The organism is Alkanindiges hydrocarboniclasticus, assembly GCF_001982605.1.
Taxonomy (GTDB): Bacteria; Pseudomonadota; Gammaproteobacteria; order Pseudomonadales; family Moraxellaceae; genus Alkanindiges; species Alkanindiges hydrocarboniclasticus.
In genome coordinates this window covers 1-57671 of record NZ_MLCN01000001.1, presented here as the reverse complement: position 1 = coordinate 57671, position 57671 = coordinate 1, and the positions used below count along the sequence as shown (strand labels likewise).

Genomic DNA, 57671 nt, shown 5'->3' with positions numbered 1-57671 from the left:
CCATTTCCAGCATTTCTTCAAAAGTAATGCGGGACAGTTTTTTGGCTTTGGGCGCAACACGCGGGTCGGTGGTATACACACCATCCACATCGGTGTAAATCTGGCATTCATCAGCTTTTAGCGCCGCAGCCAGCGCCACGCCAGTGGTATCAGAACCACCACGGCCCAGCGTCGTAATGTTGCCTTGCTGATCAACACCCTGAAAACCAGCAACAATCAGTACTTTGCCCTGATTTAAGTCTTTGTGCATGACATCGGCATCAATTGACTGGATACGTGCTTTATTGAATGAGCTATCCGTAATAATGCCAACCTGACGCCCTGTGTAGGAGCAGGCATCCACTTCAATGGATTTTAACGCCATTGCCAACATGGCAATACTGACCTGTTCGCCTGTAGATATCATCTGGTCCATTTCACGCGGGTCAGGATTATCACAAATGGACTTAGCTAGTCCCAGCAGGCGGTTGGTTTCACCGCTCATGGCCGAAACCACCACCACCACACGATGACCATGGTCATGCCAGCGTTTTACCCGACGCGCTACATTTAAAATGCGCTCGGGCGTACCCATTGAGGTACCCCCATATTTTTGTACGATTAAAGCCATAATTGTTCCATCTGTTTTTAAATTCCCAGTCAGGCTCATTGCTTTGCCTGACATGAGTGCTCATCAATAATACATTTTACAAGCAGTGCTATCGTTAATCCGGCAATTAACGGGTGTATTGGGTAGCCAGCCAGTCTGGCAGGCTACCCATCACATCAGCATAATTAGGGGCAATTGGTGCGCCACCTTGCGCCAGATCAGGCTTGCCGCCGCCTTTACCGCCCAACTGCTCAGTCAGGTGCTTGATAATGTCGCCTGCCTTGACGCGAGAGGTATATTCCTTAGCTACGGAAGCCAGTAAGCTGACCTTGCCAGCGCCATCGTTGGCAGCCAGCACAATCACACCATCGGAAAAACGTGATCTCACGCTATCCAGCAGGTTGCGCAGGGTTTTGCCATCCATTTGATCCAGCTCGGCAATCAGGGTTTTGATGCCTGCAATTTCTTGTGCCTTTTCAACCAGCTCAGCACTCTGGCTATGTGCCAGCTTCTGGTTTAAGCGTTCAATCTGCTTTTCCAGTTGACGACTATTGTCGCTTAAGGCTTCAACCCGGCTAAACACCTGATCGCGCTGTGCTTTAATCAGGCTGCTGATTTGTGCCAATTGCTGGTCGGCCTGTTGTACGACGGCCAGTGCCGCAGTGCCAGTAACCGCTTCAATACGGCGAATACCGGCTGCAATGCCGCCTTCACTAACAATCTTGAACAGTCCAATATCACCAGTACGGTTGACGTGAATACCACCACACAGTTCGATAGAGAAATGGCGGTCTTCAATCTGGCTACCCATACTTAGTACGCGTACTTTATCGCCATATTTTTCGCCAAACAACATCATCGCGCCTTTGTTCTTGGCAGATTCAATATCCAGTTCTTCGGTAGATACTGGGGTATTGGCAATCACCTCAGCATTGACCAGACGTTCAATTTCCTGCAACTGGTCAAAGCTCACTGCCTGGTCATTGGCAAAGTCAAAGCGCAGTACATTGCTAGAAACCAATGAACCTTTTTGAGTGACATACTCACCCAATACCTGCCGCAAAGCAGCGTGAAGCAGGTGAGTCGCCGAGTGATTACGCGCGGTGGCTGCACGCATATCGGCTTTGACGGTGGCCTGTACCGCTTGTGATACGCTGACTGTGCCCATAGTCACCAGACCCTGATGCACAATGGCTGAGCCTGATTTTTTGGTATCCTGAACTTCAAAAATTCCGTTTTCAGCAGTTAGTAAGCCGGTATCGCCAACCTGACCACCGCTTTCGGCATAAAACGGGGTTTGATCCAGCACAATCAGGCCTTCATCGCCTTCATTTAGGCTATCAACCGCCTGACCATCTTTGTATAGCGCGACGATATGGCCCTGGCCTTGTATGTTGCTATAACCGTGGAAGACTGATTCCTGATCGACCTTAACAATACTGTTGTAGTCAATATTGAACTTGCCGGCATCACGGGCGCGCTGGCGCTGTTGTGCCATTTCAGCTTCAAAGCCTGCTTCATCAATGTGCAGGTTACGCTCGCGGGCAATATCCGCAGTCAGGTCAACCGGAAAGCCGTAGGTGTCATATAGTTTGAACACAGTGCTGCCTGCAATGGTATTGCCTTGTAGCTGTACCAGTTCGGTTTCCAGCAAACGCAAGCCTTGTTCCAGTGTACGGGCAAACTGTTCTTCTTCTTTCAATAAAGTGGCTTCAACTACATCACGGCGATTAACCAGCTCAGGATAAGCATCACCCATGACATCAATAAGTGGCTGCACCATCTTGTGGAAAAAGCTACCGCTTGCTCCTAGTTTGTTGCCGTGACGAACCGCGCGGCGAATAATGCGGCGCAGGACATAACCACGACCTTCATTGCTGGGAATTACACCATCTGCAATTAAAAATGAGCAGGAGCGGGCATGGTCAGCCAGTACACGTAACGAAGGCTGGTTCTGGTTTTCAATCCCAATAATTTGCGCGGCAGATTTAATCAAGTGCTGGAACAGGTCAATCTCATAGTTGGAATGCACATGCTGCATTACTGCGCTAATACGCTCCAGACCCATGCCGGTATCCACGCTTGGGGCAGGCAGCGGATGCAAAACGCCATCAGCCGTGCGGTTAAACTGCATGAATACGTTGTTCCAGATTTCAATAAAACGGTCGCCATCTTCTTCCGGCGTACCCGGCAAACCACCGGCAATATCAGCGCCATGGTCATAGAAAATTTCGGTACATGGCCCACATGGCCCGGTGTCACCCATCGCCCAGAAGTTATCGGAGGCATAGGGTGCGCCTTTGTTGTCGCCAATGCGGATAATGCGCTCGGCAGCCAGCCCGATATCCTTGTTCCAGATCTCAAAAGCTTCGTCGTCTGTAGCATAAACCGTGACATACAGGCGGTCAGCAGGAATAGCCAGCCACTCTTTGCTGGTCAAAAATTCCCAGGCAAATCTGATGGCATCTTGTTTAAAGTAATCCCCAAAGGAAAAATTGCCCAGCATTTCAAAGAAAGTATGGTGACGCGCGGTATAGCCGACGTTGTCCAGATCGTTATGCTTGCCGCCAGCGCGGACACATTTCTGGCTTGAGGTAGCGCGGACATAATCGCGTTTGTCCAGCCCCAAAAAACAGTCTTTGAACTGGTTCATGCCTGCATTGGTAAATAGCAGGGTAGGGTCGTTGGCAGGAATCAGGGAACTGGAGGCAACACGCGTGTGGCCTTGCGTTTCAAAATAACGCAAAAACGCTTCACGAATTTCGTTCGATGTCATCATACGGCTCACAAAACAGCTCCCAGACAAATAACCACACATAAAAAGCCAGATTGCTTAACAGCTTGGTTTAACCCGTAAAACCAGCCAGCAAAATAGACCGGTAAAACCCAAACTGAATCAAGCAGTATTATCAACACAACTTACAACACAGGATTTTCTACAGTCCGCCATGCTTAACCGGCAATTTTTTTTGCAAAAGTCTAGCATAAGCAGCAGCAAGTAGAAAAAAGCTGGCCTGTTTAAAAGCCGCAAAGTATAGCCGATTTTATGAGAGGCTCAAAATCATTCTGTAGCGCTTTTAACCAGCCTGTGAAAAAAATGCGGTAAAAGCAAAAAGGATAGGCTACTGATGCAAAAACAGTTAAAATAGCGCTCTTTTTTTGCGGTTGTTGAGGCGCGTGCGTGGATAATTTAACCATCGAACAAGAAACATTAAATGAGGCAATGCAGCATTTACAGACGATTCGTGATTTTATCCGGTTTGGCGTAACCGCCTTACGCAGTTATGAGGTGCATCTGGGGCAGGGCACTGAAGACTTTTTTGCTGAAAGCGCCGCAATGGTACTGCAAAGCCTGTCACTGGAATGGTCTGCCGACGAACAAATTCTGGATGCCAAGCTGCTGCCGTCTGAAAAACAGCGCATTATTGATGTACTGGAAAAGCGGATTAACCAGCGTATTCCACTGGGCTATTTACTGAATTTATCCTATTTTGCCGGTCAGCCGTATTATGTCGATGAACGTGTGCTCATTCCCCGTTCACCAGTTGCCGAGCTGATTGAAAACCAGTTTAACCCATTCTTTAGCAATGGACTGGCCAATGCCCAAGGCGGGGTTAACCAGTTACCGCACACCGATCATCCAATTGAACCCACCCGCATGCTGGATTTGTGTACTGGTTCTGGCTGCATTGCCATTGCACTGGCTTATGCCTTTCCGGATGCCACAGTGGATGCCGTGGATATTTCGCGTGATGCACTGGAAGTGGCGGCCATTAATGTGGACTATCACAATAAGGAAGATCAGGTGTCCCTGATTGAATCCAATTTGCTGGAAAAAATTCCGGCCCAGCGCCAGTATGATTTGATTATTAGCAATCCGCCTTATGTGGATGCCTCAGACATGGCAGACCTGCCGCAGGAATTCCTGCATGAACCTGAGTTGGCATTAGCCGCGGGCCGCGATGGGCTGGATCTGGTGCGTCATATTCTGGCACAGGCCGCTGATTACCTAACCGATAACGGTTTGCTGGTAATTGAAGTGGGTAACAGTGAGTGGGCGCTGCGTCAGGCATTTGCAAAAATCAAATTCCACTGGCTGCACTTTAATCGTGGCGGTGCAGGTGTATTTGCACTGACTGCACAGCAATGCCGTTTGCATCAGGCCGAATTCAAAGCTGCGTTAGACGCCTAATCAGGAGCAATAAACCATGGCAGGAAATAGTATTGGTCAATTGTTCCGCGTGACAACTTGTGGTGAGTCACATGGGCCGGGTTTAATGGCCATTGTGGATGGTGTGCCACCGGGGCTGGAACTTAGTGAAGCTGATCTGCAAATTGATCTGGATCGCCGTAAGCCGGGGACATCCAGCTTTGCAACCCAGCGCAAAGAAGAAGATATTGTTGAAATTATTTCCGGCGTATTTGAAGGTAAAACCACGGGCACGCCGATTGGTTTGCTAATTCGTAATACCGACCAGAAATCAAAGGATTACGGCAATATTGCACAGACTTTCCGTCCGGGCCATGCCGATTATACGTATACCCAGAAATATGGTTTCCGCGACTATCGGGGGGGTGGCCGCTCCAGCGCGCGCGAAACCGCCATGCGGGTTGCTGCCGGTGCAATTGCCAAGAAATACCTGAATGAAAAATTTGGGATGATTATTCGCGGTCATGTGACGCAGATTGGCAACGAGTTTGCTAGCACGCTAGACTGGAACGAAGTGCCCAATAATCCGTTTTTTTGTGGTGATGCTGAGGCTGTGCCACGCTTTGAGGCGTTGGTTACCCGCTTGCGCCGTGATGGCACTAGTTGTGGGGCCAAGCTGGAAATTTTGGCAGAACAGGTACCCGTTGGCTTGGGTGAGCCAGTATTTGACCGTCTAGATGCTGATATTGCCCACGCGATGATGAGCATTAATGCAGTTAAAGGCGTAGAAATTGGCGATGGCTTTGCTGTGGCAGGCCAGTTTGGTCATGAATCCCGTGATGAGCTAACGCCGGATGGTTTTACGGCCAATCATGCAGGTGGCATTTTGGGTGGGATTAGTTCAGGACAAACTATTCGGGTGGCAATTGCGCTTAAGCCCACCGCCAGTATTACTACACCCGGCAAAACCATTAACTTGCAGGGCGAGTCCACTGACGTGATTACCAAGGGCCGCCATGATCCCTGTGTGGGCGTACGTGCCACACCCATTGCCGAAGCCATGCTGGCCATTGTGTTGATGGATCACTACCTAAGGCACCGTGCGCAAAATGCCGATGTCATTGCGCCATTGGCTGCGATTGGTCATTAATAATCAGTTTAATAGAGCCATCCGGTTTATTTTAGGACATAAAAAAGCCCGAACTTTTTACAGTACGGGCTTTTAGTCGCTTGTTCTAAATCCATGCAAGCACAGATAACAAGCTAATTGAGGCTCATCTCAAACTGTTGGGGATTTAACCATAGCCAGTGTGCAAGGTCAATATCACTCTCCTTGTTCAATCTCCTTTTGTATGACATTTCTCCTAGAAAGCCATCATGACACCTTCTATTTCAGGCCTTTATAAAATCTCCGGCTTTTACTTTTTGTACTATGCGGTGGTTGGTGCATTTATGCCGTACTGGAGCCTGTATCTGGAAGATCAGGGCTTTAGCCGCGCTACCATTGGTCTACTGGCGTCCATTACTGTGCTTACCCGGATCTTTGCACCGATTGCCTGGGGCTGGCTGGCCGATCGTACTGGTAAACGCATGCGCTGGGTACGCCTTGCAACCCTGATGGAATGCATTATCTGGCTGAGTATTTTTTTGTTGCCCAACACCTTGGGACATCTGGCTATTTTGATGTTTGTATTTAGCTTTTTTCAAAATGCCATTCTGGCGCAATTTGAAGCGGTAACCTTATTTTGGTTGGGTGCGCAACGTGAAAGCCTGTATGGCAAGGTGCGGCGCTGGGGTTCTGTTGGTTTTATTGTGGCTGTTTTTATACTGGGCAAAGTATTTGATATTATCAGTATTCATTATTTGCCCATGCTATTAATGCTGATTGCTGGGTTGACTTGGGCATGGTCGTGGCAGATTCATGAGCCAAAGCAGGCACCTCCTGCGCAAAAACAGCTCAGTTCTATTTTTCCGGTACTCAAGCAGCCACTGGTTTGGCGCTTTTTTAGCATTGAATTTTTACTGCTGCTCTCACATGCACCGTTTTACAGTTTTTATTCCAATTATTTAAAAGACTATGGTTATAGCACTGGCACTACAGGTTTGTTGTGGTCGTTGGGCGTGGTGGCTGAAATTGTCATGTTTAGCCAGAGCCGTCATCTACTGGCACGTTTTAAACAACATCAGTTGATTGCTTTATGCCTGATAGTGACCTCATTACGCTGGATACTGGTAGCCAGTTTTCCACAGTTTTTGAGTGTCCAGATTATTGCGCAATGCCTGCATGCCTTTAGCTTTGGCCTGTTTCATGTGCTTGCCATGCGGGTTATCTTTAACAGTTTCCTGCCAGCACAACAGGGGCGGGCACAGGCGTTGTATAGCACCATGTGGGGCTTGGGCGTTGCACTGGGGTCATTGCTAGCGGGCCATTACTGGCAAGCGTATGGCGGCAATGCCATGTTTTATGCGGCTGCACTGGTGGTATTGCTGGGCTTATTCTTTTTGTCTCCCCGGTATGTTGTGAAAACGCAATCAGCACTTGACCTTTAGTCAAAACGGCTGCACGATCAAAAGCAGGGTTTTTAGTTGATTTTAGAAGATAATTGTTAATGAATAGCATCAAAATGAACAGCATGACGCCGTTGCAATCAGCGCGTATTCCCAGTTTTTTAAAGACGCCACGCATAAAAAACACATCGTCATTATTATCCTCTTTGCGTTTTTCACCTTTGGGTTTTGGGCTGCTGTTATGCTGTTCATTAAGCCATGCTGCTGATAATGTCATAGCACCAGAGCGGGTTACCGCAGCTACAACTACTACCAGTACACCATTGCATGAGCATTCCAGCGTAGAGCCACAAGCCCCAGCCATGCCCGCTGTACCTGATAAACCAGCGCCAACTGCCGTGCCGGAAGCAGCAGAAAGTGTTGAGGTGCCAGAACCGGACAATAAGATTGTGATTGTGAGCCGTCCACAAGTTACCGGATTATGGGCCATGACTATTCCGGGCGCCCAATGCATTGAATACTATAATTTTATGGAAAAGGGCGATGTGGTTATAAAAAGCGGTGCAGAGTGGACCTATGGGAATTATGTTTATCAGGTGCCTGCCGTGGCGGAGCCGGGTACGCCTGTGCTCGCCATGCGCATTCAGTATGACAACTTAAAAACTGATTGCTCAGGCAATGCCATTGACCAGCGCGGTGAAGACCAGCAGCAATATGTCAAATGGACTGGGCCAGCAAGCATGGAGTTTTGCACCACGCAGGATGGCAGCCAGTGTTTTGCATCATTACGCCGGGTTTTGCCTTAAAAATTAAAGCTCCTAAAGATTGTGCAATTAAAAACTCAATAATTAAGCTTTCAATCAGGCCGACGCAGATGCTTCGGCTTCTTCCTGCCGCTTAAGCAGGTTTTTTTCCAGATAATGGATATCCATGGCCTGCCGGTTAAAGTCGGCATCACACAAAATGACATTGCGGTGCAGACTAATATTGGTTTTTACGCCATCAATAATGGTTTCATCCAGTGCCTGACGCAAACGGGCCAGTGCTGTTGGGCGGTCTTTGGCGTGGGCAATCAGCTTGCCGATCATGGAATCATAATAGGGGGGAATGCTGTAGCCGCTATAAATGTGCGAATCAAAGCGAATACCAGCACCACCGGGCGCATGAAAATATTTGATAGTGCCGGGTGAAGGCATAAAGGTTTTTGGGTCTTCGGCATTAATGCGGCATTCAATGGCATGCCCACAAATCTTGATATCATCCTGGGTAATATCCAGCCCAAGTCCGGCAGCAATCCGGATTTGCTGTTCAATAATATCAATACCGGTAATGCATTCAGTCACCGGATGTTCCACCTGAACACGGGTATTCATTTCAATAAAAAAGAACTGCTCATCTTCAAACAAAAATTCAAAGGTACCTGCACCACGATACTGCATTAGTTCACAGGCACTCACGCAGGCTTGTAAAATTTCAGCACGGGCCTGTTCTGGCAGGTCAGGAGCCGGGGCTTCTTCAATAACTTTCTGGTGGCGGCGCTGTAGCGAGCAGTCACGGTCAAACAGGTGTATCGCGCGGCCCATGCCGTCACCCAGCACCTGCACTTCAACATGACGCGGCTTTTGTAAAAACCGTTCCATATATACAGTGTCATCGCCAAACCACATTTCAGCATCGCGCTGGGCTGCCTGCACCGATTCCAGTAGCATATCCACACGCTCAACAATACGCATGCCCCGGCCTCCACCGCCAGCGGCAGCTTTTACAATGAGCGGAAAACCAATATTTTTGGCCTCGCTCAAAGCATTATGGGTCGTGACAGCACGGGTTGAACCGGGAACAGTGGGCACACCCGCTTTTTTCATGGCTAAAATAGCAGAAACCTTGTTGCCCATCAGGCGAATATGCTCCGGGCGCGGCCCAATGAAGGTAAAACCCGAGTTTTCAACCAGTTCGGCAAACTCGGCATTTTCGGACAAAAAGCCATACCCCGGATGAATGGCATCGGCTCCTGTAACCTCGGCTGCACTAATCAGAGCCGGAATGTTCAGGTAGCTTTCGCTGCTGGCACCAGCGCCAATGCACACAGCTTCATCAACAAAGCGTAAATGCATTAAATCCTTATCGGCGTCGGAATACACTCCAACGGTTTTGATCCCGAGAGCCTTGCAGGCCCGGGTAATACGCAGTGCAATTTCACCACGGTTGGCGATAAGGATTTTTTGTAGCATAAACATTTATTCCAAAAGCAATGACACTGTCATATTTTAGGCGCGAAACCGGAAAAGTGGCTGACCATACTGAACCACATCCGCATTCTTCACCAGAATCTCATCAATAACGCCACTTTGGGTTGCTTCAATCGGATTCATGATTTTCATCGCTTCAATGATGCCAAGCGTATCGCCAGCCTGCACCGTTTGACCTACCTTAACAAAAGGAGCTTCACCGGGATTTGGCGCTGCATAAAACACCCCAACCATAGGCGAGGTTTCAATGGCGCCGCGCTGGGTACGAACCTGAGGGAGAGGTTCAGGCATCGAGGCCATGGCTGCCCCAGCAATAACAGGAGTACGACGCGTAAGAGAAATGGATTGATCACCTTCCTTTACTTCCAGCGCCTGCAAATCTGATTCAATCATAAGATCAATCAGCTTCTTGATTTTTCGGATGTCCATGCGGCGTGTTCCAGACTGTGTTGCAGTAAAAATTAACGGGTTGCCTGTACTTGGCAATGCAGTACAGGCCAGCCGGGTTACAGGTTAGCTTGCCAATCTTTAACCCTTGGCTGAAGTCGCCCCAAGCCTGTTAATCACATGGCTTAAGGCAAAATAATATCCATCAGCACCCAGGCCGCAAATAACAGCCTGTGCTTTATCTGATAAATAGGAGTGATGACGAAATGCTTCGCGGGCATGTACATTGGATAAATGCACTTCAATAAATGGAATTGCCACGCCCAGCAATGCATCCCGCAGGGCAACCGAGGTATGGGTTAGCGCCGCAGGATTAATAAGGATAAAACGGGTTTGCTCGGTATAAGCCTGCTGAATACGATCAACCAGCGCACCTTCCCAGTTACTCTGAAAACTGTCCAGTTGAAAACCGGCCTGATTTGCCTGGTTGACAAGTTTCTGGTTAATATCGGCTAGTGTTGTGCTGCCGTAGATTTCTGGTTCGCGCTGCCCCAGCAGGTTCAGGTTGGGTCCATGTAAAACCAGAATATCCGTAAAGGGCATTATAGGGCTGCTCCAAAGTCACTGTGCAGGTCTAAGCCATGATTTGGCTTATCTTATTGAAAAACAAGCGATATATTTTTTGAAATGTATTTTGAAACATTTGAACCAGTTGGGCAGAGATTCCTTTCAACTTTGCCAGTTCGCTACAAAAAATGAAATATTCGCGTTACTTCGCAGCAAGATACGCAAAAAAAATAATTTTGGCAATGCCAAATTTGACCATTTGTCCAAAAAATTATAACTATTGTGTGATGAAAAGTGGCAACTTTGCCTGTATTTTCGGCGAACTGGTAGAAAAAAGCCGGGTTTCTGCAAGTTTTGAAAACTGTCTGGGGTAACCGTAGAGGGAATTCACTGAACAATTCAACAGTTCTGACCAATGAGTCAAATATTGATCTAAGTAATGCTTTTACAGCATAGGGCATTTATGACTGGGCAAATTGCTGGCTCCAAGGCCAGTCCGGTCTATGCCAAAAATGGGCAACAATTTTATCATAGGTGTGCATGAGTTGCTCGCACTGTTGTAATTGTGTATGGCGAGCGAGCAAATCTGAAAAACAGGTGGTGTTGGACAAAAGGTGCTCAAGACTATGCTAGCTTGTAATGCGTAAAGTTTGTAACCTTGCGTCGGGCATTAACCCATGTGCCGCAACGACCATAAAATACAGATTTTTGATGATCTGATTAGTCAGTATTCTGGTTGATGCCCAACAGGCGCATCGTGATGCAGTTCAAGCAGCAGCCAATAGCGCAACTGACGCCTCATATGATGCAGCTGTTGCAGTTGCCAATGCTGCGAATAGGGCCATTGAGGAAGCATCGAAAGCTGCTGATTCGTCAAGTCAGCAAGCCAGGCGTGAGATTGCTTCCAAATTCTCTCATCGCTAAGCCTATTTATCTATGCTGGTATGTAGGTCAGTGTTTTAAGGTTCAGTTAGGCAACATCATTGCCTAATGATTGGCGCTGATTTTTTGCAAAACCTGCTATAAGGTAGCTTAGTTGTTAAAAGCCCTTAATTTTTAAATAAAAAGCTGTACTATGGCTGCTCTTTATTAAATCAAGAATATAAATGATGGAAAGAATATTAGTTAATATTATTGATGTGGTTAATGAGTTCGATGGCAGTAGCGATAAAATTTTTATTTATCAGGAAAAAGATATTCAAATTACATCCAAGGGATTTAAATCATTAGTGAATTCCAAATGGGTTTATTACAATCTGGCCAAGCAGGAAGTGTGTGCTACCGATACTGGTTTTGAACGTAATGCCGTAGCACCACGCGTTCAGTATCGATGCAAGAGTTTTTGATCATACGGTTTCTAGGCGTCATCCTTAACGCGCGTCAGTAACCTTGGGCTTATAGTGCTGTCTTACTTACTGGTTGTTTAGACAAAATTTATTGAAGATGGCATCAGGCTACATCCAAGGTTATGGAAAATGCTGATCAATCTTTCAGGTCAAACAGTTTTTATAATGGTTTGTGGTTGAGGGTGTCCATTAAGGTTAAAATGATACTTCATTTAATTATTTTAAAATATTCAACTCACTAGCTATAATGAGTTATTCGCATTCATCTTAACCAAACGCTGCAATAACAATGTCAAACTATACACGTTTTATTTATGCGGCTACATCCACAGCGCTACCTTCGACCATTCGCCAACATCTGGTAGAGATTACCCAGATTTGTGAAACACTCAATAATATTGAGGAGCTAAGTGGCGTGCTAATTTATGGCAACAATACTTTTTTGCATTGTCTCGAAGGCAGCGAACAACAAATCAATAAATTTCATCAGATGTCTCTGGAAAGTCCATATACCAAGGATTTTTTATTATTAAAGCGCGAACAGGTTGCTACTAAATCATTCCGGTTCTGGAACATTAAATATTTTATTAGGGAAGTTGCGCTTCAACAGTTTTTTCTGGCGCGGCAACAGGATACGTTTAACCCCTATATGATGCAGGGCAGTATTCTGGATGAATTTGTACAGTTGATTATTCAAAATCAAGAAGCAGTGAGCTATACTTTTTTGGAGCAATACGAAAATATTGCCACTGAAAAAACCACCAAGTCTTCCCACAGTTTTCGTGCCTTTAATTATCTGTTTATTGCCTTATTTTTTCTGCTGCTTACGGCATTGGCTTTTTATGTAATGACTTATCTGTAGCATCACACATTTGGCTTCTTGTAATATTAACTTGTGTTAAATACTTGGTTAGATTGTTTTTTAAGCAAATGTAAGAGATAACCAATCCACATAACAGATGACTGTTCAGTATATTTTCCTTAAGAAATAAAGTGATATGCTCCGTGCCTAGCAGTTGTACAGTATCCGGTACAAATGTGATCTGATCGTTGTTAAACCTGTTGTAATGATTCCTGCTGCAACACTTTTAATCCCGCCTCAGACCAACCGCCTATCTATTTAATAGAGGCGGTTTTTTATGATCATTTTTGTGGTCTTGATATAAGCGTTTTCATAAATTCCAAAAATCTATAAGTGTCTTTCTTAACATTAAATCTATTATCCTTTAGTAACAAAAGTCTATACAGACTAGTCTATTTTTTAATATAGTTCCTACAAATCATGGTTTAAAAGCTTGCTAACAGGATTTACAATTTTAGCTGTGATGCGTGTTGATGCTAACTTTTTAATAGTAAAAGGAATTGTAGTATGTGGAAATTTAGCTATAAATATGGCTGGTCAGAAATTGAAGATTTTCTTACACATACTCAAAAGGAAACTGGCAGTATTGACCTGTCTGAAGATATTAGAAATGCGGGCTATGAACCAGCAGATGCCATGAGTATTGGCAATATGATCTGTGGTGATGTCATTATGGAAGTATATGTAGGTAACCCTGAACGGGCACATTATGCCTATCTGGTAGAGCTGGACTTGCTGGCCGGCTGCGACCCGCAATTTGTGGCTTTAAAGACCTTCCCGGATTTGATTGAGTTAATTAACAAGGTATTGCCGATTGCAGTGGCTTCAGAAAAGATCCATCAGCTCAGGTCGTCCACGGGTGAGTCGATGGATATGAACAGCCTGTTTTAAAACCACTCTAAAGAATTAACCAACCCGTATTAAAAAAGCCGTTCAGCAGTTTACCTGAACGGCTTTTTTAATGGTGATTTTTCAATTGCTGTTGATGAACAGCGCATACCCTATATTAAAAACTTTTGAGGATTCTATCCAGAATAAAGGTTTTTGCCGGTGTGCCCGGTTTCATATCATAGGCCTGTTGCACCATATCATCACGTTTATCGGTATCAGCGTTTTGGGTTGCTTCCCACTCAGCGGCCATTAGCACTTGAAGCTGTTTTTTCATGGCTTTAGGCACAACATTACGATATAGCTTGCTTTTGCCAGTGACCACCTCAACCACTGTGTCATATACAGCTTCCGGATCAAATTGCATGTGTGGAAAGGCCAGTCGATTATAGTCAAATAGGCGTGTTGACGGGTTGTCATCCCAGTTTTTCCAGGTTTCATACATCCGGTCATTAAAGCCAGTAAGATAGGGACCCGGATTAACAGTAGCGACCTGAATACCAAATTCTTTTAGTTCCTTATGCAGGGCAGTGGCAAATGCTTCTAGTGCATGTTTGGAAGCAGAATAAGGGCCGGAAAAAGGATCAGTCATTAACCCGGCAACTGAAGAAATAAAAATGATTTTTCCTTCTTTTTTTTGGGCCATATTTTTGGCAAACCCTTGGGTGAGCAAAATGGTTCCAAACACATTAACTTCAAATTGATGACGCAGGTTTTTCTCGGGGATATCAGCCACAGCCCCACCTTCTGCAACACCAGCATTGTTTACCAATACATCAATATCCCATTGCCATGCTTTTTCACGGTCTTTTTCATTGGTAATGTCCAGTTTTTCAACTTGAAGGCTAACACCACGCTTTTTGGCTTCCTGCTGCAATTCAAAAATCTGTGGAAATATTTCCACTCCAGCAATTACAGCATGGCCTTTTTCAGCGAGGCGAAGGGCAGATTCACGACCAAATCCAGTCCCTGCCCCAGTAATTAATATGGTACTCATCAATATACCTCATCTTTCAATTATTCTGGAATATGCATTAATACAATGCTTTGAGTTATTTTAAAGTGTTGGGAACAATCAATATACAAAGATACTTGCTAAAAAAATAAAATGCAGAATTTGTGAACCAGAAATTACTTAGTCATAAAATCTTACTTTCATTAAATTTATAATTTTTATATATTTTAATGGATTAAAAAATAATGATTAATACAAGACAGGTGAAGCAGTTTAACGGAAAAGATTTCCTGTTTAGAGGCTTTAATTCTTTTGAAACATAGATAACTATAGGAGTTGGTAATGGCTACTTAAATTGATATTAATGACATTAAACCCCATGCTGAGGTGTTAGGCTCTAACCAGCAACATGTTGGTGAAGTAGATCATGCTATTGGGACTGTTTAGTTCAAACTGGCAAAGAATGACTCAGCAGCAGATAACACCCATCATACAGTTCCATTGGACTGGATTGAATGGGTTGAGAATGGGCAAGTCATACTCAATAAAACAGCCGCAGAAGCACAGCAGCAATGGCGCTCTCTATAAGTCACTTTTTCAAAGTTGTTGTGTGTAAAGAAATGCCGTTAACCGGAAATTCTTCATATTCTTCAACACAGTAGGAAGTCTTAATTTATTGTAAATAGTAACAGAATTATATTGCTTATACTCCTGATTAAAAATCTGTGATCAACTCCAAAAAATAGCCTACATATTCTCTGCTAGGTTTAATTTAAGATGTAAATTAGAAAAATATAGATTTAGGATAATTGTTATATTTAATGCTTAATTTAATTATAAATACAATCACTTAAACTATTGAAACAAGTATTTTAAGAAAGTAACTAATCGGGCTATATTTATATAAATTTACCTGTATTACATTTAATGACTTAATGCTGGCTTAAGGTTGTAAAACTCTACAGTTTTTCAGACAGTGTAATCTGTTTAATGCGCTTACCTTGTTTAAACCGAAACTTCGGTATGTTATTAACCCATGTTATTAAATTCGAAAGGTAGGTGTAATATGTCTAATCGTTCAAATAATTCTCAAGGAAAAAATCAGTCTAATCAAGACAGTAATCAAGGCAAACAACATCAACAGCAGGGCGGCCAGCAACAACAGCAAGGTGGTGGAACTTCTAATCGGGGCTTTGCCAGCATGGATCCAGACCGTCAGCGTGAAATTGCCAGTGAAGGTGGCCGTGCTGCACATGCCAGCGGTAATGCTCATGAATTTACATCTGAAGAAGCTCGTCAGGCGGGTTCAAAAAGCCATGGTGGACAAGGTCAGCAAACCCAAAGCAGCGATAGTAATAGCAAGCAACAGGGTAGCAATAACCAAAACCAGGGCAAGCAAAGCAACAACAGTCAGGGCAATAACCAATATACCCAAAATGACAGCTCAAGCGGTAAGCAGCAGGGCAGTCAACGTGGCCAGCAGTCCAATCAGAACGGTAATCAGTCCCGTGATGAAGATGGCCAGTTTACCAGCAAGCAAAATCGTTAATTTTAGTGTCATCTACGATAACTGAAGTTTACTCAGCTAGAACTGAGGCCCTCAAGCTTCTAAAGATCAATTAAGCGGTTTTGATAAAATCGCTTGAATGCAAAAAACGATGTATGATTTTCTATTCATACATCGTTTTTTTATAGCAATTGCCTAGAACACAATTAATCATGCTCAAAGGTCTGGTTTAGGGCATCTTGTACAGCCTTAATCCGTTGCTTGCATACTTTGTAGGCTTGCATGGATTCTTCCACAATGACCATTAGCTGATCCAGATCAGGTTCCTGCTGCGCTTCAAGCCGTTCGGCATTCTGTTTGAGAACGGCAAAAGCCTGCTTAAAATCCAGTGTGGAATGATCAACTGATGATTTAATGTCTGCTTTGGTCATATTGGATTCACTCAAGAAAATTTATAGTATCTAGCTGGACACTGGCTTGTCCATCCTGCATGTCAATCTGAACAATATTCTGGCCGTGACCTTGCGCAACTATAGAGGGGCTGGCTGCGAGCTGATGATCTATAGAATGTACAGAAGCCTTTTGCAGCTCCTGGATTGAACGGACTGGCTTGCCATTTAGTCTTACAATGGCATAGCCGCGCTCCAGTGTTTGCTTGGGACTTTGTAGCAGCATTTCGCGCATCAGTTGCTCGGTTTGCTGCTGTGCCTGTTTGATGTGTTGCTGGGCCAGATAATGATGTGCCTCAAGTAGCTGGTCTGCCTGCTGGTTAAGCTGAAGCAGCTTGTATTTGCTACTGCGCTGGCTAAGCGCCATCAGGGTTTCCAGCTCTGCCAGCCCTGCATTAAAGGCATAGTGGGCAATCGACTGAATGCTGTCGAAGTAGCTTGCGGCCTGTTCGGTGACGTTGGCAATATGGTTTCTAATACCAGCAATCACTTTGCTAGGCGTGTCAAACGAGCGATGGGAAATTTCATCCAGAATCGTGCGGTCACGTTCATGGCCAATACCCACCCATACAGGGACAGGGCTTTGGGCTAGCATGGCAGCAAGCGTATAGTCATTCAGGTAGGCCAGATCATTAACTGCACCGCCACCGCGAATGATTACCACCAGATCGGGCAAACCCTGCTTATTGTCCTGCCAGTGTTGCAGGCTATCGAACAATGCTTTCTGAATGGTTTTGGGCGCATCAATTCCCTGAAAAGTGGCGTGCGCATAAATAAACTCGCACACGCCATGCTGCGCCAGTAGGTCAGCATCTTTTTGAAAATCACCAAGCCCGGCTGCTTTTTCCGGTGCAATCACCAGCACCTGACGGATATCAAATGGATTCGGCAAATTGCGATTCAGGTCAATGAGTTCGTCCTCGACCAGCTGCCGTACAATATCCTGATATTTTTGTGCCAGATCACCTAGCGTATAGCTGGAATCAATGTCTTCGATATTAAGTGAAAACCCGTATTGCGGGTTAAAATTGGGGCGTACCTTGACCAGTACGCTTAGGTTTTTAGCCAGATCAATACCACTTTCTGCCTTAAATTGACTGATCAGGCGCTGGGCTTGACCACGCCACAAGGTAGCGCGGCAGGTCGCAACGGTTTTATCAGTAAACTGATCTTTTTCAGCCAGTTCAAAATAATAATGACCGGTTTTGCTGCTCATGCTGGTAATTTCAGCCTTAACCCAGGTTCCTTCATCAAAACTTAACTTGATGACTGTCTGGATGGCATGTAAGTACTCACTCAGGCGAACGCTGCCAAAACCACCTTTACCCCAATCATCTGGTGCAAAGTTGCCATTGCCAAAATTTCCAAAACCATCAAGAGTTGCCATATTAGGGTTGACCTGTTGGGCTAATGGCCTCTGTGCTTGCATCCGGTACAATTGACGGGCTGATGGGCTGGATAACGGTATTCGCCGGATGCACGGGCTGAGCAGGCTGTGTGGTTGGTGAGATGTCCGGAGTTACCGGTGGTTGAGCAGGTTCTGTGCCAATGGCTTGCTGTGGTAAAGCAAGCGATTCACCGGGCTGGCTGGCTGCGGTAGCCGGTGCAATGGGTGTATTTAAGGCATTGCTATCAAATGGTTGCCCAACCACGACTGTTAACATGTTGGATGGCTGAATATATTTGCGTAAGGCAGCCTGAATTTCCTGCGTGGTTACTGCTTCGATTTTTTTTGGGTAATCGGCCAGATAGCTGGTTGGCAACTGGTAAAAGCCAATCATGCCCAGATAACCCAGAATACTTTCATTGCTGGATAGCGATAGCGGATAGCTTTTGAGCAAGCCTTCTTTGGTTTCGCTCAGCAGTTGCTGATCCAGCGGCTGGGTTAAAAAGTTTTGCAGGGTTTGTTTGGCCACCTTGATGCTTTCAACAGCCTGATCACCCCGGGTCGAGTAGCTAATGATAAATGGCCCGGTGGTGCGCATGGAGGTAAACCCACTATAGGCTCCATAAGTCAGGCCACGTTTTTCGCGGAGTTCTTTCATTAACAGCGCGCTAAAGCCATCACCACCCAGCATTTCATTGCCAACTGTTAAGGCATAAATATCCGGGTTATCACGGGTAATTCCCAACTGGCCAATCATTACGTGTGACTGGCTGGAGTTAAATGGCACAGCTATGGTTTTTGCACTGGTCAAGGGTTGGGGTGTGGGTAGCGAACGTGCCTTCTGGCCGGCAGGTAAACTCTGGCTAATCCGGTTGGCCAACTGTTGGGCCTGATCACGGCTGAGTTGTCCGGTAATGGCAATATTCAGGTTTTTAGCCACCAGATAGGTGTCCTTAAAGCGACGGATATCTTCTGGCTTGATTTTCTTGAGGCTGGCCTCAGTACCTGTGGTTGGTTCGGCATAAGGGTGCTTGCCATATAGCTCGCGGTAAAACCGGATGCCAACCATGGCACCCGGTGATTCCTTGCGCTGTTGTTGGCCAATGGCAGCATTGTTCAGTATCCGGTCAATACTGGCCTGTGGGAACTGGGCATCTTTTAAAATGGCAAGTAACTGGTCTACCGCAGGATTGAAATAAGCCGGGTCGGATAGGGTACGCAAGCTAACGGTAAACATATCACGGTAAGACGTTGCACTAAATTCTGCACCAAGACGTTCAAAATTGGCAGCAATGTCATCAGTGCTCTGGCTTGAAGTGCCTTCATCCAGCAGTTGCGAGGTTAAAGACGCCAGACCATATAATCCTTCGCGCAATTCACTGTCACGTGCAGAACCGGCATCAAAGGTTAAGCGAATATCCACTATGGGCAATTCTGGTGCGGCCACAAACAAGGTGGGCGTGCCGGTTTTGGTGGGCAGGTTTTCAATGGCTGGGGTTTTGATTGCTGCTGAAGCTGTAATATTACGCAAGCTGCTTAGGGTTGCCAGTGAGGTAATGGGTGCATCACTGGGTTCGGCCTGATGGGATTCCTCAGCCCAGACCTGAGTGGTAGCCAGGCCGGAAATTGTAGTCGCAGCCATGGCAATGCTTAAAAAACTGGCAGTAAAACGCGACAGGAGCGCGCGGGAACAGGGCATAGTAGGACACATGGTTTTAATAAGGGTCGGGTTCATTAGGGATTGCTTCCTGCATTGGTACTGCTTACAGGATCTGTAGTTGTAGCGCTGGCCGTAGCACTTGGAGCTTGCTGTGGGATTGGCTGTACCGGATTTTGTGCTTTGGCAACTGTTTTGCTGTCAGGAGTGCGCAAATACATGGTACTTAAATTGTCACGTACCAGATATTGCTGGGCAATTTGCTGCATGTAAGGCACAGACAACTGGTTTAATTTTTGCGGCAGGGTATCAATAATCTTATAGCTTAAGTCAGCACTTTCCAGTATTCCAATCAACTGCGCCTGACCGGCGATGCTATCCTGACTATACACCAGCTCAGCCAGATAACTGGTTTTTACCCGTTCCAGTTCGGCAGGCGTAATGGGATCGGTTTTAAGTTTTTCCACCTCGGCCAGAATCGCTGTACGAGCCTGCTCCAGCGTCACACCCTGTTCCGGAATAGCCGTAATGGTAAATAGGCTACTACCGCGGCTAAACAGATCATAGTTACAACTCACTGATGCCAGAATGCGTTGTTCGCGAATCAGGCGGCTTTCAAAACGGGCAGATAAACCACCATCCAGCACCGATTGTAGCAAGGCTAATGCATAAGCCTTATCCGGATTATCGGCTGTTTGTAGTGAATCAACATTCCAGGCCAGATAGAGCGCTGGAATTTGCACGGGCACAGTGACATCCATTTGCCGCTCGCCAATATGCTGAAATTCGCTGACATCCGAACGGACGGGTGTTGGTCGGCGCGGCATATCACCAAAGTAACGGCGCACGTCATACATGGTTTTTTTAGGGTCAACATCGCCAACAATAATCAGGGTTGCATTGTTGGGTGTATACCATTTTTGATACCAGCGTTTGAGTGAATCGAGTTTCAGGCCTTCCAGATTTTTCATGTGGCCAATGGTGGGTTGGCGTAACGGGCTGGTGGGATAGGCCATCCAGCGGAATTTTTCATAAGCCAGTGCTTTGGGATTATCATCAGTACGCTGGCGGCGTTCTTCCATAATCACCCGCATTTCCGGCTCAAAATCTTGCTGGCGCAACTGCAGGTTTTGCATGCGGTCAGCTTCGAGTTCCAGCGCCAAGGGTACATATTGTGCTGGATAAAGCTGGTAATAACCTGTGTAATTGCTGGAGGTAAAAGCGTTGGTTGAACCACCAAACTTGCCGCTAATCCGTGATAACTCTTCGCCCGGCACCTTGCTGGTGCCCTTGAACATCATATGTTCCAGCGCATGTGACAAGCCAAGTTCGTCACCGGTTTCATCAGTAGAACCCACCTTGTACCAGATCTGGGTCATGGCTACCGGCGCACGGTGATCTTCACGGATAATGACTTTTAGGCCATTGGGCAGGGTTTCTTCATAAGTTTTGGTTTTGACCTGAATTGGTGCCGGCGTAATGACTGAGCTATTTGCCGGGTTTGGCTTGGCCATTGCAGACAGGGGCACGCCAAGGCTTAAACCAATCAGGCTGTATTGGCTTAACCGAAAAAGCTGCCTGATTGTCCAGAGCTGCTGAAATTGTTTTAAATGAAATGAAAATGGTAAAAGGGGCTGCTGCATTCGCGTAATCATATTTTCTAGTAAACCTGTATCGTCCAGCATCATGCTAAAAAGTCAAAAAACCGGATTGAAATAGCCATGATCTTTTAAATTTCTAAAAAATTCCCTGATGAAATCAACCTGCTGCCCAGTCGCTGGTTTTAATGAACTAGCGTGATAGCAGCAGAAACCAAGCATACTCAAGCCAGCCAAACTTGCCAGCTTTTTTGCGGCAAAAAGTACAATTTGTTTGTTATTTAACGTGAAGAAAATCCACAATGCTTCCATAAAAATCCATGCAATATGCTAGGATACACCGCATTTAAAAGTTGTGAATAAAGGCGCCGGAGCAAGTATGCAACCTCAGCAACCCGATCAGAAAACCTTCGTTATTGATGCAGAAATTGGTGATGACGACGTTACCTTGCCCAGCCTGCCAGCAGTCAATATTCCTGTGGTTGAAACCCCGCGTATTGCTGAGCGTGCTGCAACAGAACAACCGGTAGCACCAGCAGCCGCAGCTTCAACTGTGCCAGCAACAGCACCTGATAGCGACAATAGCGCTGACAGTGGCGGTTTTTTTGGTCGCATGAAAGCGGGCCTAAGCAAGTCCCGCAAGAACTTTACCGAAGGCATGGTTAATATTCTTATTGGCGGTAAGGAAATTGATGATGAGTTGCTGGAGGAAGTAGAAACCCAGTTGCTGGTAGCGGATATTGGCGTGGATGCCACCCGCACCATTATCCAGAACCTGACCGAGCGCACCGAGCGTAAAGAACTGATTTATTCCAATGCACTGTACAAGGCCTTGCAGGAAGAGCTGGTAACCTTGCTGGCTCCACGGGTTAAGCCGTTACACATTGATAGCAACAAAAGACCATTTGTGATTTTAATGGTTGGTGTAAATGGCGTGGGCAAAACCACCACCATTGGCAAGCTGGCCAAGCGGTTGCAGGGTGAAGGCAAAAAAGTCATGCTGGCTGCTGGCGATACCTTCCGTGCTGCGGCCACTGAGCAGTTGCAAATCTGGGGTGAGCGCAACAATATTTCGGTAGTAGCGCAAGGTCATGGTGCTGACAGTGCCTCGGTGATTTTTGATGCATTTGAGAGTGCGCGTGCGCGTGGCATTGATGTGCTAATTGCTGATACTGCAGGCCGTTTGCACACCAAAAGCAACCTGATGGAAGAACTAAAAAAAGTAAAACGCGTGATGCAAAAAATTGATGCCACTGCACCGCATGAAATTATGCTGGTGGTGGATGCAGGCACGGGCCAGAATGCCATTAATCAGGTACAGGAATTTGACAATGCCGTTGGGCTAACTGGCTTAACCATTACCAAACTGGATGGCACAGCCAAGGGAGGCGTACTGTTTAATATTGCCAGCCGTACCAATGTGCCCATTCGTTTTATTGGTGTGGGAGAAAAAATTGACGACCTGCGTCCGTTTTCTGCCAAGTCATTTGTGGCAGCTTTGTTCCAGACTGATGAGCGTTAATTCATAGCTTTTTTGCTGCGACTAACCATAAAAAAGGACAGTTCCTGATCATCAGGACTGTCCTTTTTTAGTCATTAAGATTGTTAGAAATACAGCATTAAATAGCAATTTCAGTAGAATCTGCTTCGGTTTCCACCACCACGCCTTCATTTAAACGCAATTGCAAGCTATTAGTATAGGTGGCTGAAATGGGTGAAGTTCCATCCAGATCCAGCCTGTTTAAAGTTTCTGCCATGGGATGACCACTCACCAGATCAAGGGACAATTTTAGGCTGCCAGCCGTAGCAAATGTGGCACCATCCAGCGTGCGGGTGTTGGCAGTAGCGCGAATCAGCTGATCATTTAAACTGGAATAAAGCACCAAGTCAGCCCACGGTGCAGGCAGGCCCATACCCAGTTTGCCCGTTAAGCTGAGCAAAGGCGCTTGCGGATTATCGGGATGCATCACCTGTCCGGTAAATTCCTTGTCATTCAGGTTAAAATTGATGGCAGTGACAAACTTTGGATAACCCCATAATTCACACCCTGCTGCACAGGCATCCTGTGTTGTAACGGGCAAGTGTAAAATATGCATGCCGGTCTGGCGACGATCCGGTGGCAGGGATAATTCCATCAGGGGATGTTTGGCGGGTTGCATACCAGTAGGCTGTACCACAATACAGGCACCGACTTCATTATAGGGCGCACCATCCGTCAGGCTGCGGTATTCATAAAAGGCAAGCGCAAACAGCGCCTTGTTTTCAGTCATCTGAACCACTTCAATGCCGGGCACATTAACTAGTGCACTGGCCTTGGTATAATCCACCATAAAAAAAGCAATCAGGCTGGATGCATCAAAGTAACGCACGGGGACATGCATTGGACCTGTACTAATTTGCTTGGGGTGGGTGGCAACCTGAAAAAATGCATCTTTAAGCCAAGAAGTCATACACAATCAACCTCGCTACCGGATAGAAATGAATGCCTATTTAGGCATGCTGGCTTGCAATTACACTGTTGTTTTCTTGCTTGGTTTTTGCGTGCTTTATTATTGAAAAAATGCTTTCGGCTCTGCATGATATATCTCATATTCCGCATCATTTTCTGCAATCCAGTGACCCCCACCATGTCAAGGTGGTGCTCTAACCAACTCGGTATTTTTATAATGCGGCCAATGCACTGGCATCAGAGTGATCATCGTAGCTTAAGCTTTGGTTTAAAGTAGAAAATTCAGGCAATACACTCATCAGTAGGCGAATTTGCTGCAATACAAGCTGCTCGCGGCTACCCGCTTGGGCACTCATATTTTGCAGACGCAAGGTGAGCAGTTCAGTGGTTTGCTGCAATGCTGGCTTGGGCATTTGCGCATGCAGTAACGCGCCCTGAATATTATCCAGCACCTGATCCAGCAGGGTAAGCACTTCGTGGTCTTCCAGCTTTGCACGATGCGCACCCAGCGCCGAAATATAGCTTAAAAAGGTATGGCTCAAGCATAAAAACCGGAAGCACTGGCTAACCTGAATCGCATCCTGATCCGGTTCAGTGGCCAGTGTGGAAATAAAAGAGGCTAGTTCTGCATCAGTATTGTGGGCAGCCCGGCGCTTGATGCGGTAATCCATGTCATTGCTTTTGCCATCATGGTAATGCCGAACCACAGCGGCCAGATAATCACATTGTGCCGTTAAGGCCCGGTTTACCAGTCGCGGCAGGCGGCGAAACTTCCAGTCCGGCCAGATAAAGCTCACGCCAAGCCATGCAAAAAAACAGCCCAGAATCGTATCAGTAATGCGCGGTAGGGCAGCATCAAAACCTGAACCATCAAGGTTAAAGTTAATGAGTGCGAGCAGGGTAATAAATGCTGTGGCCTGTGCATACTGACGACTGCGTAACTCAAAAAACAGCACTCCGGCAATGATTAGCACCACCAATTGGCCTTCCACACTGGGTACAAAATATAAAATTGGCAGGCCAATCAGCACCCCGGCCAGCGTTCCACTAATACGCAACTTTAAACGTCGCTGGGTTGCATTAAAGTTGGGCTGGCTGACAAACAGCGCAGTAAGCAAGATCCAGTAACCATACTCCAGATGAGTAAGTTGAATAAATACATAGGCCAGCAGTAACACCAGTGACAGGCGAATGGCATGCCGGAACAGCACCGATTCCGGACTCAGGTTTTGCCGGATGCGTTGCCAGATATCTGTAAACCCTTGCAGGCTGTCATCACGTAATTGCTGGTTAATATCATTGCGGTCAAAATTTTTCTGAAGAAAGGAGCGCTCGGTTTCCATATTGGCAAGCTGGGCATCTATTTCTTTCAGGTTGGTTAAAATAAGGCTTAAGGCATTAAGATAAATAGGGTTGCGACCCTGTTCATATTGCGACTGAATGGATTGTTTCAACCGCTCAAAGGCGCGGGCAAAGCGCGGATTATGTTTGTACGGACGGTGCAAGCGAATACATTTGGCCAGTTCCATACAGGCTCTGGATTGCGTACTAAGCAGGCGCTGAAAACGGAACAAAATATCGCTATAACGAAATTCCCGTGCCAGCGTCTGGTAATCAATATGCGCCGAATCGCCACGTTCATGAATATCCTGCGCCACAAAATAATATTGTAAATTGCGCCGGGTATCTTTTTGACCGCGGTCGCCCTTAAGCCGGGTCAGTAGTGAAATCCGGGTTGAATTCAGTGTGGCGACCAGCTTGCTATTGCACAGCGATAAATCAATCAATGCCTGATCAAATTCCTGTGCATCCAGATCAGCATCAAATAAATTGGATTTTGCATATAAAAAAGCGCCCAGCTTGTTATAGCAGGCGCTTAAGTGATCATCCAGTTTGCGTACCGGGAAAACCAGATCGCTAATAGATGTTAAGAAGCCATACCATGCTGCACCGGCCACCAGATACAACGGCTGCTCATACCAGCTATCAAACAGGTGCACGCCCAGCATGGCATAAACACCTACCACCAGAGAACCATAGGAAATGGTGGCATAGCGCGGGCCTAATGAACCCAGCAAAATAAACACAATACAGGAGACAATGAGACCTACAGCAAACAGGACAGGGTGTGGAAATAAAAGCTGCACCGAACTGGCGGCCACAAAAAAACCAATATAGGTATAAAATAAATTGCGTAAATGCACCGAAAAACGGTCATCAATATTACTGATTCCTGCAGCTACCACGCCCAGTGTCAAGGGAATGGTTAAAATCTGCCGGTCAATCAAATAAGGGAAAAAAGCCGTTCCTGCAAAGGCAATCATCATCCGCAAGGCATACATATAGGCAGAGTTATAACTGACCCTGATAATTTTTGCTGCCAGCTTTTGCACACTTAGCCTCTATACCTACGCAATAAATTTCATTATATCCCAAGCTGCTGAAGTTATTTTGTTTGAAATAAGCCGCTTATGGTAAAAATAATTCACAGAAATCAGTCTGCATTTTAGGGTTGTCATTACATTGTCATTTTATCGGGTTACCCTGTATCAGGCATGATGTTATAAAAGATTATGGCTATAGGCCTTAAATTTGCCAGCATGAATTCATCTCAACGCATTTCATGTCCATAGTTATGCTATGTTTTAGCCAATAAAAGCTGTGTGACAGTTTTTAGCAGCAGTTTTTAATTGACCTGCTGCTTAGTAGTGGTATAGATGGGTGTTTGTCATTTGAAATCAAAATTAAAAGGTCAGCTTGTGATTAATTTTTCCAAAGCAATATTTTCCCTTACTGTTATGGCACTGGCAGCTTCTACCCATGCAGCAGTTACGCTGGTGACGCCTGAAGAAATTCCGGTACTGGCACTGGATCAGCAGGAAGTCAGCGGTGGTTTTTTTCGCTCTACCAAAACCACCTATAAGCTTGACCCGGGTATGCATGATATTGCAGTGCGCTATGAGCAGTTATTTAATTTGAATAATGGTGACCATGATGTTTTAAAGTCGGCTGTAATCAGTCTGCGTGCCAATCTGGAAGACAATAAAACTTACCGCTTAAGTCTGGTCAACCCACCCAAAAATTATGATGTGGCCAGAGAATACGTCAAGCAACCGATTATTGCTGTGCTTGATGAGCAAGGCAAGATTATTGCCCAGCAGCAGGGATTGGATAATGCACCCAAGCCCATACTGGGTAGCAGTTTTTTTAACCGGGTTATGGATTTTAGAAATAAACCGGAGACCCAAAAAGACTTCACTACTGAACAGGGCAATAATTATAAAGCAGCAGCTACAGCGGCAATCACTTCATCAGCTACTGGCTCAACAACGGCAGGAACATCTGCTCATCTCGAGCAGTTAAAACAGCTATGGCAAAAATCAAGCGAGCAGGAACGTGAGCAGTTTATGCAGTTTATTATCCGTTAAACTCAAAAAAATCAGGGATAAACATCATCAATAGAGTTCTTTCATAAATTATCGTCTTGCCTTTAAAAGAGCTATAATATTAGAAAAGGCCACCTGAATAGTTTGGTGGCCTTTTTTTTGTAAATCGTTAACCTGACTTACCGTATGCTGTGCAGTAAGCTATTAGTCACGGTAATAATGTTTGCGATGTTTTTTGGCCTTGTAGTTTACACGCTGCCAGTTACGGTCGTTCCATTTGTTATAGCGTGCTTTACGGGCTTCAAGACGATCACGGCGTGCCTTTTCAGCTTTTTCTTCAGCTTTATCCTTGGCAATTTTATTGCCCAGAGCTGCACCACCAGCAGCGCCTACCGCAGCACCAATCAAGTCACCATTTTGCAGGCCAGTATTACGGCCAACGGTATAACCACCCACAGCACCCAAACCGCCACCCACAGCGCTTTCTGTACGGCTACGCTTGTCACTGGCTGCTGCCGAACCACCTGCGCCACCAATGGTTGCTCCAATCATGGCACCGGATTCACCACCCAGTTGACGGCCTACAGTAGCCCCAACCACACTGCCTAAAGCACCGGCTGCTGCAACCCGTGTGGTATTGTCAGCATAAGCAACATTACTCATTCCAATTAAACTTGTGGCAGACAGCACACCCGTTAATAAAAGTGACGTGAATTTCATAATTTTTCTCCTCATCCCAGCTACAACCGAGCTGCTAGTTAAATAAATGTTAATTGTTCTTAAATGTTTCACTGTAATATTTAGTAATAACTTTAGACGCTTCACGTTAAGGATAGCCAACTTAAAGTATTAATCATGGATTTTGCCGGTTAATTGTCTTTAAAACCCAGTTTGGCTTCTTAACTTCTTCAATATGCCTCGCCATACAGAATATTTTTGCAGTCTTTTGGATTTTAGCCAGTGAATGACTTACACTATGCCGCCTAAAAATCAGTTTGCATCTGGCTGTTGTCAAGCCAGCCCCTAAGTTATTTTTGTCCCGTTTTGCGAGATTATTCAAGGTTATGAAGTCATCACTCCGTTTGCGTCTGGATCAATTATCTGACCGGTATGAAGAATTAAATGCCCTGCTGTCTGATGCAGAAGTGATTTCTGATAACCAGCGTTTTCGCAAATTGTCACGCGAGCACAGTGAACTGGAAGAAATTACCCAGGTCTGGAGTGCTTATCGTCAGGCGGAAAAAGACAAGGAAACTGCTGAGGCTATGCGCAGTGATCCTGAATTTCGTGATATGGCAGAAGAAGAAATTCAGGAAGCCAAAGCCCGGATTGAAGCGCTGGAAAATGATTTAAATGTGCTGATGATTCCCAAAGACCCCAATGATGCCAACTCGGCATTTCTGGAGATCCGCGCAGGAACAGGCGGGGATGAAGCAGCAATTTTTTCGGGTGACCTGTTTCGCATGTATGAACGCTATGCACAAAATACAGGCTGGCGCGTTGAGATTTTGTCAGAAAACTTTGGCGAGCACGGTGGCTACAAGGAAATTATTTGTCGGGTTGAAGGCGAGGGTGTATATGGCCGCCTGAAGTTTGAAAGTGGGGCGCATCGGGTACAGCGCGTGCCAGCCACTGAATCGCAAGGCCGTGTGCATACCTCAGCCTGTACGGTTGCCATTTTGCCTGAAGTCGACACCGACCATACTGTAGAAATTAACCCGGCGGATTTACGTATTGATACCTATCGTGCATCGGGCGCAGGTGGCCAGCACATTAACAAAACCGATTCGGCGGTGCGGATTACCCATATTCCAACCGGTACGGTGGTGGCGTGCCAGGATGAACGCAGCCAGCACAAAAACAAGGCCAAAGCCATGGCGTTGCTGGTATCACGGATTGAAGATGCCAAACGTTCGGCACAGCAAACTGCAACTTCGGAAGCCCGTCGTGATCTGGTGGGTTCCGGTGATCGTTCTGAGCGTATTCGCACCTACAATTATTCGCAGGGCCGCATTACCGACCATCGCATTAACCTGACGTTATATAAGCTGGATGCAGTAATGGAAGGTGACTTGAATGAATTGCTGGATAACCTGCACCGCGAATATCAGGCGGACCAACTGGCTATGCTGGCCCAGCAAAACGGTGGCTAGTTTCGAGGGTTAGTGAGCTTGTCGAACTACAAGCTCAGCGACCATTTCGAAAATCAAGTGACTGTTTCGAAAATTTCAGCGTCTGGCTATAGTAGAGGCACAGCATTAAATGAACATTGCGCAGGCATTGGATTATTACGGCGCGCCAGACAGTTTTGAGCGCCGTGAATGTAGTTGGCTGCTTGAGCATATTTTGGCAATTAACCATCTGACCTTAAAATATAAATCTGATCAGCCATTAACACCTGATCAGGAACAACAATTTTTGCAAGGGATTCAGCGGTTAAAACAAGGTAAGCCCTTGGCTTATGTCATTGGTGAACAGGAGTTCTGGTCATTACGCCTAAAAGTAACGCCTGATACTTTAATTCCAAGGCCAGATACCGAAATTCTGGTTGAGCAAGCCTTAGCATTGATTAATTCAGAACAAAGATTATGTATTCTGGATTTAGGGACAGGCAGTGGGGCAATTGCTTTGTCCATTGCCAAAGAACGTCCGCTATCAAATGTCATTGCTACTGATTTTTCCAGTGCTGCAATACAGGTAGCCCAGCACAATGCAATGTTAAATCAGATTAGCAATATACGGTTTTTGCAGGGTAGCTGGTATCAGGCTTTAAATACTAGCTATCAATTTGATGTGATTGTTTCCAATCCACCGTATATTGATGAGCAAGATCAGCATTTAATTGATTTAACCCATGAACCGATTACCGCACTAACCGCAAAAAATCAGGGCTTGGCTGATCTTAAAGTGATTATTGGGCAATCACCGCAATGGTTAAAACCTGCTGGATGGCTGCTGGTAGAGCATGGCTATGATCAGGGGCAGGCCGTGCAGCAACTGTTTAGTCAGGCTGGCTTTAATCAGGTAAAGACGGTAAAAGATTATGGTGGTAATGATCGGGTGACATTGGGGCAGATTTAAATGAATACTTTAAAACAAGTATCTGGTTTTGCCGCAGGTACATTTGTACATACTGCTGAAGGCTGGACACCGATTCAGGATATTAAAGTCGGGGATATGGTACTGTCCAAACCAGAAAGTGGTGAGGGTGAAACCAGCTATAAACCGGTACTCAATACTTTTGCGTATGAAAATAAGGAACTGTGGATAGTTGAAGCTAGGAAACACTGGAGTGATGAAGATATTCATGGAAAGCTAATTGACAATAATATTTTTCGTTATACGCAAAATACAACTGAATTTATAGTTACCCCCAATCATCCTGTGTGGGTAGTGGGGATAGGTATTTGGAATGGCGAAAAGAGTCTTGAAAGTGTCATCCCCTATCCGCAGCCTCAGTGGAAACGGGTAGATCAGTTACAGCAATATGAAGTCATCGTTAATAAGGATAATGTGCTGTTCTATATTAAAAAGGCACAACCTTTATATCAATTTAAGGCAAAAGAATTATCAACGGTTGATCCAAGTATTGCATGGTATCAGCAGCATTATTATGTGTCACAAGACCCTAGCGAAACCGAAGACATTGAGTTTTATAACTTTAAGAAGGGCACTGCTATCGATGTTGAATATTGTAAACAGAAAAGCTATATCGTTGGAAGTGCTCTTACTGACAAGCCAGGCGTGGGGTCTGATCAGCCAAACGATTTAAAGGATATAGCGGGACAATATATTCCATTTATTGATACAGTCTATAATCTGGAAGTTGCTGATAACCATAGCTTTTTTATTGATTCTATTGGTATTTTTGTTCATAACCTCAAAATCTTAAAAGACTAATATCTTGCCAAAATCTCAACTTACCAACTCTGAACTCCTGCGCTATAGCCGCCAAATCCTGCTGCCTGAATGGGATATGGACGCGCAGCTTAAACTAGCTAATGCCCGCGTATTGATGATCGGTGCAGGGGGATTAGGTAATCCCGCAGCACAAATACTGGTGCGTGCTGGTCTTGGCTTTTTGCGATTGGTTGATTTTGACAGCATTGAGGAAAGCAACTTACAACGTCAGTTTTTATTCCAATCCAGCGATGTTGGCCTGCCAAAAGTTGAGGTTGCAGTACGCGAACTGCAAAAAATTAATCCGTGGACAACGCTTGAAGCAGTAGATCTAAAAATTGATGTGGATCACCTGCCCGAGTTGCTGGCTGATATTGATCTGGTACTGGATGGCTCAGATAACTTTGCCACACGGGATATGATCAACCAAGCCTGTGTACAGGCCAACGTACCGTTATTGTCGGCAGCAGCCATCGGGCTGGAAGGACAAATTGCTTTTTTTCAGCCGGAGCAGGGTTGCTATCGTTGTCTGTTTGGTAATGGCTTAAATGACGATACCCGTCAATGTGCTGAGTCCGGTGTACTGGCTTCAACCACGGCTGTTATCGCCAGCTTGCAAGCACATCATGCCTTGTTATATCTGGGTTTGGGTCAGGCTCCGCTGGCCAACCGGCTGTTAGTCTGGAACGGCATCACCATGCAGCAGCGTGTGCTGAAATTTGCCAAAGACCACAGTTGCCCAATTTGTAGTCGTCCAGTCTCTTAAGTCAAACCCAAGCCGCATAAATGCGAGTAAGATAAATTACAGCAAGATAACAACCGATAATTTATACTCAAATTATTATTTCTCATGATGGCAAAAATCATTAGTGTTCTGCCTGAAATTGAAGGATTTTCCATGATTAAAAACCCTACGGCTAAAAAACAGATACTTAATAGCTTGCGCTCAGTCGCCCGTCTTGGCGAAACTGCTGGTGTGGTGCTTCGTGCAGGGATCCGGCATGCAACTGATGCTGCGCCAACCCCGCAATTGCTGCGTGAAACCTTTGAGCAGCTTGGGGCAACCTATATCAAGCTGGGTCAGTTTATTGCCAGCTCGCCGTCCTTGTTTCCACGCGAATACGTTGAGGAGTTCCAGCGCTGTCTGGATCAGACTCCATCTTTGCCATTTAGTTATATTGAGCAAACTTTAAAAGAAGAATTTGGTGATACACCGCTGGAGAGCATTTTTCAGCATATTGAACAGGCACCACTGGCTTCGGCATCCATTGCACAGGTGCATGCAGCAACACTGGTAACTGGTGAAGATGTGGTGATTAAAGTGCAAAAACCGGGCGTGCAAACCATTTTGCATACTGACCTCAATGTCGTATACGGTGTGACCAGGCTGTTTGAAAAGGTCGTGCCGAAACTGAAATTTGCCTCACTGTCTGAAATTGTTGATGAAATCCGCAGCCGGATGGTGAAGGAAGTGGATTTTGTGGCTGAAGCGCAAAATATTGAAGATTTCCAGCAATTTCTGGATGCTACCCAAAATACGCAAGCAGTTGCGCCCAAGGTTTACCCTCAGGCATCTACCCGCCGTGTGTTAACCATGCAGCGTTTGTATGGCCTGCCACTTACTGATCTGGAAGTGGTTAAACAATATGCCAAAGACCCGGCGCAAGTGCTGATTAGTGCCATGAATACCTGGTTTGCCAGCCTGATGATGTGCAAAAGCTTCCATGCTGACTTGCATGCGGGCAATTTATTACTGCTTAAAGATGGTCGCATTGGTTTTATTGATTTTGGTATTGTGGGTCAATTAAAGCCGGAAGTGTGGGGTGCAACCATTGGCTTTATGGATGCCTTGCAGCACACCAATTATCACGAGATGGCCAAAAATATGGTCAATATGGGCATGACCCATACCAAGGTTGATGTTGATCGTCTGGCACAGGATATGGAAAAACTATTTTCCGGTGTGCTAATGGCTGACCCGCAAAAAGTAATGTCTGGCGATGTGGCCGATTTAAATGCCATTATGCTGGATATGGTGGGTGTGGGTGAGCGTCATGGTATTCACTTTCCGCGTGATTTTGCCTTACTGATGAAGCAGATGCTTTACTTTGACCGTTTTATGCGTGTTCTGACGCCGTATATGGATGTGTTTAGTGATTCCCGCCTGCAACTGTTACAGGAATCTGAGCCAACGTCCAAACTCATTCACTAATTGGCTATAGGCAAAGAGAGGACTACAGTCTTGATCTTGAATATCTAACAGCTTATTGTGAAAAAATACAGGCAAATAAGTCGTTTCCCCTAACGATGACATTGCCTGTTTTTATTGAAACTCGAGTAGAATAGCCACTGGTTACAAGGTCGCGCCTGATGGGGTTACGTGGATAAAGTCATTATTGAAGGATTGCAGGTTGATGCAGTTATTGGTGTTTTTGACTGGGAACGCCAGATTCTACAACCGGTTATTGTTGACCTTGAGCTGGGCTGCGATATTCGTCGTGCTGCGCAAACCGATGACATTCATGATGCAGTGAACTACAAGGCCGTGTGTGACCTTGTCAGTGATTTAATTATAGACACTAAGGCACAGCTGATTGAAAGGCTGGCCGAGCTCATTGCCCAAACAATCCTCACAGACTATGCTGTGGTTGAACACATCAGGGTAACGGTGCGTAAGCCAACAGCCATTCCCAATACCACCGCAGTAGGCATTTGCATTGAGCGCAATCGTGACTCTTTACGCACTTGCCATTAGTAGTAACCAGAACCGCGAACACTGGACACGCTATGCGATGCAGCAGCTAGAGGGTTTGGGCGAGTGTCAGTTTTCAAGGATTTACCAGATTCCATGCCGGCAGGGTAAGGGTGCTGACTACTATAATCTGGCTGTACTGCTGCAAACGCACTTAAATTTTGCGCAGCTTGATGCATTTTTAAAACAACTGGAAGTACAGGCTGGCCGCATTCGTCCTTCACATCATATTCCACTAGACATGGATATTGTGGCACATGGAGCAACGATAAGTTCTCTTCAGCCTGTGGCATCGCGCCTGCCTTTGCCTTTTGATGCAGTTAAGCCATTGTCCGAGCTGTGGCAAGATTGCCCGGCTGCTGATGCAAGTATGCCTTACCAGATTGTTAATCAATAAATAAGCAATTAACCAGACAGTTACTGAGTTCCGGTCAGGCCTTGTTACACTGAAAAGCTCCATTTAAGCCTTAAGATTTGAATGTTTAAACTTGCACGTCCTAAGCCTATCTTTCATCCAGCTGCTGAGCCTGCAAACGCACATGCTGTGTTGTTATTGCATGGTTTTACTGGCTCGCCGCTTGATTTAAAAAAACTAACCAACTTTCTGAAAAGTCAGGGTTTTGCCTGTTATGTGCCTATTTATAGTGGTCACGGACTGGGCGCGGAAGCCATTGTCAAAACCAGTATGGCGGCTTGGTGGCAGGATGCCCACAATGCTTTTGATTTTTTGCATAGTCATGGTTATGGCAAAATAAGTGTGGTTGGCCACTCAATGGGCGGGGTTTTTGCCTTACGGCTGGCCCAGCAATATGCACTGGCAAGTGTAACGACTTTGTGTTCGCCGATTATGAAACGTCCTGTTGATTATCTAAAACGTCGCCTGATTAGTTATGCAGAAGAATATAAAAAGTTTGAGCAAAAACCTGCCTTGCATATAGCAGAAGAAGTAGCACAATTTGCCAAATCAGATTTTTCTCTTTTACAAGGCTTAAGTGATTTTACTGAAACCACCGGACAGCATCTGGCAAAAACTGAATGCCCGGTGCAAGTATTGCAAGGGGAGCTGGACGATGCCTGTTATCAGGATAGTGCAGCACTTATATACGATCAGGTTGGTTCAACAGTAAAGGAAATCAAAGCATACCCCAATTCTGGACATATGCTGATGTTGGAAGCTGATCATCAGAAAGTATTTAGGGATATTGCAGGGTTTTTAAAATCTGTTAAGTGATTTTGAATCGATTCAATATGGATGCAGCCTCGTCAAAGTACTGCATCCATGAGTTAAATCTATTTCAATTCACTGGAAGATTTACCCAGCTCACGACGGGCAATAATCAGTTGCTGAATTTGCTGGGTGCCTTCAAAAATATCCAGAATTTTGGAATCCCGCGCCCATTTTTCCAGTAATTCATCTTCGCCATAACCCACACTGGCAGCCAGCTCTACACATTTTAAGGTAATTTCACTGCCAATCCGTCCAGCCTTGGCTTTGGCAATAGAGGCTTCCTTGGAGTTTGGCATCTTATTGTCTGCCATCCAGCATGCCTTGATGGTGAGGAGGCGCGCAGCTTCCCATTCCGCTTCCAGACGGTAAATGGTGGCGGCAATGTTGCTGGTATTTAACACAGGGGTGCTGTAGTTTGGATCAAGCTGGTCTTTAAAGATTTCCTTGATGCGCTCCAGTGAGGCTTTGGCACAACCGACTGCCATGGCGGCAACCAGTGGACGGGTATTGTCAAAGGTTTCCATCACACCGGCAAAACCTTTGGCTACGTCAATTTCAGCATTACCCAATAGATTTGCAGCCGATACGCGGCAGTCGATAAAGCTAATCGCAGCGGTATCTGATGCTTTAATGCCCAGCTTGTGTTCCAGTCGCTCGACGGTCATGCCGGGTGTGCCTTTTTCTACCACAAAAGACTTGATCGCAGCGCGGCCCAGTTTTTTGTCCAGTGTCGCCCAGACCACCACACAGTCAGCACGCTCACCGCTAGTAACAAAGATTTTTTCGCCGTTTAAAATATAATCATCACCATCTTTGACCGCTGTAGTACGAATCGCTGCCGAATCTGAACCACAACCCGGCTCGGTAATGGCCATGGCGGCCCATTTGCCTTTAAAGCGGTCCAGTTGCTCGTCATTGGCAACCGCGGCAATGGCCGAGTTACCTAGGCCCTGGCGTGGCATGCTGAGTAGCAGGCCGGTATCGCCATAGCAAAGTTCCATAATACCTAGAGCAGTGGACATATTAGAGCCATTACGGACACCGTCTTCCTGCTTTTCACCGCGCTTGCCCGCTGTTGCTGCACCAGCTTCAGAGCCGCCACCGGCATTCATGCCATCCAGCAGAGATGCCAGCATGTCCAGTTCCTTGGGATAAGCATGTTCAGCCTTATCATATTTGCGTGAAATTGGACGAAATACATTCAGGGCAACTTCATGCGCCTGATCAACCATCATCTTGAATTTTTTTGGATTTTGTAAATTCATTGTCGTGTTCCTTTAATTTTGGCGTAAATCAGGCATGCAGGCCGGAATGCATAATGGCAGTGGCCCGCAAATCACGATACCAGCGCTCCACCGGATGCTCCTTGGTATAGCCATGGCCACCAACAATCTGTACTCCATCGTTGCCAATTTTCATGGATTTTTCATTGCAGAGCAGGCGGGCCAGATAAGCTTCACGGTGAAAAGGCTTGCCCGCTTCAGCAAGGCTTGCTGCATTCCACACCAGCATGCGCATGGCTTCAATTTCAATTGCCATGTCCGCAATCATGAAGGCCACACTTTGACGATGGGAAATTGGTTCGCCAAAAGCTGTGCGTTCATTGGCATAGCTGATGCAATATTCCTTTACAGCCTGACAGGTACCGACAGCCAGTGCACACCAGCTTAATGCTCCCAAGTCCAGAAATGCCTGATAGTCAAAATCATCATCAGTCAGCAGGGCAGCCGGGGTATTACCAAATTGCAGTGTTACAGTCTGGCAGGCTTTTAAACCCATGGCCGGGTTCTGGCGTATGCCAATAGTGTCGTGTTTTTCCACCACAAAAATATTGGGCTTGCCATTGAGCATGGCAGCCACCAAAAACACCTCGGCCTGTTCGCCCAGAACAACCAAGGTTTTTTCACCGGTAAGCTGGTAGCCCTGATCGGTCTGGCGTGCCTGGGTTTTAAGGTCATTCGGGTTAAAAGCCGGGGTTGCTTCCAGCACGGCGAAAGTGGCTGATAATGGTGTATCTTCGCCAAAGGCAGGCAGGTATTTTTCCTGCATCTGGGTTGTACCCCAGCGTGTAATGGCGTTGGCTACGCTTAATGGCGTTAGAATACTGGCAGCAAGGCTAAAGTCACCATGGCCCAAGTCTTCGGCAATTAACACGTTTGTCACTACCGATTGCTCACTGGCCACACCGCCGTAGCTTTCAGGCAAGGCATAAAACAGCAAGCCCAGTTCCTGTGCCTGTGTCGTAATGTCAGCAGGATAATTAGCCTGATCATCTGCCTGATGTGCGGCAGGACGAAGCACTTCGGCAGCAAACCGTTGCACAGTGTCCCGAGTCATTTGCTGCTCATCGCTAAGGCTTAGGTCAAACAGGTTCTTGGAAGTTGCTGGAAGGCGTTGCTTGCCTGTGCCCGAAGCAGGCCTAAACTGGCGTGAGGCGCTACCCAATAGCTGAAAACCGGATTTACTGCCCTGATACAGGGTTTTTTCCAGCAGCTTGCGCATTTTTAACTGGTCAATTAAATCACTGGCAGCAAAGCGGGTAAGCAGGTTCAGTCCAAAGCCTTGAGCCTTGTTCATGGTTGTATTTGTAGTCATGCGGCAGATATTCCTTCGTACCTGTAGGATGCTTAAAATCCTGACACAAAAAAAACCAAAGCCCCATTGCTGAACTGACTGACATTAAAATTTAAAAACTGTCTTTTTTGTCATTTAATAAATTAATTATGCTTTTGAAATAAAATAATAATTTTCTAAAAATAGAAGGCTGTATTTACGCTTAATTGGCTTAAATGACCAAGAATACTTAAAAATGACTGGTGTGTTGACAGTATTAGCAGAAAAGCGAACACTGCCCACTTGCGTATTTAAACTGTTTTTGACAATATTCATTGTCATTTACAAGATTTACCCAGCGATTGAAAAGCAAAAAGGATGTTTACATGAGTCAGCCTGCGACCCAAGTTTTGGCCAATACCGCCACCGGACTGGATGCGTCTGTATTAATAATAGGAGCCGGTTTTAGTGGTATGGCAATGGCCATTGCCCTGCAAAAGGCAGGGGTTGATTTTATTATGCTTGAAAAGGGCAGTGACGTTGGCGGAACATGGCGCGATAACGTATATCCGGGGGCAGCCTGTGATGTACCGTCTCACATGTATTGCTATTCCTTTGAGCCAAACCGCTGGTCACGTTCGTTTGCTGCACAGCCTGAGATTTTTGATTACACCAAGAATGTGGCGCAAAAATATCAGTTATATCCTCATGTGCGTTTTAATGTTGAAGTAACTGGCGCGCATTACAATGACGACAACTGTACCTGGCAGGTAGATACAGCCAGCGGTCAGCAATTCCGTGCACGTACCGTGGTGTCAGCCCGTGGCGCGCTACATATTCCATCTTATCCCAATATCAAGGGCCTGCATGACTTTAAGGGCGTGACCATGCACTCTGCCAAATGGGATCATTCAGTAGATTTGCAGGGCAAGCGTATTGCGGTCATTGGTACAGGTGCCAGTGCCATTCAGGTTGTGCCCGAAATGGCCAAAGTGGCTAGCGAACTGTATGTATTCCAGCGTACTCCGGCATGGGTGTTGCCCAAAGCCGATTTTGCCTTTAAAGAAGAAACCAAGGACAAGTACGAAAAAAGCCTGCTGGCACGCAAGTGGTATCGCAATAAGATTTACTGGATTCTGGAGGCTAGTGCGGCTGGTTTTGTGATTGATCCACGCATTATGAAGTATGGACAAAAACTGGCCTACAAAAACCTGCAACGGGTAAAAGACGAAACCACCCGTGCGGCCCTCACACCTAATTATACTATGGGTTGTAAGCGGGTCTTGTTATCCAATAACTATTATCCAGCCTTTAATCAGGATAATGTGCGTCTGGTGGGTGGTGGCGTCACTGAAATCACTGAAAATAGCGTAAAGGCAAATGGCCAGGATTATCCGGTTGATGTGATTATTTACTGTACCGGATTTGATGTAACCAATCAGGCCAACCAGTTTGATATTACTGGCAAGCATGGCAAGAGTATTCAAACCCACTGGAAAAATGGCATGCATGCCTATTTGGGCATTAGCAGCTATGATTTCCCCAATGCATTTTTCCTGCTGGGGCCAAACACCGGCCTTGGCCATAATTCGATTATTTTTATGATTGAATCGCAGGCCAGCTATATTGCCCAAGCACTGAAATACATGAAAAAGCATAAGCTCAATACACTTGAAGTCAAGCAGGAAGCCGAAGACGGCTTTGTGCGGGAGATGCAAAAGCAAAGCGACAAGTCAGTATGGAAATCCGGCTGTAATAGCTGGTATCTGGATGAAACCGGACGTAATACCACATTATGGCCCAGCTTTACCTTTATGTACTGGCTTAAAACCCGTAGCTTTGACCCATCCCGATACACCAGTGAGAAGAAATTGCCACGGCTAAATCCAATCAAGCGATTGTTGGCCAAAGTATAAATTTTCACGCGGCTTTTAACAAAATTTAAGCGTCAGGCAAAATAAAAACCGCAGTCAATCTGCGGTTTTTTTATAGGATGCTATTTTACCTGTTTATAAATGTGCTTCCAGCATTTTGCGCATGTTGGTGTGTGCATCAATCACCGTCATAAAGGTATACGCACCAATAAACTTGCGGCTAATAAACATGAATTCCTTGGGCGGTATACTAAAGTAACGTGAGGCCATGGATTCACCAGCCTGCTTGATTACCCGTGCATGCAACTGACTCTTGCGCCAGTCATATTTGCCATCAGCATCCATAATATCCGGTGGAAGGTCAGGGTTATTTTGTAGTGAGCTAAAGCTCTCGGTAGCCAGCAGGAATACTTTGGCCATACCCGGTTTAACGCTGGCTGGCATCTGGTCAAAGAAACTATAACCTTGCATGGCGTCAATCATTTTATTCAGGTCATGGTGATAACCCGCAATGATAAGGCCACGTGCCACATTTAATAAATTCTGGTCAAACTGGCGAATGGCACCAAAATCCAGCAGTACAATCTTGTCTTCAATATCCTTGCCATTGCCCAGACGTACCAGATAGTTACCAAAGTTGGGGTCAGTCTGCATTTCGCCCCATTCAAAGATTTCACGAATGGTGACTTCCAGTGAGGCTTCACCCAGTTTGTCACGACGTACTTGCGGCAGGGACAGCATCACCGGACTGTTTACAGGCACGCCGCGCTCAAAGGTCATGCACAGCACACGGTCAGTGCAGTATTCATTAATAATTTGCGGAACAATATAGCGGCCATCATCTTTTAGGCGCTCGTAAAAGCGCCGGGTGGTGTCTGCTTCCATGTGATAGTTGACTTCGCGGTGCATCATCTCGCGCACTTCTTCAAACCACTCGTCAAACTCGCGGGTTTGCGGCACCATGCGGGTGAGTTTTAGCATGTTACGAAATAGGCTCATGTCTGAGTCAATCGCTTCGGCTACACCGGGGTACTGGACTTTAAGCACCACTTCAAGGCCATCAGACTTACGCACTGCACGGTGTACCTGCGCCAGTGAGGCAGTGCCAAGAGGCTCATGGTCAACTGTCAAATCATCCAGCTTGGCACCCAGCTCATTACGCAATTGGGTCTTAATAGCAGGCCAGGATAGGGCAACCGTATTATTATTTAAGGTATGCAGTGCTTCAGTAATTTCTTCTGGCAAGAAATGCTCGCCATACAGTGCCATCATCTGGCCAATTTTGACAATTGAGCCTTTGAGCTTGCCAATTTCCTGTACCAGATAATTGGCCTGTTCGCTCATGGCCTGCTTGCGTTTTTTACTTTTGGTTTCTTCATCGGCAAACATGCTGCTTGCGTTGGCAGTTGCCCAACGGGTTCCAGCTAAAAACGAGGCTTTAGCAATTGAAAAGCGGCGATCAAATGCTGACGTTTTAAGCTGGTCAAGTTTATCTGAACGATCAGACATATTTGCGTTATCCTCAAACTAAAATGGGATGTAGTGCTCATTTCAAAGACTTGTTATTTTAGTGAAAGAAGCAAAGCCCTTCAGTAACAAATCAGTGTCTGTTAAAGCGCTTTGGTTTTTTCAAGTAATTGATTTAACCATTTTTTGCAATAACAGCACGGCAAAAAGAAACCGCTTTTAACACGGTAAGTCAAAAGCGGTTTTACTATTGTAACAAAAGTTTAAGTCAAAATTGGCAGTCTACGACTTTATATTTCAAGACTTAATTGCATTAAGTGCTGGTATTTTGTTCACGCTCAATGGCCCGATAACCAATATCACTGCGATATTGCATGCCATCAAAGGTCACCTGACCACAGACTTCCAGTGCGGCAACCTGTGCTTCTAGTACATTATCGCCCAGTGCAGTCACACACAGTACACGACCACCGCTGGTCAGCACATGTCTATCTTCGCTAAGCTTGGTACCTGCATGGAATATTTTGGTGTCTTCAGGTGACTGATCCAGACCTGCAATCACATCATTGGTTTGGATGTCACCGGGATAGCCTTTGGCCGCCAGCACAATACCTAACGCAGGGCGTTTATCCCATTGGGCATCCTTGGGCAGGTTGCCTGCAATACCGGCTTCTACCAGTTCTACCAGTGATGATTGCAAACGCATCATAATCGGCTGGGTTTCCGGATCACCAAAACGGCAGTTAAACTCAATCACACGGGGCTGGCCTTGCTCATCAATCATCAGGCCAGCATATAAAAAGCCCGTGTAAACGTGGCCATCAGCGGCCATGCCATCCACGGTTGGACGCATCACTTGAGTCATAACCCGTTCAAATACATCCGGTGTGACCACAGGAGCCGGGGAGTACGCACCCATACCACCAGTATTTGGCCCTTGATCCTGTTCAAAAATGCGCTTGTGATCCTGACTGGTGGCCATGGGTAGAATATTGTTGCCGTCAATCATGCAAATAAAGCTGGCTTCTTCACCTTCCAGAAACTGCTCAATCACCACGCGTGAACCAGCCTCACCAAACTTGTTGCCAGCCAGCATATCGTCTACTGCTTCAAAGGCTTCAGCAATTGTCATGGCAACAATCACGCCTTTACCAGCAGCCAGACCATCGGCCTTGATGACAATGGGTGCACCATTTTTTTGAATGAAAGCCTTGGCCGCATCTACTTCGGTAAACACATCATAAAATGCAGTAGGAATGTTGTGGCGCTTTAAAAAGTGCTTGGCAAATGCTTTGGAGCCTTCCAACTGCGCTGCATACTGGGTTGGACCCCAGATTTTTAAATCTGCTGCACGGCAGGCATCAACCACGCCGTTGACCAGTGGCGCTTCGGGGCCAACAATAATTAGATCGACATGATTGGTTTTGGCAAACTCAACAATAGCCGCGTTATCCAGAATATTTAAGGCAACATTTTTGCATTTGCCTTCATACGCAGTACCTGCATTGCCCGGTGCAACAAAAATAGTCTCAACACGAGCATCCTGTGCGCATTTCCATGCCAGTGCATGTTCACGTCCGCCACTACCCAGAATTAAAATTTGCATATTGTTTTCCTTGAAATTCCCTCCCTTGTTCAGGGGAGGGTCAGGGTGGGGTTTTACCCCTCTAATTCCCCTTTTGCGAAGCCAAAATGCTTTAATCGCATTTTGTTCGCAGGGGACAACATATTAATGACGGAAATGGCGAACGCCGGTAAATACCATGGCTATGCCATGTTCATCAGCCGCTGCAATGGTTTCAGCATCGCGCATTGAACCACCCGGCTGAATAATGCACGAAATACCCACAGCCGCTGCATTATCAATTCCATCCCGGAATGGGAAAAATGCATCAGATGCCATGACGGCTCCCTGAACATTTAAACCGGCATGTTCGGCTTTAATGGCAGCAATACGGGCAGAGTTAACCCGGCTCATCTGGCCTGCACCAATACCAATGGTTTGACGATCTTTAGCATAAACAATGGCATTGGATTTAACGTACTTAGCCACTTTCCATGCAAAAATCAGGTCATGAATTTCTGCTTCTGTCGGGGCACGCTTGGTGACTACTTTTAGATCAGCCTCAGAAATAATGGCCAGATCCTGATCCTGCACCAGTAAGCCGCCGGTCACACGTTTGAAATCCAGTTGGCTGGCACGCTGATCCAGTGCAGGCAACTCGCCACACACCAGTATACGCACGTTTTGCTTGGCCGCGGTAATTTCCAGTACGCCATCTTCAATGGCTGGTGCAATAATCACTTCAACAAACTGGCGATCAATAATGGCTTTGGCGGTTGCTTTATCCAGTGTGCGGTTAAAGGCAATAATGCCGCCAAAGGCCGATTCGGGATCAGTAGCGTAAGCCAGATTATAAGCTGCTTCAATTCCATCCAGCGATACAGCAACACCACATGGATTGGCGTGTTTTACAATTACGCAAGCTGGTTTAGCAAAGGATTTTACACATTCCAGTGCGGCATCGGTATCGGCAATATTGTTATAGGACAATTCTTTGCCTTGCAGCTGCTTGGCGGTGGAAACCGACGCTTCGCACGCAGTGCTTTCCACATAAAAAGCAGCAGCTTGATGCGGGTTCTCACCATAACGCAAGTCTTGTGCTTTCAGCAGTTGCAGGTTAAAGGTACGGGCAAAGCGGTCAGCCTGCTCATTTTCCTGCTTGTTCACACGTGCGCCTAAATACTGGGCAATCATGCCGTCGTATTGGGCAGTATGTTCAAATGCTTTTACTGCAAGGTCAAACCGGGTAGCATGCGAAAGCGTTTTACTGGCTTTTAGTTCATTGACTATAGTGCTGTAATCGCCAGCGTTAACCACAATCCCTACAGATGCATGGTTTTTGGCTGCTGCACGCACCATGGTTGGGCCGCCAATATCAATATTTTCAATTGCATCTTCAAGCGAGCATCCCGGTTTTGCGACAGTCTGTGCAAAGGGATAGAGGTTAACAATAACCAGATCAATTGGCGCAATGCCATGTTCCTGCATGACGGCTTCATCCAGCCCCCGACGCGCTAAAATACCCCCATGAATTTTGGGGTGCAGGGTTTTCACCCGGCCATCCATCATTTCCGGGAAACCTGTGTGTTCAGAAACTTCAACCACAGGAATATTATTTTCCTTTAATAGTTTATAAGTGCCACCCGTAGACAGCAGCTCAATGCCAAGCTCATTCAAGCTTTTGGCAAATTCAACAATACCGGTTTTATCGGATACAGAAATTAATGCGCGTGAGACAGTCATATTTCGTCAGAGTTTAAAAGGTTAAAAGAGGAGAAGTAAAAAAGCGGTCACTTAAATCTGGCAACCTGAGTACACCATCAATAAGCCAAGCCTAAAGAAAAATGCCTGTGAAATGGTCACAGGCAGTTTTTTATATCAGGGCTTATTCGCTCATTAAACCATGAGTTTTAAGCTTTTTACGCAAAGTACCACGGTTTAAACCCAGAATTTCAGCAGCACGGGTTTGATTACCACGGGTGTATTCCAATACGACAGAAAGAAGCGGTTTTTCCATTTCAGCCAAGACCATGTCGTACACTTGAGAAGGCTGTTCACCTTGCAACTGTGCAAAATAATGACGTACTGCACGATCAACATGGATACGTAATGCCACATCAGACTGAGCAGTAAAAATAGGGGACTTGCTATTCATGGTTAAAAATCCAAAAACGAAACCACATGGTGCAACAGTAAAACTGTGCAGGTTAAAAATTCATCAGCGCGACAATGCCTGATTACAATTAACGAATAGGATTTGCTAAAAACATTTCAACGCTAAGATGATATTTTTATGGCATTGCGATTGAAAAACAAGCAACAAACCCGGATTTGAGTTGGTTAAATGTTAATCAGTCAAAAATGACAAAAAAATATTGTATTGCCCGCTTAATGTTAAGCAGGAGAATACGTCAGACTAAACGTTTAAAAATTTGCAAAATACAATACGCTATTTGCGAAAGAGCACTGCCACAGTGCGGCGCTATGATAACACCATGTCAAAGCTTACGGCAGCCCTTGCGCGTTTTTTATCCAAAATAAATCGCTTGATTTTTAGGGCTAAATTATGGCAGTGCTATGGCACTCAAGCCTTGCCATTAATGGTATTGCGGCTCGAGGCTATAGTTTTTGATGTCAGAACGACGGGTTTTGATGGTGAACTCAACCGGATAAGGGGTTTTAGTGGCTAACCGGGTCAGGGTTTTTAAATTATCGGGCAGATACTGGCGTGGCTGGATAATCTGGCTGGCAACAGTTTTGCCATCGCGTTTAAGACTTAAACGTAAAGCAGGAAAAGGCTGGCTTAAGCTGGCACTATTGCTGAGCTGGGCACGGAACGTGGTTTCACCCAATCGGTTATTGGCAACCAGTTTAATTTTTCGAATGTGTAACTCATCTTCATTCATGTAGGGAATCTGGCAACCGGTTATGGCGCACAGTCTGGAAATATAACCTGAAGTTTTAGGGTCCATGGCCATGTGTTCAAAGTTGAAATAAATATACTGCCCAATCAAGAGGGCCAGCATCAGCAATGACATCAGGCTCCAGCCAATGAAATAAAATGGGTTATATCTTACTGTGGTTGGCTTTAGGATGCGGTGACTGGCCGGACGGGGCGCAGCCATATTGCTGGGGCTGATCTTGGATGCGGTGCTCGGCATGGTCACTGCACCCGTTCTATTTAAAAAACTCAGCAAGTCTTCATCATGGTCGGCAGGTGGACGCTGCAATACGGTATCAGGCAGTGGCGTGTAGGTAGGCGTTGCAGGCGTTACGACAATAGGCTTGAGGTCTGGCTCAATATTGACAACAGGTTTTTTATCATCTTCCAGCAAGTCATTAATCCAGCTGTCATCAGCCCCGGCATGCAGCTTTTCTACATCGCTTAATTCCTGCTGTTTTAGCACATCAATTTCTTCAAAGGTGTCATCCAGAAACTGCTGGTTAAAACTATCATCAAGCAGGGGTGAGGTTTTCTTGTTGTTGGGCACGGATGGTTCATCTTCCTCAAATAAGCCGGCATCATCTGAAAACAGGAGCTGTTCTTCCTGCACCGGGGTTGTTGCGGGCTGAGCCATGGTTGACGCTGGCAGGCTGGTTTGGTCTGAAAGTCTGTCATCCAACCGGGCATCAGCGGCAAATACCGGATCAGAAGAAATGGCATCAGCGGCAACTAAGGCAGAAGCAGGGATGGCTGATTCAATATTACCGATACGGCCAGCACGTGCAGGCTGGGTAGGTACAGCATAGCTGCCGGCAGTAGCCGCCGAAGTAGCCTGCTCAGGTTGTATAGCGGCTGCCAGATTCGGTGTTTCGCTGGTTGTTGGTAGAATGACAGGCGTTAATGGAGTCGAAACATTTGCTGTTTCAGTGCCATATTGTATCGGCTTGACCGGATTATGAGGCATGACCATATTGCTGGTTGCATCAAAAATCTGGTGGCACTGGCCACAGCGTGCCTGACCGCGATAGGCATTTAATTGCAAGGCTGTAATATAAAATGCACTATGACAAAATGGACAGCGTGTCTGTTTGACTGTCATTTATACCCAACTCCATGTCTGTCATTTAAATTATAAGTTATACAGGTGCCAATCTTTCCCCAGATAAACGACACCAGTTTTCTTCTCTCTGCCCAAGTGTATGCAAATTAAACCATTTTGCATAGCTTTGTCTGAGGTCTTCAACCTGCTCTTCAATAATGCCTGCCATGGCAATGAGGGCATGGGGTTTGGCAAGTGCTGAAAAGGTTGGTGCCAGATACATCAGAGGCCCAGCCAGAATGTTGGCAACAATCACATCTGCCTGTAAATCCGGGAACTGTTGCTCGAATTCTTCTGGCAGACCAGTCCAGATTTTATCCTCAACTTTATTGAGTGCCGCATTTTGCTGGGTGGATAATACTGCTTGCGGATCAAGGTCAACGGCATAAACCTGTTTGGCACCCAGTAGCAGGGCAGCAATACCCAAAATGCCAGAGCCACAGCCATAATCAATCACAACCTTGTCTTTTAAGTCCTGTTTATCCAGCCATTGCAGGCATAAAAAGGTACTGGCATGGTTACCGGTACCAAAGGCAAGGCCCGGATCCAGCATCAGGTTAATGGCGTTGGTGTCGGGTGGTGTGAGCCATTCAGGGACGATCCACAGGCGATCCCCACACTGGATTGGTTCGTAATGATCCATCCATGCACGTTCCCACACCTGTTCTTCCAGATAGTCATGGTGCACATTGGCACTGGGCAACTGTGTCGACAAAAAACCTTGTAGTTGTTCAACGTCAGAATCTTTATAAAACAGCCCGGTAACAATGACCTGATCCCACAGCGGCATTTCTCCCGGCAGTGGTTCTAGCAGGGCCTGATCCTGCGCATCATCTAAAATGACACTAACTGCGCCTAGTGATTCCAGCAGTGTTTCTGCAAGTTGAACCTGATCTTTGGCAACTGTGGTACGAACCTGTAACCAGCGCATAAATATTCCCCAAAGTTTTAAAAATTAAGCATTGAATAGCGATAATTTTGTATTCACGCCAATCTGGTTAAGCCAAATAACTGGCCGCATTACACAACGCTGGCCAGATTGGCAAATGAAAGCCAGAAAGTGAATCTGGAATCACAAACAGCATTAAATTGATGTGACTTTAAACATAAAGCATTTTAAGTAGTCCGCTTCCGGCATGGAAAGCAGGCGAGGGTGGTCAGCCGCAGGACGGGCCTGATGGATCAGTTGCACCTGTTTGTTTTGTCGTCTGGCCACCTGTTGCACTATTTTGAGCAACTCTTCGCTGGTCATGTGCAGGGAGCATGAAGCAGAAATAAAAATACCACCGTCATTAATACGGTTTAGTGCATGTTCATTCAGCACAAAATAAGCCTGACGGCCTTGTTCGAAGTCGCGACGCTTCTGAATTAAGGCAGGCGGATCAAGCACAATCACATCGTAGCGATGACTGTCCTGCGTTTTAAGTTCAGCCTTCAGGTAATCAAAAGCATCGGCACAAACGGTCTGTACATTATCCAGCCCATTCAGCTTTGCATTAATGCCAATCTGGTCAATGGCTTTTTGCGAGGCATCAACGCATGTGACTTGGGAAGCACCATGTTTTGCCGCCTGAATGCCCCAGCCCCCAATATAGCTGAACACATCCAGCACTGACTTCCCGTTAACACGGCCATTAAGCCACTGGCGGCCATCACGGTGGTCAAAAAACCAGCCCGTTTTTTGACCATCCACAGGGGCGATGAATTGCACACCGTTTTCTACCAGTTGAATTTCATCAAAGGCCGGGCCAACATGCTCGGTGTATTCCGGCAATTGTTCAATATGGCGGCCCTTACCATCATTTTTAAACAAAATTTTAGTGGATTGACCAAAAATTTCCTGTAGTGCCGCAACCAGTTCAGGTTTGGCCTGTTCAATCGCTTGGGTGCTGATTTGTACTACCAGAATGTCATTAAAGCGGTCAATGACGATACCGGGTAAAAAATCACCCTCACCAAATACCAGACGATAATACGGCTGCTGAAACATGGTTTCGCGCAAGCTTAGCGCTGCCTGAATCTTCTGGCTAAAAAAAGCCTGATTGAGTGTGGTAATTTCTTCAGGACTAAGAACGCGCGCGCAAATCAGTGACTGTGCATTAAAACTGGCAGTCGCAATAAACTGACCACGATAGTCTTCCAGATGAACCAGATTGCCCGCAATGGCTTTTAAGGGAGTGACTGGTGTTTCAATTTCATTGGAATACACCCATAAATGACCATCACGCAAGCGTTGTTGTTCACGTTTTTTTATGCGTAAGCGCGGTAAACTCATGGGCTAATCCAGACAAAATACATTAAGCCCTACAGTATAACGGGTCTTTAACTGCTTGGTGACATAATTAGAATTCTTTCATAAGTTATTAGCCAGCCTTCGACCTTGTTGAATACGCAATGACCAAAGGCTGATTTAATTAAAGGCATGGTTAAGCGCTGTTTGCTGTCTTTCGACAGATTCAGTAACCGTTCTTGAGGGTGGTGAGTTTGGCAAACTACAGGCTCAGCGCAGGATCGACCATGCTAGAAGCCGGCTAGCCACTAATATAGTTTTGTAGCTGGTCAATCAGGCTTTGTTGTTCTGCCATCACATTTTTAACCAGATCGCCAATAGATACCAAACCGGTGAGATGATTATTGTCAACCACAGGTAAATGGCGCAAATGCTTGTCGGTCATTAGTTTCATGCAGTGTTCGGTGCTGTGCTGTAGCGTAACAGTTAGTACCGCATGGGTCATGATGTCAGCCACCGTGGTGCTATAGGATGAGCGCTCCATTAGCGCAACTTTGCGTGCATAGTCGCGTTCACTAATAATGCCAACCACTTGTGAGCCTTGCGTCACTACCAGCGCACCAATTCCCTTATCGGCCATGAGGGTGAGGGCTTCGAGTACCGTAGCATCAGGAGCAATGGTGTAAATATCCTGACTGGCTTTATTATTTAAGATGTGGGCAACGGTTTGCATAGTTGTTTTCCTGAACTTATCGTTAATAAATGATTAATGGCGCTTGCTGTTTTAATCATTCCTATAGGTTTTAATGGATTTTTATGCAAATGAAAAGCGCACTGCGCAAATTAGCTTGAATTTTTAATCCTCATTTCAGGCGGCTGATTTTTATGCACTAGTTTGTATGATTATTAAGCCTTTTTGGATGAGTGAAACTGAATTGGTAGAAAAATTATCTTGCCTTACTTTTTAAAAATTTTATTGCCAAAAATATAAAATCCCTTACAGGAAGGGATTTTAATAAAGCCTGACGCCAAAAAGCTTGGTTAATGCTTAATGCTTAATGCTTTAGCCAACCAATGCCGGATTTAATTAATCCAGGCTAGCCACATAGTCATCTGAGGATAACAGTGCATCAAGTTCACTGGGGTTATCCGGGCGAATTTTATAAATCCAGCCTTTGCCATACGGATCAGTATTGATAACTTCGGGATCATCTTCCAGTGCCGGGTTGATTTCAACCACCACGCCAGAAACTGGTGCATGAATATCAGAAGCAGTTTTTACCGATTCAACCACACCAGTCGGTTCGCCTGCAGTTACCATGCTACCCACTTCAGGAATTTCAACATAAACCAGATCACCCAAGGACTCCTGAGCGTGGTCAGAAATACCAGTAACAATCAGGTCATCTTCCTGTCTGGCCCATTCATGAGTGCCGGCGTATTTCAGCTCGCTAGGATGATTCATGTTTTAAAACTCCATCAAATGTATTTGTCCCCAACCGGTGGACTTCAAAGTCTGGCGCAAGTGTAGCGTTTGTTTTCTATAAATTGTAGCCCCAGCGTTTTGAATAGCTTTGAAAATTCACAAATAAGCGGTTTTGTAGCCTTGTTTTGCCCAAAGGGTTTTACAGGTAAGGATCTTTACGCCAGTTGCCCGGAGTGCGGCCGGTCCAGCGCTTAAAAGCACGGGTAAAGTTGCCGACATCGGAATAACCCAGCTCATCAGAAATCTGTTCTAGGCTATAATCTGAACGTGACAGCAGTGAGACCGCATGCCGATAGCGTACTTCATCCACCACGTTGGAATAGGAGGTTCCTTCGGCAGCCAGTTGACGCTTAAGCGTACGATCCGACATGTGCAGCATATCGGCAATGGTTTCAATGGTGGGGTAGCGATCATTGCACTGCGTCAGCAAATCCCGTACTTTCATGGCAATACGTTTGCGTTCGCCCAGTGCTGAAAGTTCAGCTTCACACTGGTTAATGGCAATCTGGCTGGCGATGGGATCAGCATTGATAAGTGGCAGGCTCAGGTAGCTTTTATCAAAGTAAGCCACCAGATGCGGCTGGTTGAACTTGATGTCTGCGCTGATCAGTTTTTGATATTTTTCAAAATCCTTGGGTTCAGGAAAATCACATTCAATTTCTGCATAAATGTCTTTGCCTGTTAGAGCCTTGCCCATGGTTAAAATACCCACAGTCAGGGCAATTAACACTTCCTGTCGTAGCGGTTCAAGGTTGAGTTCATCACAGGTGAGTTGCAGGCGTGCCTTGGGTTGCATGGTAGACACATGCAGGTGAATAAATGGCACCCGGATATGAATAAAACGTGATGCCAGCATCAGCGCTTCGGTGACATTGGATGCACTCATGATGGCATAGCCAATAAAACCATGAATGGAAATGCGCATCTGGGTGCCAATATGGTAGCCCAGACTGTTTTCACCAGTCAGTTCAATCGCGTGCTTAAACAGGTTGTTGGCGAGAGGCAAAGCAATTCTGAAGCTGGGTTCTGCCAGTTGTTCACTGGTCAGGTTAAACGGTGAAAAAAGGGTATGTTCGCTAATTCCAAAGCGTGAAACTACCTCTAGTAACAATAAGCCATAGACGCCTGGAATACCATTATCTGGGCGGGCAAGTGGTAGAGTCATGTGTTATCCATTTCTATTTCAGCCTGCAGAACATAACCAGACCAAAATAACATGGTCAATGGCATAAAACACCAGCAAAATTGCTGATTGTCAGACAATTAATTCAATAAACGCTGTTTGCTGTATTTTAGGCACGTTGTCGCGAAAAAATCTTGAGTTGATTTAAGAAACCTTCAATAAAAGCCTGTTTTATGTCCTGCTGACGATAGGCTGCATAAAGTGTGCGCCGTAATCCCCTGGCTGGCTGACTTTGCTCAGGAAACGGAAAACGGCGGCTCACCACCCAGCCCTTTTGTTCATAGTCTTTGACTACCCAGTCGGGCAAGGCTGCAATACCACGGCCACTGGCGACAAGCTGAATAAGCATGGGTGTTAATTCAGTGGTGCGGATATGATGGGGCTGCAACTGATGCAGGCTTAAAAACCCGGCAATAATATCCAGACGGCTGGGTTCAACCGGATAGGCAATTAATGTCTGGGCGGCAATATCCTGAGCGGTAATTTCCTGCTGTTGCAATAACGGATGACTGGGTGCTAGTACCAGTCTGGATTCATAATCAAAAACAGGCTGGTAAGCCAATCCATTGAGCTGCAATTCATCGGCGGTGATTAATATATCAATATCGCCTTGCTGAAGCTGCTGGTGCGGTTCGGGTTCAAATCCGTTGGCAAAATCAAGGTCAACATCGGGAAAATCCTGACGGTACTGGTTGAGCACAGGCATGAGCCAGTCAAAGCAGCTATGGCATTCCGAAGCCAGCAACAGTCGCCCGGTCTGGCCATGTGCCATACGTGACAGCTCAGTGCGGGTATTATTTACCAGCGGCAAGACCTGATCAGCCAGTTCAAGCAAGCGCAAACCCGCAGGAGAAAACTGTAAGGGCCTGCTTTTACGGCTGAGCAGGCTTAAGTCCAGCCACTGTTCCAGCTCCCGCAATTGATGGGACAGGGCAGACGGCGTGACATGAATATGTTGTGCAGCGCCAACCAGCGAACCGTGTTCACGCAGGGCTTGCAGGGTTTTGAGATGACGAAGTTCAATCATATTTAGACGAAATTTTTTAAAATAAAATTCATTATATCTTAAATTAGATGAAATTTATTCACTATATCTCATTCAGTAAACTTTGAGGAAATTAGACAGTCTAAAACTGATAGAGCTCTTTTAAAAATCTGGTTTCGACAAGCTTAACCAGCGCCTACTATTATTGAGACTGCCGAAATGGTAGAAGGCAAATTGGTATGAGTTATGAAAGAGTCTAATTATTAACCCAAAATCATTTAATTGTTTAAATCCAAGTTACACGGCCTTCACGTACAAATACCGCCAATTGGATTCCTGCTTGCTGTGCTATTCGCACCGCCATACCCGTTGGTGCTGAAATTGCAGCAATTAAAGGAAGCTGGGCATAGGCTGCTTTTTGAATCAGCTCGTAAGACAACCGGGAAGTCAACAGCAGCGCGCCTGGCGGCTTATTGTTGAGCAGACGCCAGCCAATCAGTTTGTCCAGTGCATTGTGGCGGCCTACGTCTTCAAATCCCTGCAACCTAGCATCCTGAGGCTGCCATAGCGCAGCCGCATGACAACCCCCAGAAAGCTGATTAATCGGCTGCTGATCAGTAAGACAGCTAAATCCTTGTGCCAGTTGTTCCGCAGTCATTTGAATAGTAGTGCCAACATGGGGGAGCGGCATATTGATCTGGCTAAGGGCTTCAATGCCACATAAGCCACAACCAGTACGGCCGTTCATCTGGCGGCGACGTTGTTTAAGCCGTACAAAACACGCTGAGGCCAGTGCTATATGGACGCTGATGCCGGCAGGATGGGCCTCAGTTTCCACCTGATAAATCTGGCTGGCTTGCTCAATAATGCCTTCGGATAATGAAAACCCATAGGCCAGCTCTACCAGATGTTGTGGCGTTGCCATCAGTACCACGTGAGAAATACCATTATAAACCAGTGCAACCGGCACTTCTTCAGCTACAGCCAGCGAAATTGCCTGTTGATTTTCACCATGCTGTTCATTGGCCTGAACGCTGCTATGCGACGCAATACTTTGCTGAAACAGGGCATTCATACGCTGGCCTGTATACGCACAGGAATGGATTTATAGGCCGGTGTATTGGCCCGTGGAGCATGATGTTGCAGTGGCACCAAATCATTGGCTTCGGGATAATAAGTCGCTACGCAACCCATGGGCAAATCAAATGGCATCAGTTTTAGCTGGTTTAAACAACGGGTCTGGTTGTCATAAATGGCGGTTACATCCACACGCTGGCCAATTTGCCAGCCCTTTGCACTAATCTGGTCGGGATGCATAAACAGGACGTCACGCTCACCATATACGCCCCGGTAGCGGTCGTTTAAATCATAAATAGTGGTGTTAAACTGGCCATGTGCGCGCACGGTTGTTAAGCGGAATGTATCGGGCTGTTGCAGCACATCAGGTATAAAGGGCAGTTGCGGTGCTATGAACTGGGCTTTTTGGGTTTTGGTTTTCCAGTTGCGTTCACGTGCGCTATTACCCAGATAAAATCCTCGCGGCTGGCGTACCCGTGTATTAAAGTCTTCAAATCCTGAAACCACCTGTGCAATGGCATCACGAATATAATCATAATTGTTCAGAAACTTGTCCAAAGGAATACGGCTATTGGGAATAGCGGACTTGGCAATTCCGGCAATAATGGCGGTTTCCGAGCGTAACTGGTTGGAAGCAGGCGGATTAGTGCCGGTAGACAGGGTAATATTACACATCGAGTCTTCAATAGTGATTCCTTGAAAACCACTGTCCTGATGATCACCTTCAGTGCGCGCCAGTGCTGGCAAAATATAAGCCTGCTGGCCATGATGCAAGTGTGAGCGATTCAGGCTAATGGATACCATCACAGTCATTTTCAGGTTTTCCAGATTGCGCAAGGTTGCTTTAGTATCGGGCGTGGCTTTGGCAAAGTTTCCGGCCAGCCCCATCAAAAAATCAACCTGACCTTGTTGCATGGCTTGCAGGGTAGCCAACGTGTCCAGCCCATCCTTGCGTGGCGGGGCAAAACCAAAGTATTTTTCAATACGGTCCAGCATGGCCTGATCTGGCTTTTCATGGATGCCTACAGTACGGTTACCTTGTACGTTGGAATGCCCACGCACCGGGCACAAACCGCTACCAGCCCGGCCAATATTGCCTTTTAACAGCAGCAAATTCACAATCAGGTGCACATTGTCCAGACTGGTTTCATGCTGGGTAATGCCCATGCCCCACATGCAAATGGTATTTTTGCTCTGGTCATACAGGTGTGCTACATCCTGCATTTGCTGCTGGCTTATGCCGGCTGCTTGTTCCAGCACTGTCCAGTCCTGCTGCTCAATAAAATGTTTAAATGCATCAAAGCCCGACGTGTGCTGATTAATAAACGCATAATCCGGTGTTCCATGTTCCAGAAACGCCTTAATCACACCGGTTAAAAAGGCACTGTCACCACCGACTTTCACCTGAACATAATGTTCACTGGCCAGATTGGTACTAGTTCCAGTGAGCATTTCAACCGGACTTTGCGGATGACGGTAGCGCATCAGTGATTTTTCACGCATCGGATTAACCGCGACAATGGTTGCGCCATTTTTGCGTGCTTCGCGCAGGGCAATCAGTGAACGGGGATGATTGGTACCCGGATTATGGCCCATGGATAAAATCAGGTCACATTCAGCAAAATCACTGCGGATAACGGTTGCCTTGCCAACACCAATTTGTTCAGCCAGCGCTACACTGGTTGGCTCGTGGCACATATTGGAGCAATCCGGCAGGTTATTGCTGCCATACTCGCGCACCATCAACTGATAGCAAAACGCCGGTTCATTGCCTACTTTGCCGGAAGTATAGAACACAGCCCGCTCTGGTGTGGTGTGCTGGCGTAAGAAGGTGCCAATGTCATCAAAGGCCTGTTGCCATTCTACTGCTACATATTTATCAGTGGCGGCATCGTATTTTAATGGCTGGGTCAGGCGGCCAAGCTGGTCAAGTTCATAATCTGACCAGTTCTTTAACTCACTCACGGTATGCTGTGCAAAAAACTCAGGTGTGATGCGGTTGGCCGTAGATTCAAAAGCAACTGCCTTGGCACCGCTCTCACAAAAATCAATAGACTTGGCATGTGAGGCATCTGGCCAGGCGCAACTGGGGCATTTGATACCACCCTGAGGCTGGTTTACCCGGCGCATGGTGCTGCCACCTTTTAATAAAGTGTCTTTACCAAGCAATGTGCTGGCTGTACCACGCAATGATGCCCAACCACCAGCAGGCGCTGGATAAACCTCAATTTTTTTCATTGGTATTCTCTGATGGCATAGGTGATCTGTCCCTAGTAGTTGTATTGATCTATCAACTTGCGCGATGAGATTAAAGCCCGCGACTCAAAAAATTTAATTCACAATCAGTATTTCAAAACGAAAATTTCAAAGACAATGTTTAAATTCAATCCTGCAAAACCTACTCTTTAAAATCAGCGTGGAGCTAAACAGAATCTAGCATGATTTACTAATATGATTTAATCGCTAGATCAGATGACTTCACTGTAGTGAACTTCTTGTCCATGATTCGAGCTTAGATTTGTGTCAATGAGCAATTTTTTGCAAGTTTTATAAAATTTATCCTTCTAAAAGGAAATGTTTTTATTAACATCTAATCAAGAAGTGACTGGGGTAAATAATCATAAAAAAAGCAGCCTTTTTTAAAGACTGCTTTTGCAATACACTAAAAAATAGTGAATTTGGGATTGCTATAAAATCTTACTTCTCAACAAATGCGCGTTCAATCACATAATCACCCATAACGCCCATCCGTGGTGATTCTTTCATGCCATGCGCATCCAGTAGTGCGCACACATCTTTTAAGAACGCAGGGCTACCGCACAGCATGGCGCGGTCAGTTTCCGGATTAAAACGCGGCAGGCCAATTTTCTCAAATAATTGGCCAGTTTCAATTGCAGTAGTGACACGGCCCTGCGTATGAAAATCTTCACGGGTTACGGTTGGGTAGTAAATCAGTTTGTCTTTAATGCCCAGTTCCGCAAAAAATTCATGGTTTGGCAATTCGTTTTCAATCAGGTCCTGATAAGCCAGTTCACTTACATAGCGCGTACCATGCACCAGAATCACTTTTTCGTATTTTTCATAGGTTTCAGGGTCACGAATCAATGCCAGAAATGGTGCAAGCCCTGTACCGCTGGACAGAAAATACAGATTTTTGCCGGGTAGCAAATCATCATGTACCAGGGTACCGGTTGGTTTTTTACTAATCAGGATTTCATCGCCAACCTGTACTTTTTGCAAAATAGAGGTCAATGGGCCGTTTTGTACCTTAATGGAGAAAAACTCAAGCTCTTCTTCATAATTGGCGCTGGCAATCGAGTAGGCACGCATCAGCGGCTTGCCGTTTACTTCCAGACCAATCATCACGAACTGACCATTTTTAAAGCGCAATGCCACATCACGGGTGGTTTTAAAGCTAAATAAGGTGTCATTCCAATGGTGAACGTGAGTAATTTTCTCAACATTAAAAGCGGCCATGAAGCTCTCATCGATATAATAAAAAACAGGTGGCTATTCTAACGCAAAGCAATTGTCTATAAACTGAATTAATCCAATGTTATTTATAAGGAAAAGTGATGAAGTCGGATTTAACAGTACCAGTCATTGGTATTGTGCATTCACCTTTTCATGAAAAATTTGGGATTCCTCGTCAGCCAAATCTGGTGCAAGTGCCTGCAATTATTGAATTTAATGCGCCTTATGATGATGCCTTGGCATTTGAAGGACTGGGTGAATTCAGTCATTTGTGGCTAATCTGGAGCTTTCATCAGAATAAAGCAGATTCACAAAGCCCTAAAAAATTTCGTACACAAATTCGACCTCCACGTTTGGGTGGTAATCAAAAGCTGGGGGTTTTTGCCAGCCGCAGCATGTATCGACCCAGCGAATTAGGCTTGTCAGTGGTTAAACTGGTGAAAGTGATTCGGCAAAACGGCAAGGCCAAGCTGCTGATCCGTGGGGCAGATTTACTCAATGGTACGCCAATTGTAGACATTAAACCGTATATTGCCTATTCCGATGCGATTCCGGAAGCAAAAAGTGGTTTTGCCCAAGCCGCACCAGCGTTGTTAGAGGTTGAGTGGAACATAGTGGCCAGCCAGCAAGCTCAAGCTTTAATCGCGCAAAAACTGTTTGATAGCGAGCAGCAAGGTTTAATTAATGAACTATTGGCGCTTGATCCGCGTCCCGCTTATCAGGATGATGCAAATCGAGTTTATGGCATGCGCTATAGGCAGGTGAATGTGCTGTTTAAAATTAGTGCTGGACAAGTGCAGGTTGAAGCCATTCAGCGTATTGATAAAAAAGAAATTTAATCATAAATAGAGTTAAAGAAATGAAAGATCAGAATTTACAAAGTGGTTTTGTGGCAGGGACACTGGTTCATACGGATAAAGG

At 45.9% G+C, this 57671-nt stretch carries 49 protein-coding genes and 2 pseudogenes (1 of these 51 running past the window's edge); 21 read left to right on the top strand and 30 right to left on the bottom strand.

Annotated features, from left to right (window positions below; genetic code table 11):
• Nucleotides 1–610: the start of an aspartate kinase gene (locus BKE30_RS00260; protein ID WP_076876726.1), read on the bottom strand. It extends 671 nt beyond the left edge of the window; only the first 610 of its 1281 coding nucleotides appear in the window; it begins with the start codon at nt 608–610; the stop codon falls past the left edge of the window.
• Nucleotides 611–716: 106 nt separating this feature from the next.
• A complete protein-coding gene (gene alaS / locus BKE30_RS00255) occupies nt 717–3407 on the bottom strand; it encodes an alanine--tRNA ligase (RefSeq protein WP_227518277.1) in 2691 nt (896 codons plus the stop codon).
• Nucleotides 3408–3770: 363 nt separating this feature from the next.
• On the opposite strand from alaS, the gene prmB reads away from it, so the two are divergent.
• The 4 genes from prmB to BKE30_RS15695 all read left to right on the top strand — a co-directional run bounded on the left by prmB (nt 3771) and on the right by BKE30_RS15695 (nt 8053).
• Entirely contained in the window at nt 3771–4781 is a 1011-nt protein-coding gene (gene prmB, locus BKE30_RS00250) for a 50S ribosomal protein L3 N(5)-glutamine methyltransferase (protein ID WP_076876665.1), read from the top strand.
• 16 nt (nt 4782–4797) lie between these two features.
• The gene (gene aroC / locus BKE30_RS00245) at nt 4798–5889 is read left to right on the top strand and encodes a chorismate synthase (protein WP_076876664.1); all 1092 of its coding nucleotides are present in this window, start codon (nt 4798–4800) and stop codon (nt 5887–5889) included.
• A 227-nt stretch (nt 5890–6116) separates the two neighbouring features.
• Nucleotides 6117–7289: an MFS transporter gene (locus BKE30_RS00240; RefSeq protein WP_076876663.1), complete on the top strand. Its 1173-nt coding sequence runs from the start codon at nt 6117–6119 to the stop codon at nt 7287–7289.
• A gap of 59 nt (nt 7290–7348) precedes the next feature.
• Entirely contained in the window at nt 7349–8053 is a 705-nt protein-coding gene (locus BKE30_RS15695; protein WP_083698368.1) for a hypothetical protein, read from the top strand.
• 54 nt (nt 8054–8107) lie between these two features.
• Here the strand turns inward: BKE30_RS15695 and accC are convergent, their stop codons facing one another.
• From accC to aroQ, 3 genes are all read right to left on the bottom strand, one after another.
• Nucleotides 8108–9478: an acetyl-CoA carboxylase biotin carboxylase subunit gene (gene accC / locus BKE30_RS00230; RefSeq protein WP_076876723.1), complete on the bottom strand. Its 1371-nt coding sequence runs from the start codon at nt 9476–9478 to the stop codon at nt 8108–8110.
• Nucleotides 9479–9514: 36 nt separating this feature from the next.
• Nucleotides 9515–9925, bottom strand: a complete 411-nt coding sequence (locus tag BKE30_RS00225; protein WP_076876662.1) for an acetyl-CoA carboxylase biotin carboxyl carrier protein — start codon at nt 9923–9925, stop codon at nt 9515–9517.
• A 99-nt stretch (nt 9926–10024) separates the two neighbouring features.
• A complete protein-coding gene (aroQ, locus tag BKE30_RS00220; RefSeq protein WP_076876661.1) occupies nt 10025–10486 on the bottom strand; it encodes a type II 3-dehydroquinate dehydratase in 462 nt (153 codons plus the stop codon).
• A 1070-nt stretch (nt 10487–11556) separates the two neighbouring features.
• On the opposite strand from aroQ, the gene BKE30_RS00210 reads away from it, so the two are divergent.
• From BKE30_RS00210 to BKE30_RS00200, 3 genes are all read left to right on the top strand, one after another.
• Nucleotides 11557–11796: a hypothetical protein gene (locus tag BKE30_RS00210; RefSeq protein ID WP_076876659.1), complete on the top strand. Its 240-nt coding sequence runs from the start codon at nt 11557–11559 to the stop codon at nt 11794–11796.
• A 289-nt stretch (nt 11797–12085) separates the two neighbouring features.
• The gene (locus BKE30_RS00205) at nt 12086–12658 is read left to right on the top strand and encodes a BLUF domain-containing protein (protein ID WP_076876658.1); all 573 of its coding nucleotides are present in this window, start codon (nt 12086–12088) and stop codon (nt 12656–12658) included.
• Between the two features lie 507 nt (nt 12659–13165).
• Nucleotides 13166–13549 carry a hypothetical protein gene (locus tag BKE30_RS00200; protein WP_076876657.1) on the top strand — a complete coding sequence of 128 codons (384 nt, stop codon included), beginning with the start codon at nt 13166–13168 and terminating at the stop codon, nt 13547–13549.
• Between the two features lie 115 nt (nt 13550–13664).
• Here the strand turns inward: BKE30_RS00200 and BKE30_RS00195 are convergent, their stop codons facing one another.
• Nucleotides 13665–14543, bottom strand: coding sequence for an SDR family oxidoreductase (locus BKE30_RS00195; protein WP_076876656.1), 879 nt, complete (start codon nt 14541–14543; stop codon nt 13665–13667).
• Between the two features lie 312 nt (nt 14544–14855).
• Between BKE30_RS00195 and BKE30_RS00190 the strand changes: the two are divergent.
• Together BKE30_RS00190 and BKE30_RS16555 are read left to right on the top strand one after the other, a co-directional pair.
• A pseudogene (locus BKE30_RS00190) lies at nt 14856–15089 on the top strand (DUF2171 domain-containing protein).
• Between the two features lie 583 nt (nt 15090–15672).
• Nucleotides 15673–15807 (top strand): annotated as a pseudogene (locus BKE30_RS16555) (KGG domain-containing protein); the annotation flags it as partial.
• A 407-nt stretch (nt 15808–16214) separates the two neighbouring features.
• On the opposite strand, the gene xseB reads toward BKE30_RS16555, so the two are convergent.
• The 5 genes from xseB to BKE30_RS00160 form a co-directional block, all read right to left on the bottom strand.
• Nucleotides 16215–16439: an exodeoxyribonuclease VII small subunit gene (xseB, locus tag BKE30_RS00180; protein WP_076876722.1), complete on the bottom strand. Its 225-nt coding sequence runs from the start codon at nt 16437–16439 to the stop codon at nt 16215–16217.
• A 7-nt stretch (nt 16440–16446) separates the two neighbouring features.
• Nucleotides 16447–17844: an exodeoxyribonuclease VII large subunit gene (gene xseA / locus BKE30_RS00175; RefSeq protein ID WP_083698366.1), complete on the bottom strand. Its 1398-nt coding sequence runs from the start codon at nt 17842–17844 to the stop codon at nt 16447–16449.
• A 1-nt stretch (nt 17845) separates the two neighbouring features.
• On the bottom strand, nt 17846–19579 hold the full coding sequence (locus BKE30_RS00170) for a M16 family metallopeptidase (RefSeq protein WP_076876654.1): 1734 nt from the start codon (nt 19577–19579) through the stop codon (nt 17846–17848).
• Nucleotides 19579–21015: a M16 family metallopeptidase gene (locus BKE30_RS00165; RefSeq protein WP_406564644.1), complete on the bottom strand. Its 1437-nt coding sequence runs from the start codon at nt 21013–21015 to the stop codon at nt 19579–19581. The genes BKE30_RS00170 and BKE30_RS00165 overlap by 1 nt, the downstream gene beginning before the upstream one ends.
• Nucleotides 21016–21198: 183 nt before the next feature.
• On the bottom strand, nt 21199–21411 hold the full coding sequence (locus BKE30_RS00160; protein ID WP_076876652.1) for a hypothetical protein: 213 nt from the start codon (nt 21409–21411) through the stop codon (nt 21199–21201).
• A gap of 67 nt (nt 21412–21478) precedes the next feature.
• Here BKE30_RS00160 and ftsY point away from each other — a divergent pair, with 67 nt between their 5' ends.
• Nucleotides 21479–22621, top strand: a complete 1143-nt coding sequence (ftsY, locus tag BKE30_RS00155; protein ID WP_076876651.1) for a signal recognition particle-docking protein FtsY — start codon at nt 21479–21481, stop codon at nt 22619–22621.
• Between the two features lie 97 nt (nt 22622–22718).
• On the opposite strand, the gene BKE30_RS00150 is transcribed toward ftsY, so the two are convergent.
• Together BKE30_RS00150 and yccS are read right to left on the bottom strand one after the other, a co-directional pair.
• Nucleotides 22719–23549, bottom strand: a complete 831-nt coding sequence (locus BKE30_RS00150; protein WP_076876650.1) for an acetoacetate decarboxylase family protein — start codon at nt 23547–23549, stop codon at nt 22719–22721.
• Nucleotides 23550–23760: 211 nt separating this feature from the next.
• On the bottom strand, nt 23761–25890 hold the full coding sequence (gene yccS, locus BKE30_RS00145) for a YccS family putative transporter (protein ID WP_406564643.1): 2130 nt from the start codon (nt 25888–25890) through the stop codon (nt 23761–23763).
• A gap of 417 nt (nt 25891–26307) precedes the next feature.
• On the opposite strand from yccS, the gene BKE30_RS00140 reads away from it, so the two are divergent.
• Nucleotides 26308–26976, top strand: a complete 669-nt coding sequence (locus tag BKE30_RS00140) for a DUF2057 family protein (protein WP_158073140.1) — start codon at nt 26308–26310, stop codon at nt 26974–26976.
• A 162-nt stretch (nt 26977–27138) separates the two neighbouring features.
• Here the strand turns inward: BKE30_RS00140 and BKE30_RS00135 are convergent, their stop codons facing one another.
• A complete protein-coding gene (locus BKE30_RS00135) occupies nt 27139–27654 on the bottom strand; it encodes a glycine zipper domain-containing protein (RefSeq protein ID WP_076876647.1) in 516 nt (171 codons plus the stop codon).
• A gap of 344 nt (nt 27655–27998) precedes the next feature.
• Here BKE30_RS00135 and prfA point away from each other — a divergent pair, with 344 nt between their 5' ends.
• The 8 genes from prfA to BKE30_RS00095 all read left to right on the top strand — a co-directional run bounded on the left by prfA (nt 27999) and on the right by BKE30_RS00095 (nt 34817).
• The gene (prfA, locus tag BKE30_RS00130; protein WP_076876646.1) at nt 27999–29087 is read left to right on the top strand and encodes a peptide chain release factor 1; all 1089 of its coding nucleotides are present in this window, start codon (nt 27999–28001) and stop codon (nt 29085–29087) included.
• A gap of 109 nt (nt 29088–29196) precedes the next feature.
• A complete protein-coding gene (gene prmC / locus BKE30_RS00125; RefSeq protein WP_076876645.1) occupies nt 29197–30015 on the top strand; it encodes a peptide chain release factor N(5)-glutamine methyltransferase in 819 nt (272 codons plus the stop codon).
• A complete protein-coding gene (locus tag BKE30_RS00120) occupies nt 30016–30834 on the top strand; it encodes a polymorphic toxin-type HINT domain-containing protein (RefSeq protein ID WP_076876644.1) in 819 nt (272 codons plus the stop codon).
• A 4-nt stretch (nt 30835–30838) separates the two neighbouring features.
• Nucleotides 30839–31600, top strand: coding sequence for a HesA/MoeB/ThiF family protein (locus BKE30_RS00115; protein WP_319822922.1), 762 nt, complete (start codon nt 30839–30841; stop codon nt 31598–31600).
• Nucleotides 31601–31732: 132 nt separating this feature from the next.
• On the top strand, nt 31733–33046 hold the full coding sequence (locus BKE30_RS00110; protein WP_076876720.1) for an ABC1 kinase family protein: 1314 nt from the start codon (nt 31733–31735) through the stop codon (nt 33044–33046).
• A gap of 168 nt (nt 33047–33214) precedes the next feature.
• Nucleotides 33215–33589 (top strand): dihydroneopterin aldolase, encoded by a 375-nt coding sequence (folB, locus tag BKE30_RS00105; RefSeq protein WP_076876642.1) that lies wholly within the window; start codon nt 33215–33217, stop codon nt 33587–33589.
• On the top strand, nt 33564–33983 hold the full coding sequence (locus BKE30_RS00100; RefSeq protein WP_227518276.1) for a 2-amino-4-hydroxy-6-hydroxymethyldihydropteridine diphosphokinase: 420 nt from the start codon (nt 33564–33566) through the stop codon (nt 33981–33983). The genes folB and BKE30_RS00100 overlap by 26 nt, the downstream gene beginning before the upstream one ends.
• 81 nt (nt 33984–34064) lie before the next feature.
• Nucleotides 34065–34817 (top strand): alpha/beta hydrolase, encoded by a 753-nt coding sequence (locus BKE30_RS00095; protein ID WP_076876640.1) that lies wholly within the window; start codon nt 34065–34067, stop codon nt 34815–34817.
• Between the two features lie 59 nt (nt 34818–34876).
• On the opposite strand, the gene BKE30_RS00090 is transcribed toward BKE30_RS00095, so the two are convergent.
• Both BKE30_RS00090 and BKE30_RS00085 read right to left on the bottom strand, forming a co-directional pair.
• The gene (locus tag BKE30_RS00090) at nt 34877–36079 is read right to left on the bottom strand and encodes an acyl-CoA dehydrogenase family protein (RefSeq protein WP_076876639.1); all 1203 of its coding nucleotides are present in this window, start codon (nt 36077–36079) and stop codon (nt 34877–34879) included.
• A 28-nt stretch (nt 36080–36107) separates the two neighbouring features.
• Nucleotides 36108–37409, bottom strand: coding sequence for an acyl-CoA dehydrogenase family protein (locus BKE30_RS00085; protein ID WP_227518275.1), 1302 nt, complete (start codon nt 37407–37409; stop codon nt 36108–36110).
• 344 nt (nt 37410–37753) lie between these two features.
• Here BKE30_RS00085 and BKE30_RS00080 point away from each other — a divergent pair, with 344 nt between their 5' ends.
• Complete coding sequence (locus BKE30_RS00080) at nt 37754–39283, top strand: flavin-containing monooxygenase (RefSeq protein ID WP_076876637.1); 1530 nt, start codon at nt 37754–37756, stop codon at nt 39281–39283.
• A gap of 93 nt (nt 39284–39376) precedes the next feature.
• Here BKE30_RS00080 and BKE30_RS00075 read toward each other — a convergent pair whose 3' ends face one another.
• From BKE30_RS00075 to BKE30_RS00010, 14 genes are all read right to left on the bottom strand, one after another.
• Entirely contained in the window at nt 39377–40750 is a 1374-nt protein-coding gene (locus tag BKE30_RS00075; protein WP_076876636.1) for an ABC1 kinase family protein, read from the bottom strand.
• A 271-nt stretch (nt 40751–41021) separates the two neighbouring features.
• On the bottom strand, nt 41022–42314 hold the full coding sequence (gene purD, locus BKE30_RS00070) for a phosphoribosylamine--glycine ligase (protein WP_076876635.1): 1293 nt from the start codon (nt 42312–42314) through the stop codon (nt 41022–41024).
• A 123-nt stretch (nt 42315–42437) separates the two neighbouring features.
• Nucleotides 42438–44015, bottom strand: coding sequence for a bifunctional phosphoribosylaminoimidazolecarboxamide formyltransferase/IMP cyclohydrolase (gene purH / locus BKE30_RS00065; protein ID WP_076876634.1), 1578 nt, complete (start codon nt 44013–44015; stop codon nt 42438–42440).
• Between the two features lie 142 nt (nt 44016–44157).
• Entirely contained in the window at nt 44158–44427 is a 270-nt protein-coding gene (gene fis, locus BKE30_RS00060; RefSeq protein WP_026470630.1) for a DNA-binding transcriptional regulator Fis, read from the bottom strand.
• A 442-nt stretch (nt 44428–44869) separates the two neighbouring features.
• A complete protein-coding gene (locus BKE30_RS00055) occupies nt 44870–46315 on the bottom strand; it encodes a zinc-ribbon and DUF3426 domain-containing protein (RefSeq protein ID WP_076876633.1) in 1446 nt (481 codons plus the stop codon).
• 37 nt (nt 46316–46352) lie between these two features.
• On the bottom strand, nt 46353–47246 hold the full coding sequence (gene prmA / locus BKE30_RS00050; protein WP_076876632.1) for a 50S ribosomal protein L11 methyltransferase: 894 nt from the start codon (nt 47244–47246) through the stop codon (nt 46353–46355).
• A 153-nt stretch (nt 47247–47399) separates the two neighbouring features.
• Nucleotides 47400–48590, bottom strand: a complete 1191-nt coding sequence (locus tag BKE30_RS00045; protein WP_076876631.1) for a class I SAM-dependent rRNA methyltransferase — start codon at nt 48588–48590, stop codon at nt 47400–47402.
• A gap of 256 nt (nt 48591–48846) precedes the next feature.
• Complete coding sequence (locus tag BKE30_RS00040; protein WP_076876630.1) at nt 48847–49278, bottom strand: CBS domain-containing protein; 432 nt, start codon at nt 49276–49278, stop codon at nt 48847–48849.
• Nucleotides 49279–49632: 354 nt separating this feature from the next.
• Nucleotides 49633–50010 (bottom strand): glycine cleavage system protein GcvH, encoded by a 378-nt coding sequence (gcvH, locus tag BKE30_RS00035; RefSeq protein ID WP_076876629.1) that lies wholly within the window; start codon nt 50008–50010, stop codon nt 49633–49635.
• 160 nt (nt 50011–50170) lie between these two features.
• The gene (locus BKE30_RS00030) at nt 50171–51196 is read right to left on the bottom strand and encodes an AraC family transcriptional regulator (RefSeq protein WP_076876628.1); all 1026 of its coding nucleotides are present in this window, start codon (nt 51194–51196) and stop codon (nt 50171–50173) included.
• Nucleotides 51197–51323: 127 nt separating this feature from the next.
• Nucleotides 51324–52241 carry a LysR family transcriptional regulator gene (locus BKE30_RS00025; protein ID WP_076876627.1) on the bottom strand — a complete coding sequence of 306 codons (918 nt, stop codon included), beginning with the start codon at nt 52239–52241 and terminating at the stop codon, nt 51324–51326.
• A gap of 244 nt (nt 52242–52485) precedes the next feature.
• Nucleotides 52486–53274: a formate dehydrogenase accessory sulfurtransferase FdhD gene (gene fdhD, locus BKE30_RS00020; protein WP_076876626.1), complete on the bottom strand. Its 789-nt coding sequence runs from the start codon at nt 53272–53274 to the stop codon at nt 52486–52488.
• The gene (locus tag BKE30_RS00015; RefSeq protein WP_076876625.1) at nt 53271–55514 is read right to left on the bottom strand and encodes an FdhF/YdeP family oxidoreductase; all 2244 of its coding nucleotides are present in this window, start codon (nt 55512–55514) and stop codon (nt 53271–53273) included. Before BKE30_RS00015 ends, fdhD begins: the two co-directional genes overlap by 4 nt.
• 459 nt (nt 55515–55973) lie before the next feature.
• Nucleotides 55974–56753, bottom strand: a complete 780-nt coding sequence (locus tag BKE30_RS00010) for a ferredoxin--NADP reductase (RefSeq protein WP_076876624.1) — start codon at nt 56751–56753, stop codon at nt 55974–55976.
• Between the two features lie 98 nt (nt 56754–56851).
• Between BKE30_RS00010 and tsaA the strand changes: the two genes are divergently transcribed.
• Nucleotides 56852–57589, top strand: a complete 738-nt coding sequence (tsaA, locus tag BKE30_RS00005) for a tRNA (N6-threonylcarbamoyladenosine(37)-N6)-methyltransferase TrmO (protein WP_076876623.1) — start codon at nt 56852–56854, stop codon at nt 57587–57589.
• Nucleotides 57590–57671 lie beyond the last annotated feature (82 nt).

Excerpts from the sequence above, each read along its gene's own strand:
- alaS (WP_227518277.1), bottom strand. The coding sequence starts at position 3,407 with ATGTGTGGTTATTTGTCTGGGAGCTGTTTTGTGAGCCGTATGATGACA.
- aroC (WP_076876664.1), top strand. The coding sequence starts at position 4,798 with ATGGCAGGAAATAGTATTGGTCAATTGTTCCGCGTGACAACTTGTGGT.
- BKE30_RS00240 (WP_076876663.1), top strand. The coding sequence starts at position 6,117 with ATGACACCTTCTATTTCAGGCCTTTATAAAATCTCCGGCTTTTACTTT.
- BKE30_RS15695 (WP_083698368.1), top strand. The coding sequence starts at position 7,349 with ATGAATAGCATCAAAATGAACAGCATGACGCCGTTGCAATCAGCGCGT.
- accC (WP_076876723.1), bottom strand. The coding sequence starts at position 9,478 with ATGCTACAAAAAATCCTTATCGCCAACCGTGGTGAAATTGCACTGCGT.
- BKE30_RS00225 (WP_076876662.1), bottom strand. The coding sequence starts at position 9,925 with ATGGACATCCGAAAAATCAAGAAGCTGATTGATCTTATGATTGAATCA.
- aroQ (WP_076876661.1), bottom strand. The coding sequence starts at position 10,486 with ATGCCCTTTACGGATATTCTGGTTTTACATGGACCCAACCTGAACCTG.
- BKE30_RS00210 (WP_076876659.1), top strand. The coding sequence starts at position 11,557 with ATGATGGAAAGAATATTAGTTAATATTATTGATGTGGTTAATGAGTTC.
- BKE30_RS00205 (WP_076876658.1), top strand. The coding sequence starts at position 12,086 with ATGTCAAACTATACACGTTTTATTTATGCGGCTACATCCACAGCGCTA.
- BKE30_RS00200 (WP_076876657.1), top strand. The coding sequence starts at position 13,166 with ATGTGGAAATTTAGCTATAAATATGGCTGGTCAGAAATTGAAGATTTT.
- BKE30_RS00195 (WP_076876656.1), bottom strand. The coding sequence starts at position 14,543 with ATGAGTACCATATTAATTACTGGGGCAGGGACTGGATTTGGTCGTGAA.
- xseB (WP_076876722.1), bottom strand. The coding sequence starts at position 16,439 with ATGACCAAAGCAGACATTAAATCATCAGTTGATCATTCCACACTGGAT.
- xseA (WP_083698366.1), bottom strand. The coding sequence starts at position 17,844 with ATGGCAACTCTTGATGGTTTTGGAAATTTTGGCAATGGCAACTTTGCA.
- BKE30_RS00170 (WP_076876654.1), bottom strand. The coding sequence starts at position 19,579 with ATGAACCCGACCCTTATTAAAACCATGTGTCCTACTATGCCCTGTTCC.
- BKE30_RS00165 (WP_406564644.1), bottom strand. The coding sequence starts at position 21,015 with ATGGCCAAGCCAAACCCGGCAAATAGCTCAGTCATTACGCCGGCACCA.
- BKE30_RS00160 (WP_076876652.1), bottom strand. The coding sequence starts at position 21,411 with ATGGAAGCATTGTGGATTTTCTTCACGTTAAATAACAAACAAATTGTA.
- ftsY (WP_076876651.1), top strand. The coding sequence starts at position 21,479 with ATGCAACCTCAGCAACCCGATCAGAAAACCTTCGTTATTGATGCAGAA.
- BKE30_RS00150 (WP_076876650.1), bottom strand. The coding sequence starts at position 23,549 with ATGACTTCTTGGCTTAAAGATGCATTTTTTCAGGTTGCCACCCACCCC.
- yccS (WP_406564643.1), bottom strand. The coding sequence starts at position 25,890 with ATGTATGCCTTGCGGATGATGATTGCCTTTGCAGGAACGGCTTTTTTC.
- BKE30_RS00135 (WP_076876647.1), bottom strand. The coding sequence starts at position 27,654 with ATGAAATTCACGTCACTTTTATTAACGGGTGTGCTGTCTGCCACAAGT.
- prfA (WP_076876646.1), top strand. The coding sequence starts at position 27,999 with ATGAAGTCATCACTCCGTTTGCGTCTGGATCAATTATCTGACCGGTAT.
- prmC (WP_076876645.1), top strand. The coding sequence starts at position 29,197 with ATGAACATTGCGCAGGCATTGGATTATTACGGCGCGCCAGACAGTTTT.
- BKE30_RS00120 (WP_076876644.1), top strand. The coding sequence starts at position 30,016 with ATGAATACTTTAAAACAAGTATCTGGTTTTGCCGCAGGTACATTTGTA.
- BKE30_RS00110 (WP_076876720.1), top strand. The coding sequence starts at position 31,733 with ATGATTAAAAACCCTACGGCTAAAAAACAGATACTTAATAGCTTGCGC.
- BKE30_RS00095 (WP_076876640.1), top strand. The coding sequence starts at position 34,065 with ATGTTTAAACTTGCACGTCCTAAGCCTATCTTTCATCCAGCTGCTGAG.
- BKE30_RS00090 (WP_076876639.1), bottom strand. The coding sequence starts at position 36,079 with ATGAATTTACAAAATCCAAAAAAATTCAAGATGATGGTTGATCAGGCG.
- BKE30_RS00085 (WP_227518275.1), bottom strand. The coding sequence starts at position 37,409 with ATGACTACAAATACAACCATGAACAAGGCTCAAGGCTTTGGACTGAAC.
- BKE30_RS00080 (WP_076876637.1), top strand. The coding sequence starts at position 37,754 with ATGAGTCAGCCTGCGACCCAAGTTTTGGCCAATACCGCCACCGGACTG.
- BKE30_RS00075 (WP_076876636.1), bottom strand. The coding sequence starts at position 40,750 with ATGTCTGATCGTTCAGATAAACTTGACCAGCTTAAAACGTCAGCATTT.
- purD (WP_076876635.1), bottom strand. The coding sequence starts at position 42,314 with ATGCAAATTTTAATTCTGGGTAGTGGCGGACGTGAACATGCACTGGCA.
- purH (WP_076876634.1), bottom strand. The coding sequence starts at position 44,015 with ATGACTGTCTCACGCGCATTAATTTCTGTATCCGATAAAACCGGTATT.
- fis (WP_026470630.1), bottom strand. The coding sequence starts at position 44,427 with ATGAATAGCAAGTCCCCTATTTTTACTGCTCAGTCTGATGTGGCATTA.
- BKE30_RS00055 (WP_076876633.1), bottom strand. The coding sequence starts at position 46,315 with ATGACAGTCAAACAGACACGCTGTCCATTTTGTCATAGTGCATTTTAT.
- prmA (WP_076876632.1), bottom strand. The coding sequence starts at position 47,246 with ATGCGCTGGTTACAGGTTCGTACCACAGTTGCCAAAGATCAGGTTCAA.
- BKE30_RS00045 (WP_076876631.1), bottom strand. The coding sequence starts at position 48,590 with ATGAGTTTACCGCGCTTACGCATAAAAAAACGTGAACAACAACGCTTG.
- BKE30_RS00040 (WP_076876630.1), bottom strand. The coding sequence starts at position 49,278 with ATGCAAACCGTTGCCCACATCTTAAATAATAAAGCCAGTCAGGATATT.
- gcvH (WP_076876629.1), bottom strand. The coding sequence starts at position 50,010 with ATGAATCATCCTAGCGAGCTGAAATACGCCGGCACTCATGAATGGGCC.
- BKE30_RS00030 (WP_076876628.1), bottom strand. The coding sequence starts at position 51,196 with ATGACTCTACCACTTGCCCGCCCAGATAATGGTATTCCAGGCGTCTAT.
- BKE30_RS00025 (WP_076876627.1), bottom strand. The coding sequence starts at position 52,241 with ATGATTGAACTTCGTCATCTCAAAACCCTGCAAGCCCTGCGTGAACAC.
- fdhD (WP_076876626.1), bottom strand. The coding sequence starts at position 53,274 with ATGAATGCCCTGTTTCAGCAAAGTATTGCGTCGCATAGCAGCGTTCAG.
- BKE30_RS00015 (WP_076876625.1), bottom strand. The coding sequence starts at position 55,514 with ATGAAAAAAATTGAGGTTTATCCAGCGCCTGCTGGTGGTTGGGCATCA.
- BKE30_RS00010 (WP_076876624.1), bottom strand. The coding sequence starts at position 56,753 with ATGGCCGCTTTTAATGTTGAGAAAATTACTCACGTTCACCATTGGAAT.
- tsaA (WP_076876623.1), top strand. The coding sequence starts at position 56,852 with ATGAAGTCGGATTTAACAGTACCAGTCATTGGTATTGTGCATTCACCT.